The organism is Ornithinimicrobium carbonis, assembly GCF_050703245.1.
Classification (GTDB): Bacteria; Actinomycetota; Actinomycetes; order Actinomycetales; family Dermatophilaceae; genus Ornithinicoccus.
This window is the reverse complement of record NZ_CP192647.1, coordinates 1640270-1696486: the sequence shown is the minus strand read 5'-3', so window position 1 is coordinate 1696486 and position 56217 is coordinate 1640270. Positions and strand designations below refer to the sequence as shown.

The 56217-nt window shown below is 72.3% G+C and carries 52 protein-coding genes and 4 pseudogenes (2 of these 56 only partly in view); 19 read left to right on the top strand and 37 right to left on the bottom strand.

Annotated elements, in window-relative coordinates; genetic code table 11:
- Positions 1-228, top strand: partial view of a pyridoxal-phosphate dependent enzyme gene (locus tag ACQ95T_RS08465; RefSeq protein ID WP_425942839.1) — the 3' end only. 891 nt of this gene lie to the left of the window's left edge; the window shows 228 of its 1119 coding nt (coding positions 892-1119); the start codon falls outside the window, past its left edge; the stop codon is at positions 226-228.
- Complete coding sequence (locus tag ACQ95T_RS08460) at positions 225-1469, top strand: amidohydrolase (RefSeq protein ID WP_425942840.1); 1245 nt, start codon at positions 225-227, stop codon at positions 1467-1469. Before ACQ95T_RS08465 ends, ACQ95T_RS08460 begins: the two co-directional genes overlap by 4 nt.
- A 38-nt stretch (positions 1470-1507) precedes the next feature.
- Here the strand turns inward: ACQ95T_RS08460 and ACQ95T_RS08455 are convergent, their stop codons facing one another.
- Positions 1508-2656: a 6-phosphofructokinase gene (locus ACQ95T_RS08455; RefSeq protein ID WP_425942841.1), complete on the bottom strand. Its 1149-nt coding sequence runs from the start codon at positions 2654-2656 to the stop codon at positions 1508-1510.
- A 186-nt stretch (positions 2657-2842) separates the two neighbouring features.
- Between ACQ95T_RS08455 and ACQ95T_RS08450 the strand changes: the two genes are divergently transcribed.
- The gene (locus tag ACQ95T_RS08450; RefSeq protein ID WP_425942842.1) at positions 2843-4024 is read left to right on the top strand and encodes an FAD-dependent oxidoreductase; all 1182 of its coding nucleotides are present in this window, start codon (positions 2843-2845) and stop codon (positions 4022-4024) included.
- 135 nt (positions 4025-4159) lie between these two features.
- Here the strand turns inward: ACQ95T_RS08450 and ACQ95T_RS08445 are convergent, their stop codons facing one another.
- Positions 4160-5122, bottom strand: a complete 963-nt coding sequence (locus ACQ95T_RS08445) for an ATP-grasp domain-containing protein (RefSeq protein WP_425942843.1) — start codon at positions 5120-5122, stop codon at positions 4160-4162.
- A 309-nt stretch (positions 5123-5431) separates the two neighbouring features.
- On the opposite strand from ACQ95T_RS08445, the gene ACQ95T_RS08440 reads away from it, so the two are divergent.
- On the top strand, positions 5432-6151 hold the full coding sequence (locus ACQ95T_RS08440; protein WP_425942844.1) for a hypothetical protein: 720 nt from the start codon (positions 5432-5434) through the stop codon (positions 6149-6151).
- Between the two features lie 262 nt (positions 6152-6413).
- Positions 6414-7016: a hypothetical protein gene (locus ACQ95T_RS08435; RefSeq protein WP_425942845.1), complete on the top strand. Its 603-nt coding sequence runs from the start codon at positions 6414-6416 to the stop codon at positions 7014-7016.
- On the opposite strand, the gene ACQ95T_RS08430 is transcribed toward ACQ95T_RS08435, so the two are convergent.
- From ACQ95T_RS08430 to ACQ95T_RS08415, 4 genes are all read right to left on the bottom strand, one after another.
- A complete protein-coding gene (locus ACQ95T_RS08430; RefSeq protein ID WP_425942846.1) occupies positions 6962-8032 on the bottom strand; it encodes an alpha/beta fold hydrolase in 1071 nt (356 codons plus the stop codon). The two genes, ACQ95T_RS08435 and ACQ95T_RS08430, sit on opposite strands and share 55 nt — an antisense overlap.
- Positions 8033-8195: 163 nt before the next feature.
- Entirely contained in the window at positions 8196-10187 is a 1992-nt protein-coding gene (locus ACQ95T_RS08425; protein WP_425942847.1) for an LTA synthase family protein, read from the bottom strand.
- Positions 10188-10387: 200 nt separating this feature from the next.
- Positions 10388-11185 (bottom strand): LLM class flavin-dependent oxidoreductase, encoded by a 798-nt coding sequence (locus ACQ95T_RS08420; protein WP_425942848.1) that lies wholly within the window; start codon positions 11183-11185, stop codon positions 10388-10390.
- 232 nt (positions 11186-11417) lie between these two features.
- Positions 11418-12755, bottom strand: a complete 1338-nt coding sequence (locus tag ACQ95T_RS08415) for a DUF222 domain-containing protein (protein WP_431473750.1) — start codon at positions 12753-12755, stop codon at positions 11418-11420.
- 343 nt (positions 12756-13098) lie between these two features.
- Here ACQ95T_RS08415 and ACQ95T_RS08410 point away from each other — a divergent pair, with 343 nt between their 5' ends.
- Positions 13099-13956 (top strand): alpha/beta fold hydrolase, encoded by an 858-nt coding sequence (locus tag ACQ95T_RS08410; protein ID WP_425941001.1) that lies wholly within the window; start codon positions 13099-13101, stop codon positions 13954-13956.
- Positions 13957-14008: 52 nt separating this feature from the next.
- Here the strand turns inward: ACQ95T_RS08410 and ACQ95T_RS08405 are convergent, their stop codons facing one another.
- From ACQ95T_RS08405 to ACQ95T_RS08395, 3 genes are all read right to left on the bottom strand, one after another.
- Positions 14009-15463, bottom strand: coding sequence for a phage tail sheath subtilisin-like domain-containing protein (locus tag ACQ95T_RS08405; RefSeq protein ID WP_425940999.1), 1455 nt, complete (start codon positions 15461-15463; stop codon positions 14009-14011).
- Positions 15464-15746: 283 nt separating this feature from the next.
- Positions 15747-16418: a LuxR C-terminal-related transcriptional regulator gene (locus ACQ95T_RS08400; RefSeq protein ID WP_425940995.1), complete on the bottom strand. Its 672-nt coding sequence runs from the start codon at positions 16416-16418 to the stop codon at positions 15747-15749.
- Positions 16406-18367: a sensor histidine kinase gene (locus ACQ95T_RS08395; protein ID WP_425940993.1), complete on the bottom strand. Its 1962-nt coding sequence runs from the start codon at positions 18365-18367 to the stop codon at positions 16406-16408. The genes ACQ95T_RS08400 and ACQ95T_RS08395 overlap by 13 nt, the downstream gene beginning before the upstream one ends.
- 269 nt (positions 18368-18636) lie before the next feature.
- On the opposite strand from ACQ95T_RS08395, the gene ACQ95T_RS08390 reads away from it, so the two are divergent.
- Entirely contained in the window at positions 18637-19200 is a 564-nt protein-coding gene (locus tag ACQ95T_RS08390; protein WP_431473749.1) for a DUF4386 family protein, read from the top strand.
- A 621-nt stretch (positions 19201-19821) separates the two neighbouring features.
- Here the strand turns inward: ACQ95T_RS08390 and ACQ95T_RS08385 are convergent.
- From ACQ95T_RS08385 to ACQ95T_RS08330, 12 genes are all read right to left on the bottom strand, one after another.
- Positions 19822-20292 carry a hypothetical protein gene (locus tag ACQ95T_RS08385; protein ID WP_425940989.1) on the bottom strand — a complete coding sequence of 157 codons (471 nt, stop codon included), beginning with the start codon at positions 20290-20292 and terminating at the stop codon, positions 19822-19824.
- Between the two features lie 50 nt (positions 20293-20342).
- Positions 20343-21473, bottom strand: coding sequence for a hypothetical protein (locus ACQ95T_RS08380; protein ID WP_425940987.1), 1131 nt, complete (start codon positions 21471-21473; stop codon positions 20343-20345).
- Between the two features lie 12 nt (positions 21474-21485).
- The gene (locus ACQ95T_RS08375) at positions 21486-23366 is read right to left on the bottom strand and encodes a zinc dependent phospholipase C family protein (protein WP_425940985.1); all 1881 of its coding nucleotides are present in this window, start codon (positions 23364-23366) and stop codon (positions 21486-21488) included.
- A 289-nt stretch (positions 23367-23655) separates the two neighbouring features.
- Complete coding sequence (locus tag ACQ95T_RS08370) at positions 23656-24468, bottom strand: hypothetical protein (protein ID WP_425940983.1); 813 nt, start codon at positions 24466-24468, stop codon at positions 23656-23658.
- On the bottom strand, positions 24465-25541 hold the full coding sequence (locus ACQ95T_RS08365) for a hypothetical protein (RefSeq protein ID WP_431473748.1): 1077 nt from the start codon (positions 25539-25541) through the stop codon (positions 24465-24467). The genes ACQ95T_RS08370 and ACQ95T_RS08365 overlap by 4 nt, the downstream gene beginning before the upstream one ends.
- Complete coding sequence (locus ACQ95T_RS08360; RefSeq protein WP_431473747.1) at positions 25442-26059, bottom strand: FAD-binding oxidoreductase; 618 nt, start codon at positions 26057-26059, stop codon at positions 25442-25444. The genes ACQ95T_RS08365 and ACQ95T_RS08360 overlap by 100 nt, the downstream gene beginning before the upstream one ends.
- Before the next feature lie 138 nt (positions 26060-26197).
- Entirely contained in the window at positions 26198-26590 is a 393-nt protein-coding gene (locus ACQ95T_RS08355) for a type II toxin-antitoxin system VapC family toxin (RefSeq protein ID WP_425940981.1), read from the bottom strand.
- Positions 26587-26859: a type II toxin-antitoxin system VapB family antitoxin gene (locus tag ACQ95T_RS08350; RefSeq protein ID WP_425940979.1), complete on the bottom strand. Its 273-nt coding sequence runs from the start codon at positions 26857-26859 to the stop codon at positions 26587-26589. Before ACQ95T_RS08350 ends, ACQ95T_RS08355 begins: the two co-directional genes overlap by 4 nt.
- A gap of 47 nt (positions 26860-26906) precedes the next feature.
- Positions 26907-28040: a N(5)-(carboxyethyl)ornithine synthase gene (locus ACQ95T_RS08345; RefSeq protein ID WP_431473746.1), complete on the bottom strand. Its 1134-nt coding sequence runs from the start codon at positions 28038-28040 to the stop codon at positions 26907-26909.
- A 147-nt stretch (positions 28041-28187) separates the two neighbouring features.
- Positions 28188-30368: a glycoside hydrolase family 3 N-terminal domain-containing protein gene (locus tag ACQ95T_RS08340; protein ID WP_425940976.1), complete on the bottom strand. Its 2181-nt coding sequence runs from the start codon at positions 30366-30368 to the stop codon at positions 28188-28190.
- A 95-nt stretch (positions 30369-30463) separates the two neighbouring features.
- The gene (locus ACQ95T_RS08335; RefSeq protein ID WP_425940974.1) at positions 30464-30601 is read right to left on the bottom strand and encodes a hypothetical protein; all 138 of its coding nucleotides are present in this window, start codon (positions 30599-30601) and stop codon (positions 30464-30466) included.
- A 129-nt stretch (positions 30602-30730) separates the two neighbouring features.
- The gene (locus ACQ95T_RS08330; protein WP_425940972.1) at positions 30731-31150 is read right to left on the bottom strand and encodes a MarR family winged helix-turn-helix transcriptional regulator; all 420 of its coding nucleotides are present in this window, start codon (positions 31148-31150) and stop codon (positions 30731-30733) included.
- Positions 31151-31188: 38 nt separating this feature from the next.
- On the opposite strand from ACQ95T_RS08330, the pseudogene ACQ95T_RS08325 reads away from it, so the two are divergent.
- From ACQ95T_RS08325 to ACQ95T_RS08315, 3 genes and pseudogenes are all read left to right on the top strand, one after another.
- A pseudogene (locus ACQ95T_RS08325) lies at positions 31189-32010 on the top strand (methyltransferase family protein); the annotation flags it as partial.
- 76 nt (positions 32011-32086) lie between these two features.
- A complete protein-coding gene (locus tag ACQ95T_RS08320; protein ID WP_431473808.1) occupies positions 32087-32317 on the top strand; it encodes a methyltransferase in 231 nt (76 codons plus the stop codon).
- Positions 32314-32712: a DUF1304 family protein gene (locus tag ACQ95T_RS08315; protein ID WP_425940968.1), complete on the top strand. Its 399-nt coding sequence runs from the start codon at positions 32314-32316 to the stop codon at positions 32710-32712. The genes ACQ95T_RS08320 and ACQ95T_RS08315 overlap by 4 nt, the downstream gene beginning before the upstream one ends.
- A 52-nt stretch (positions 32713-32764) precedes the next feature.
- Here ACQ95T_RS08315 and ACQ95T_RS08310 read toward each other — a convergent pair whose 3' ends face one another.
- Together ACQ95T_RS08310 and ACQ95T_RS08305 are read right to left on the bottom strand one after the other, a co-directional pair.
- Complete coding sequence (locus tag ACQ95T_RS08310) at positions 32765-33112, bottom strand: hypothetical protein (protein ID WP_425940966.1); 348 nt, start codon at positions 33110-33112, stop codon at positions 32765-32767.
- Positions 33113-33171: 59 nt separating this feature from the next.
- A complete protein-coding gene (locus ACQ95T_RS08305; RefSeq protein WP_425940964.1) occupies positions 33172-33933 on the bottom strand; it encodes a hypothetical protein in 762 nt (253 codons plus the stop codon).
- On the opposite strand from ACQ95T_RS08305, the gene ACQ95T_RS08300 reads away from it, so the two are divergent.
- A complete protein-coding gene (locus ACQ95T_RS08300; protein WP_425940963.1) occupies positions 33932-34135 on the top strand; it encodes a hypothetical protein in 204 nt (67 codons plus the stop codon). The genes ACQ95T_RS08305 and ACQ95T_RS08300 overlap by 2 nt on opposite strands.
- Positions 34136-34459: 324 nt before the next feature.
- Here the strand turns inward: ACQ95T_RS08300 and ACQ95T_RS08295 are convergent, their stop codons facing one another.
- Positions 34460-34780 carry a putative quinol monooxygenase gene (locus ACQ95T_RS08295; protein ID WP_425941030.1) on the bottom strand — a complete coding sequence of 107 codons (321 nt, stop codon included), beginning with the start codon at positions 34778-34780 and terminating at the stop codon, positions 34460-34462.
- Positions 34781-35107: 327 nt separating this feature from the next.
- Between ACQ95T_RS08295 and ACQ95T_RS08290 the strand changes: the two genes are divergently transcribed.
- From ACQ95T_RS08290 to ACQ95T_RS08270, 5 genes and pseudogenes are all read left to right on the top strand, one after another.
- Positions 35108-35473, top strand: coding sequence for a hypothetical protein (locus ACQ95T_RS08290; protein ID WP_431473745.1), 366 nt, complete (start codon positions 35108-35110; stop codon positions 35471-35473).
- Positions 35470-37074, top strand: a complete 1605-nt coding sequence (locus ACQ95T_RS08285; RefSeq protein ID WP_425940960.1) for a GMC family oxidoreductase — start codon at positions 35470-35472, stop codon at positions 37072-37074. Before ACQ95T_RS08290 ends, ACQ95T_RS08285 begins: the two co-directional genes overlap by 4 nt.
- Before the next feature lie 65 nt (positions 37075-37139).
- Positions 37140-37643 (top strand): glutathione peroxidase, encoded by a 504-nt coding sequence (locus tag ACQ95T_RS08280; protein ID WP_425940958.1) that lies wholly within the window; start codon positions 37140-37142, stop codon positions 37641-37643.
- Between the two features lie 26 nt (positions 37644-37669).
- A pseudogene (locus ACQ95T_RS08275) lies at positions 37670-37831 on the top strand (phage baseplate assembly protein V); the annotation flags it as partial.
- Positions 37786-38445 (top strand): PAAR domain-containing protein, encoded by a 660-nt coding sequence (locus tag ACQ95T_RS08270; RefSeq protein ID WP_431473807.1) that lies wholly within the window; start codon positions 37786-37788, stop codon positions 38443-38445. The pseudogene ACQ95T_RS08275 and the gene ACQ95T_RS08270, both read left to right, overlap by 46 nt.
- A 7-nt stretch (positions 38446-38452) precedes the next feature.
- Here the strand turns inward: ACQ95T_RS08270 and ACQ95T_RS08265 are convergent, their stop codons facing one another.
- Positions 38453-38941, bottom strand: coding sequence for an alpha/beta hydrolase family protein (locus tag ACQ95T_RS08265; protein WP_431473806.1), 489 nt, complete (start codon positions 38939-38941; stop codon positions 38453-38455).
- 83 nt (positions 38942-39024) lie between these two features.
- Positions 39025-39234: a hypothetical protein gene (locus ACQ95T_RS08260; RefSeq protein WP_431473744.1), complete on the bottom strand. Its 210-nt coding sequence runs from the start codon at positions 39232-39234 to the stop codon at positions 39025-39027.
- 31 nt (positions 39235-39265) lie between these two features.
- Here ACQ95T_RS08260 and ACQ95T_RS08255 point away from each other — a divergent pair, with 31 nt between their 5' ends.
- Entirely contained in the window at positions 39266-40450 is a 1185-nt protein-coding gene (locus ACQ95T_RS08255) for a thiolase family protein (RefSeq protein ID WP_425940952.1), read from the top strand.
- A gap of 79 nt (positions 40451-40529) precedes the next feature.
- Here ACQ95T_RS08255 and ACQ95T_RS08250 read toward each other — a convergent pair.
- From ACQ95T_RS08250 to ACQ95T_RS08210, 9 genes and pseudogenes are all read right to left on the bottom strand, one after another.
- Positions 40530-41619: pseudogene (locus ACQ95T_RS08250) on the bottom strand (ISL3 family transposase); the annotation flags it as partial.
- A gap of 110 nt (positions 41620-41729) precedes the next feature.
- Positions 41730-44672, bottom strand: a complete 2943-nt coding sequence (locus tag ACQ95T_RS08245; RefSeq protein ID WP_431473743.1) for a S8 family peptidase — start codon at positions 44670-44672, stop codon at positions 41730-41732.
- A 167-nt stretch (positions 44673-44839) separates the two neighbouring features.
- On the bottom strand, positions 44840-45763 hold the full coding sequence (locus ACQ95T_RS08240; protein WP_425940948.1) for a sodium:calcium antiporter: 924 nt from the start codon (positions 45761-45763) through the stop codon (positions 44840-44842).
- A gap of 472 nt (positions 45764-46235) precedes the next feature.
- Positions 46236-47771, bottom strand: coding sequence for an acyl-CoA mutase large subunit family protein (locus ACQ95T_RS08235; protein ID WP_425940946.1), 1536 nt, complete (start codon positions 47769-47771; stop codon positions 46236-46238).
- A 16-nt stretch (positions 47772-47787) separates the two neighbouring features.
- Positions 47788-48027 carry an AMP-binding enzyme gene (locus ACQ95T_RS08230; protein ID WP_431473742.1) on the bottom strand — a complete coding sequence of 80 codons (240 nt, stop codon included), beginning with the start codon at positions 48025-48027 and terminating at the stop codon, positions 47788-47790.
- A 46-nt stretch (positions 48028-48073) separates the two neighbouring features.
- Entirely contained in the window at positions 48074-49324 is a 1251-nt protein-coding gene (locus ACQ95T_RS08225) for an AMP-binding protein (protein WP_431473741.1), read from the bottom strand.
- A 4-nt stretch (positions 49325-49328) separates the two neighbouring features.
- A complete protein-coding gene (locus ACQ95T_RS08220; RefSeq protein WP_431473740.1) occupies positions 49329-49958 on the bottom strand; it encodes an acetate--CoA ligase family protein in 630 nt (209 codons plus the stop codon).
- A gap of 328 nt (positions 49959-50286) precedes the next feature.
- A pseudogene (locus ACQ95T_RS08215) lies at positions 50287-51333 on the bottom strand (CoA-binding protein); the annotation flags it as partial.
- A gap of 65 nt (positions 51334-51398) precedes the next feature.
- Positions 51399-53765, bottom strand: coding sequence for a bifunctional salicylyl-CoA 5-hydroxylase/oxidoreductase (locus ACQ95T_RS08210; protein WP_425940940.1), 2367 nt, complete (start codon positions 53763-53765; stop codon positions 51399-51401).
- 89 nt (positions 53766-53854) lie between these two features.
- On the opposite strand from ACQ95T_RS08210, the gene ACQ95T_RS08205 reads away from it, so the two are divergent.
- Positions 53855-54625 carry an SDR family NAD(P)-dependent oxidoreductase gene (locus ACQ95T_RS08205; protein ID WP_425940939.1) on the top strand — a complete coding sequence of 257 codons (771 nt, stop codon included), beginning with the start codon at positions 53855-53857 and terminating at the stop codon, positions 54623-54625.
- A gap of 28 nt (positions 54626-54653) precedes the next feature.
- Entirely contained in the window at positions 54654-54842 is a 189-nt protein-coding gene (locus ACQ95T_RS08200; protein WP_425940938.1) for a type II toxin-antitoxin system VapB family antitoxin, read from the top strand.
- 18 nt (positions 54843-54860) lie between these two features.
- Here ACQ95T_RS08200 and ACQ95T_RS08195 read toward each other — a convergent pair whose 3' ends face one another.
- Positions 54861-55064, bottom strand: a complete 204-nt coding sequence (locus ACQ95T_RS08195) for a hypothetical protein (protein ID WP_431473739.1) — start codon at positions 55062-55064, stop codon at positions 54861-54863.
- Positions 55061-56217 carry the 3' portion of an AMP-binding protein gene (locus tag ACQ95T_RS08190; protein ID WP_431473738.1) on the bottom strand. Its footprint extends 724 nt past the window's final position, so 1157 of the gene's 1881 nt are visible here — the last part of the coding sequence; its start codon lies beyond the right edge, outside the window; the stop codon is at positions 55061-55063. The genes ACQ95T_RS08195 and ACQ95T_RS08190 overlap by 4 nt, the downstream gene beginning before the upstream one ends.

The window sequence follows — 56217 nt, the reverse complement described above, 5'->3', positions numbered from 1 at the left end:
CCGGTCCTGCACGACGGGTGCGACGCCGCGGTCGACGTCACCGACGAACAGGCCCTGACCGCCTCCCTCGACCTCCAGGAGCTCGGCGTCTCCTCGGGCCCCTGCGGCGCAGCCACGCTGGCCGGCGTCCGCGCCGCGCTCGGCAACCTCACACGACGGGCCGACCTGGACCTCCCGGCGGACGCCGTCGTCGTCCTGCTCAGCACGGAAGGGGTCGATGCGGCATGACCGACGTGATCACGCCCTTCGACGTCGAACGCGCACTCGGCGGGCAGCTGCGCGACTGGCGCCATCACCTGCACCGGCACCCGGAGACCGCGTTCGAAGAGCACGCCACGGCCGACGTCCTCGCCACGACCCTCGAGAACCTCGGGTATGCCGTCGCCCGCGGCGTCGGGGGCACCGGCCTGGTCGCCTCGCTCACCCGGGGCGACGCGGCGAACCGGAACAGCGCCCCCGCCTTCCCCGCCGGTGACGAACCGGAGCCCGAGCGGCCACGGGCGGTCGGCCTGCGCGCCGACATGGATGCGCTGCCCATCCAGGAGGTCGAGGGCCGTGAGCACGGGTCGACCAACCCCGGGGCCATGCACGCCTGCGGCCACGACGGGCACATGGCGATGGCCCTGGGCGCCGCCGCGGTGCTGGCCGAGGAGGGCGGCTTCGAGGGAACGGTCCGGCTCGTCCTCCAGCCGGCCGAGGAGCCCGGCCGCGGCGCGCAGGCGATGCTCGACGACGGTCTGCTGCAGCGGTTCCCGCTCGACGTGCTCTACGGTCTGCACAACCTGCCCGGCATCCCGGCGGGGCACCTGCACGTGCGCCCGGGCAGCATCATGGCCAGCGAGGACAACTTCACGATCACCGTCCACGGCCGCGGCGGGCACGCCGCCCGTCCGGAGGCGGTCGTCGACCCGCTCGTGGCCGGCGCCGAGATCGTGCTGGCGCTGCAGACGGTCGTCGCCCGCAACGTCGAGCCCCTGCGCCCGGCCGTCCTGTCCTGCACCGGGTTCGAGACCGACGGTGCGCGCAACGCCATACCCTCCACGGTCCGGATCACCGGGGACACCCGCAGCTTCGACCCGCGGGTCCAGGCGCTGCTGGAGGAACGGATCCGGGCGGTCGCGACCGGGGTCGCGTCCGCGCACGGCGCCAGGGCGGAGGTGACCTACACCCACGAGTTCGCCCCGACGGTCAACGACCCGCAGGTCACCGCCCGGGCGGTCGCGGCCGCGGTCGCCGCGCTCGGCGAGGGCCGGGTCGTCGCCGACTGCGACCCGGTCATGCCGAGCGAGGACTTCGGGGTGCTCGCCCGGCACGTCCCGGCGTGCTTCGCGCTGCTGGGCAACGGCACCGGGCCCGGCCGCGGCGGGACGCCCCTGCACAGCGCCGACTACGACCTGAACGACGAGATCCTTCCCGCCGGGGTGGCGTTCCTCGTCCAGGCGGTCCGGGCCGAGCTGCCGCCGACCTGATCCTCCTCCCCGCCCCACCGGTGAGGCGCGGCCGGGCGTCAGTACAGGAACATCGGCTTCCCGCGCACGTGCCGCACCATCGGCCGGTAGTTCGCCGTGTCGTAGAGCTCGCCCACGTCGACCCGCTTGACGCCCTCCCCGGTCACCGAGATCGGCACGCTGCTGTAGCTGCCGTTGCGCAGCGCCACCATCCGCCCGGTCGACCCGTCCAGCGCCAGGTCGGCGGCCATGACGGCGTAGTTCGTGGCGACCATGAGGTCCAGCGAGTCCGGGCTGCCCGACCGCATGAGGTAGCCGACCTGCTGGTAGATGATCCCCTCCCCCGTGCGCTCCTTGATCAGCTCGCCGGTCACCTGCCCGATGCCGCCCAGCTTGCGGTGGCCGTAGGCGTCGGCCTCCCCCGAGAGCATCATGTCGCCGCCGCGGACGGTGGCCCCCTCGGAGATCGTCACCATCGCGTAGTTCGACGGGTTCGCCGCCTTGTCCGCCATCAGCAGCTCGCAGACCCGGTCGATGTCGAAGGGCACCTCCGGGATCAGGGCACGGTCCACCCCGGCGAGGTATGCCGTGATCAGCGAGGTCTCCCCGGAGTAGCGCCCGAACAGCTCGACCACCGCGATCCGCTCGTGCGACCCGGTCGAGGTGCGCAGGTTGTGGATGAACTGCACGCCCCGCGTCACGGCCGTGGAGAAGCCGATGCAGTAGTCGGTGCCGTTGACGTCGTTGTCCATCGTCTTGGGGATGGCGATCGTCGGCACGCCCTCCTGGTGCATCCGCAGCCCGTAGGACAGGGTGTCGTCGCCCCCGATCGGGATGAGCACGTCGATGCCGGCGGCCTCGATCACCCGCAGCACGTGCGGTGTGAGGTCGTGCGGGCCGGCACCCTCGACCGAGTCGGCCAGGAAGTCCGGCACGTCGCCGGTCTTCACCTTCCCGGGGTTGGTCCGCGAGCTGTGCAGGAACGTCCCACCGGTGCGGTCGACGGTGCGCACGCCCACCGGGTCGAGGTCCAGGAGGTGCTCGGCCACCGACGACGGGTCGTCCAGGTCGGTGCTCAGCAGACCGCCCCACCCCCGCCGGATGCCGGTCACCTGGTGGCCCTGCTCGTGGACCCGGTTGACCACGGCCTTGATGCAGGGGTTGAGCCCCGGGACGTCTCCGCCGCCGGTGAGGATGCCGATGCGCACGTGCTTCTCCTGCCGCTCTGGCCGGAGCAGCTGCGCCCCGGCCGTCGTGTTGGTGCGCGTCAGGCTAACGGAGGCACGCCCCCCGGCGCTCGACCCGCCGCCGCGCCGCCTGCGCGACTAGGGTCGCTGCATACCCTGCACCACCCCGCAACCACCCACTGCACCACGCAACGACGGGAGCACCCCATGGTCTGGCACGACGTCGTCGTCGTCGGCGGAGGCAACGCCGGCATCTCCCTGGCCGCCCGGCTGCGGCGGATCGGCGCCCGTGACGTCGCGATCGTCACGCCCGACCGCCCGCACCGCTACCGGCCGATGCTCAACTACGTCGCCGGCGGGCAGGCGTCGATGAGCGAGCTGACCCGCGAGGCCGCCGACGTCGCGCCCGACGGGTGCACCTGGCTGCGCTCCCGCGCCGTCGCGGTCCACCCGGAGCAGCGCGAGCTGGAGCTGGAGGGCGGCGAACGGGTCGGCTACGGCGACCTCGTGCTGGCCCCCGGGCTCACCGAGGACCTGGAGGGCATGCCCGGTCTGGCGGCGGCGATGGAGGCGGGGTGGTCCACCACCGCGCACCTGGAGACGCAGGCCGAGCGCACCTGGACCGCGATCAGGGGTATGACGCGGGGCCGGGTGGTCTTCACCATCCCTCCGGAGCCCTCCCCCTGCGGGGGCACGGCGCTCAAGCCCCTGTTCCTGGCCGTGGACCACTGGCGCGAGCAGGGGGTCCTGGCGGGGATCGACGTGCACCTGGTCACGCCGTACTCCTCGGTGCTGGACCTACCGTTCGCCGACCGCCGGCTGGAGCCGCGCCTGGCCGAGGCGGGCGTGAGCGTGCACCACGGGTCCACGGTCGCGGCCGTCGACCACCAGGCCCGCACCGTCACCCTCGCCGGAGCCGCCAGCGGGGTGCTGCTCGACGAGGTCGACCACGCGTTCGTGGTGCCCCACTACCGCGGGCCGGAGTGGCTGGCGCCGCTGGCGGGCGGGACCGCCGGGCAGGTGGACGTCGACCCGGGGACGATGGCCCACCGCACGGCGCCGCGGGTGTGGAGCCTCGGCGACGTCGCGGCGCTGGGCACCCGGCCCTCGGGCGGGGCGCTGCGCCGCCAGGTCGAGATCCTCGCCGACAACATCCGCGCCGCCCGGCTGGACGAGCCGCTGAAGGACTACGACGGCTACACGATCGTCCCGATCACCGTCGACCGCCGGCACCTGTTCCTCGCGGAGTTCGACCGGACCGGCGCCCAGCAGCAGACGACGGGCCTGGTCGACCTGACGGTGCCGCGCCGCTGGTTGTGGGCGTTCGACCGGTATGTCGAGCCGATGATCTACTTCCGGTCGCTGCTCAAGGGGCGGCTGATCCCCTGAGTCCGGCCTCGCGTAGAGGCGGCTGCAGAGACCCGTGCTGCCCTCCCTCCTGGAGGTCATGAACCGGGCGGCCCTCCGGTTCTCCGGGCGCCACCTGCGGACCCGTCCGGGCCGCGGACGGACGGGAGCTGAGGCTCAGAGGCTCTCGGCGACCGACCGCAGGTACTGCACCAGCGCCCGGGGCGCGGACCGCGGTGCCGCCTGCTCGACCACGGCGTTGTAGTTGGTGTTGGTGTTGACGTCGTAGGTCAGGATGCGGCCGTCGACGGACTCGATGAACTCGATGCCGCAGACCTCGATGCCGTTGGTGCGGGCGAACGCCAGGTACTTCTCGATGATCGGGTGGTCGAAGCCCTCCCGCAGGGAGAAGAGCTGCTGGCCGATCTCCGGTGCCAGCGTCGCACCGGGCGGCATGATCGGCTGACCGGTCGCCGGGTCGACCGCGCAGGCGTCGGCCGGGCACAGCTGGAAGCCGCCGCGCGCGGTGTCGGCCTCGATGGCGTAGATGAACTCCCCGCCGACGATCTCGACCCGGGTGATGCTCGGGCGGGCGGGCACGACATACTCCTGGATCAGGGTGATGCCGTCCTGCGGCTCCTCGAACTCCTCGGAGTGCACGTAGTCCGCCAGCTCGGCGTGGTCCTCGAACTTGCGCACGCCGAGCCCCTTGCCGCCCTGGTTGTGCTTGGTGACGAAGGGCGCGGGCACCGCCGCGGCCGCCTGGACCACGTGCTGGCGGCCGATCGCGGCCACGGTGCGCGGGGTCTCGATGCCGGCGGCCCGGAGGCGGGCGAGCTGGTCGACCTTGCTCATCTCCAGCTCGAGCACCTGGCGCCCGTTCACGGTGCGCCGACCGTGGGACTCCAGCCAGGACAGCACGGCCCGGGTGTAGTCCTTGGACAGGTGGTGCTCCCGGGTGTGCGCCGAGGCGCTGATCCGCGACCAGAAGACACCCTCGGGCGGCGTGGAGTCCAGGTCCAGGACCCCGTCGGTGAGAAGCCACTCCTCGACGTGGACGCCCTCGGCGGCGAACGCCTCGGCGAAGGGCGGGAACCACTCGGGGTTCTCGTGCAGGGCGTAGATCGTGGGGGTCGTCATGGTGATCAGCTGTCCTTTCAAAGGAAGATGCCGTGGCCCGGGCCCATGGGCAGGTCCAGGAAGAAGGAGACGGTCAGCACGGAGGCCCGGGCCAGCCGGAGACGATGGAGAAGGGCAGCCCCGGGCGAGGCAGCCGTCTCCTCGGTCAGGTGGACCGGTAGGCACGGCTCGGCAGTCCTCGATCCATGACACGTCACCTTAGGTAAAGAGTAGGTGATGTTATGCATCGATGAGGTCGGTGTTACCTCACCCCCGCATTCCCGACCCGGCGAAGTACTACGATGGGGCGTAGTGAGGAAGTGACGCCACGTGCGCGTGTCCACCCGGCCCCAGAGCCCGCCCTCCCCCGTGCCGGTCGATCGAGCAGCCCGGTCCGGCGCACGGGTCGCGCTCGCCACGGGGGCCCTGACCCTGATCACCTTCGCCCTTGCCCTGACGGCGCTGCCGGACCGGGTGCCCTACCCGTTCACCGACGAGGTGATCGCCGCACAGTGGCCCGGGGACTACCTCTGGATGTACCCCGCCATGGTGCTGATGGTGCTCTTCGTCGCCCTGGTCGCCACCGTCCACGAGCGCACGGCCCCGGAACGGAGGGTCCACAGCCTCCTCGCGGTCGCGCTGGCGGCGATCGCCGCCGGCGTCCTGCTGGTCGACTACTGGGTGCAGGTGACCGTGCTGCCCGTGAGCCTGGCCAAGGGTCAGCTGGACGGATGGTCGATGCTCACGCAGTACAACCCCAACGGGGTCTTTCTCGCCCTGGAGGAGCTGGGCTACGTGCTGATGAGCCTGGCACTGCTCAGCCTCGTGCCCGCCCTGCCGACCGGGACCCGTCCCGCTCGCGTCCTGCGCCGGCTGTTCGTCGGGAGCGCGGTGGCCGTGGCCGTCTCCTTCGCCGTGGTCACCGCCCTCGAGGGGCCGGACCGGGGCGACACCTTCGAGATCCTCGTCATCTCGCTCGTGTGGCTGACCCTGCTCGTCGCCTCCCCCCTCCTCGCCCTCGTCCTGCGATCCCCGAAGGAGCACGCATGACCACCTCCGCCCCCCGCTCGGTCCCTCTCTGGTCCCTCCTCGTCGCCGTCCTCGTGCTCGTCTCCAGCGTCACGGGCCTGACCGACCCCGACGTGTACGCGCAGGAGACCCTCAACTGGGCCACCCAGGCCAAGGGGCAGGACGTGGGCAACCTCCTGGCCGTCGCCGTCCTGCTCGTCTCGGCCGACCGCTGGCGCCGCGGGTCGTCCCGTGCGGGCCTGGTCTGGCTCGGCACCTGCTCTACCTCGTCTACGCCTTCGTCGTGTATGCCGTGGCCGTGCACCTCAACGACCTCTTCCTGGTCTACGTCGCCGTCCTCGGCCTCAGCGCCTGGGCGCTCGTCTTCCACCACGGCCCGCTGCGCCGGGCCGACCTCACCTTCCCGGCAGGCCGGGTGCGCCGCACGGCTGCAGCAGTGAGCATCGGCGTCGGTGTGCTCTTCGGCGGCCTGTGGCTGGGCGAGCTGGTCCCGGCGCTCCTCGCGGGCGAGGTGCCGGCGAGCATCGTCGAGGCGGGCCTGTGGGTCAACCCGATCCACGTCGTCGACCTGTCGATGGTGCTGCCGGCCTTCGTCCTCACCGGCGTGGCGGCCTGGCGCGGCCGGGCGTGGGGCCTGCTCTGGCTGGGCCCCTGGCTGGTCTTCTCGGCCCTGATGGGAACGAGCATCGTGGCCGCCATGCTGCTGATGGCCGCAGGCGGGCAGACCGGCACGCTGCCAGCCACCGTTCTGGTCTCGGTGGTGACGCTCTTCAGCCTCGCGACCTCCGTCGCCTACCTGGCGGGGTCGGACGAACCCCTGCCAGGGTCGCCTCACACCTCCGAGTCGAGCAGCTCCTTGAGGTTCGCGTCGACCTCGCCCAGGTAGGACTCCTCGAACCCGAACAGCCCGAAGTGCCCGGCGATCGAGTGCAGCGTGCGCAGCTCGCTGCCCGCCACCATCGCCTGCTCCCGCTCGCAGTCGCGGGGCGGGAAGAACATGTCCTCGTCGATCGGCATGACGAAGGTCTTCGCGCTGATCCGGCCGAGGGCCGCGGCCAGGTCGCCGTCGCTGTTGCGCGCGACGTCGCCTCGCTGCCACTTCCACGCCATGGACAGCAGCGCGTTCGGGTCCATCGCCGCGAACGTTGGCCGTAGGAAGCGGTCCCGGAACTCCTCGAAGGTGTCCCAGGTGACGTCCGGCAGCTCCACGGTGCGCCAGAACTCCGACCGCCAGAACTCGGTGGACAGGCCCATCACGGCCCAGATGTCGGCGTGCCGGCGCAGCCCCTCGCCGACGTCGGCGACGGCGGCATACTCCCCGCCGTTCCATCCCGGGTCCGAGGTGATGGCGTCCATGAGCGTCTGGGTGAACAGGAAGTCGTGCGGGGTGTTCTGCGCGGTCCCGGCGATCATCGCGGCCCGCTGCACCTTCTCCGGGAAGCGCACCGCCCACTCCCAGGTCTGCTGCGCGCCCATCGACCCGCCGACCACGAGCGCCAGCTGCTCGATGCCGAAGACCTCACGCAGCAGCTGCTCCTGGGCCCGCACGTCGTCGCCGATCCGCACGTGCGGGAAGGAGGACATGGCGATCTCGCCGTCGGTGTTGTGCGGGGAGGTCGACAGGCCGTTGCCGATCTGGTTGACGACGACGATGAAGTACCTCGAGGGGTCCAGCGCCCGCCCCTCGCCGATGTAGGCCAGCTCCCACGTCTGGTGGGTGCCGGAGAACCAGGTGGGGATGAGGATCGCGTTGTCCTTGGCCTCGTCGAGCTCGCCGTAGGTCGCGACCGCCAGCTGCAGGTCGGGGATGACCCCGCCCTCCTCCAGCTCGAACCGGCCGATCGAGCGGAGCTCGTAGGCTCCCTGCACCTCGGGGCTGTAGAACGGGTTCTCCAACGTCATCTCTGTCTCCTCGTCGAGCAGGGTCGGGGTGCGGCGAGCCTACCCAGGGGTCGGTGTCGACGGGCGCTCCCCCACCCGTGGACGGGTCTGCTGGATGGGGATCGTTGAGAGACCTCGTGGCCGAGGGCTGCCGGTCGTCGTGGTCACGCTCGACATCAGCCGTTCACCGGTCGACGATCACCCCGTAGTAGTCGCGGTCCAGCACCATCGCCGAGTAGTAGAACCGCCGGTCGACCTCGTCGGAGACCGCCTGCCGGTAGCCCTCCGGCACCTCCACCCCCTCGGCGGGCGTGAACTCCTGGGCCACCGCGTCATACCTCCCCTTGTCGGTGAGGAAGCTCCGGTCGCTGAAGATCACCAGCGGCTCGGCGTCGGAGAAGACGTCCCGGCCCATGAGCAGTCGCGAGTCGAACTCCAGGCCCATGAGGTTAGACACCGTCGGGATGATGTCCATGCTGGAGACCGGCTCGTCGACCGTCTCGGGCTCCATCCCCTCGGCGTGGACGACGAGGCCGTTGCGGTAGAGCTCGACGTCGTCCACCTCCTGCCCCGCCAGCTCCTCGATCTGCCCCCGCGTCAGCCCGTAGGGGTAGTGGTCCGAGCTCAGCACGATGAGCGTCCGGTCGGCGACGCCGGCCTCCTCCAGCTCCTCCAGCAGCAGCTCCAGCGCCCGGTCCAGCTCGATCTGCGTCGCCAGGTAGGCCCTGCCCGCCTCGGAGTAGGGCAGGTCCTCGACGAGCTCACGGTTCTTCGCGGCGATGAAGTTGCCGCCGAAGTTGTACTGCAGGTGTCCGCTGACGGTCATGTAGTAGGCGTGGAAGGGCTCCTGCTCGAGCACCTCGGCCGCGGTCAGCTCGATCATCTCCACGTCCGACTCCGGCCAGGTGGGGGTCACGTCCAGCCCGCTGCCCAGTCCCTTGTAGTCGTAACCGAGGTTCGGGTGCGACACGTCCCGCCGGTAGTAGTCGTAGGTGTGGTTGTGGTAGGCGAAGGTCGCGTAGCCCAGGCGGCCCAGCTGGTTGCCCATCGCGAACGGCATCGCGTTGTCGCCGGACTGGTACATGCTCCAGACCCCGCTCTTCGGGATGAGCCCGGTGGTGGCCACGTACTCCCCGTCCGAGGTGCTCACGCCCCACAGGGGGGTGTAGAAGTCGGTGAACCGGAACCCCTCCTGCGTCAGCTTGTGCAGCGTGGGCGTGACCTCGGGGTCGACGGCGAGGTGGGAGAAGCCCTCGGCGGTGACGAACACGAGGTTGTAGCCCTCGAACCGGCCGGTGTGCTCGTTCTGGGCGGTCGGTTCCCGCGCGGCGAAGTACTCGTGCAGGGCGCGCAGCTCCTCGTCGTCCTCCTCGGCGGCGAGCCGCTCGAGGTCGATGTCCAGCACGTTGTGCTCGACCACCGCCTCCCGGGTGGGCTCCGCCCGGCCACCCGCGGTCTGCCTGGCCCCTTCCGCGGAAGGCTGCTCGGTGCCGGCCCCGTCGGGGGTATGCCGTGGGGGCGCCACCGCGGCAGGAGGCGGCTCCTCCCCACCGAGGCCGAGCAGGTTGCGCTGCAGGTCGACCCGCATGGTGGTCACCAGGCCGAGCCGGTTGACCGCCGTGACCGGGTGCTGGTCGCGGTAGTACATGTCGTAAGCGCTGTTCTGCCCCCGGTCGCCGAGGTTGATCCCGGCCAGGGCCACGCCGACGGCCAGGGCCAGCAGTCCCACTGTCACGGCCTGCTGCCGCCAGGAGGCACGCGGGCGGGCGCCCGCCCGCCACCGCGACGCGAGGAAGATCACGAGCGGGACGGACAGTGCCAGCAGCCACCAGACGTTCTCACCGACCTTGCCCGCGATGTCGGCCGCGAACTCGGCCACCTGTCCGGCGTTGGTGGCGGAGAAGACGGTGTAGAAGGTGCCGAAGATGTCGTAGTAGATCAGCTGCGACATGAACAGCAGCGTGAGGAACGCCAGGGCGAGCCCCACCACCGCGTCGCGGGCCCGCCCGGGCAGCAGGCCGGCCACCAGCGAGATCACCAGGGCTGCGACCCCGGCGAAGACCGCGGCCCAGACGAGCCCGACGGTCAGGAAGGGCGCCTCGGTCCGAGCTCGCAGGACCAGCTCGAGGAAGAGGACCGCGACCAGGAGGAACCGCACGAGGGCGAGCGGCCTCACGCCGGCACCCCGACCGGGGCGCCGACGAGCTGTCACGGGCGGCGTCGATCCACCACCCGGCGTCGTCGCCGGTCCCATCCGTCCACGGTATGCGTCATGCGCCGCCTCCTCGTCGCCATCGCGGTGGTGTGTCGTGCCAAGGCACACCTGGGGCGTCGCGAAGGAGCTGGTGCACGCTCAGCCGGAGCGGGTGCACGCGCTCAGCCGGAACTGGTGACCGGGCCCTCCCGGACCAACGCGTCGACCTGGTGCTCCCACCGCTCCTCCGTGGGAGAGACCGAACGGACGAGCCAGGTCGCTCCGGCGTCGGCGTACTCCTGCACGGGCACGCCCGACGCGGGGTCCACCACGACGTCCCAGCCCGGGCTGGCCCCGGTGCCGTCCAGGGCCAGGTAGTCGGCCAGCTGCGCCGGGGTGAGGTGGTCGTCGCGACCGATCGGCACGATCCCGTCCCAGCGACGGGCCCGGGCCAGGGGCCGGCGGTGGGGCGCCACCCCGGCGACCCAGATCGGCGGCCGGGGCTGCTGCACCGGGCGTGGGTGCAGGTCGGCCCTGACGCGGTAGTGGTCGCCGTCGACGTCCGTGGGGCCGCGCAGCAGCTGGTCGACGACGTCGAGCGCCTCGTCCAGCATCGCGGCGCGTAGGCGCGGGTCGGACTCCTCCCCCAGGTCGGCGAAGTCCCGGTCCGGCGGCTCCCCGAGGCCGACCCCGAGCACCGCCCGGCCGTCGCTGAGCCGGTCCACCGTCGTGAGCTGCTTCGCGACGGCATAGGGGCGTCGGCGCGACAGCGGGGTGACCAGGGTGCCCAGGCGGACCGTCGCCGTCACGGACGCCAGCGCCCCGAGCATGACCCACGGGTCCAGCGGGGCCGCCCCGGGCCGCCACTGCACGTGGTCCCACAGGAACACGCCGTCCCAGCCGCTGACCTCGGCCTCCCGGGCCCAGCCAACGACCCGGGCAGGATCGGTGAACGGGGGGATGTTGATGCCGAACCTCATGACCCCAGGCTAGACACGCGAGAGTCCGGGGCGCCGCATACGGACCTGTCGTCCACCCAGACTCACCGGGCATGCCCGGGGCATGCCCGAGGGCCGGCGGTTCGGGAGGCACCCGGGCACGGCTGCGCCCGGCGGTGGGGGATGAGACCGGGCACGGCCGCGACCCGCTGTTCGGGGATGAGATGGGGCATGGGTGTGGCCCGGCCGGTGGTGGGCCGGGTGCGGGGCGGGGTCATCTCAGGTGCCAGGTGGTGCCGTGGGCGGTGATGGTGGCGGTGAGCCCCTTGTCGTGGACCCAGGTGTGGTGGCGTGGGCAGAGGAGGGCGTAGTTGGACAGGTCCGAGCGGCCACCTCGGGCCCAGGGCACGATGTGGTGGGCCTCGCACCAGGTCGCCGGGACGGTGCACCCGGGGATGGTGCAGCCGCGGTCGCGCACGGCCAGGCGCAGGCGCTGCCCGGGGGTGACCAGGCGCTTGCGGCGGCCCTGGTCCAGCACCTCACCCTCGCTGCCCAGGACCATCGGGACCAGGTCGGCCTCGCACGCCAGCCGGCGCACCGACTCCGCGGCGACCAGGTCGCCCTCCAGGGTGGCGCCGCACCCGGGCACGAGCCCACCGGTGTCGGCCAGGTCGGCGCGCAGGGTGTCCAGGTCCATGGTCACCACCACGGTGGCCTTGGGCGTGGTGGGCTCACCTCTGGTGCCGGCCACACCGCGGCGCAGCACCGTCATCAGCGCGTCGTACCGCCGTTGCCCGGGGGTGCGGGTGTCCTGCTGGCCGGTGGCCTCGACCTCCTCGGCGGTGGCCGGCGCGGCCAGGGGTGACCTCAGGATCGCGCGGACGGCCTGGTAGTCGCCGTCCTGCCCGAAGGTCATGATGATCCGCTGCACGGATCCGTCGGCCAGGGACGACTCGTGCACGTCGCGCAGCTGGTGCTGGGCCCGGCGCCGCTCCTCGTGCTCCTTCTCCGGCAGGCACGCGGCCAGCAACCGGCCGCTCACCCGGGCGACGTCCCCCTCCTCGAACACCGGGTTGCACCCGGCGTCGGCCAGCAGCCCCACCGCCTGCTCGTAGTCCTGCGGGGACAGCGCCCCCCGGATCCGGGCCAGCGCCCGGTGCAGGCTGGCCGCCCGGGCCAGCGGCATGCCGCCGGACAGCACCCCCTCCAGCAGGGGTGCGTGCACCCCCTCCTGCCCGGCCCGGGCCAGGCGCACCAGGTCGTGCAGCACACCCCGGGGCACCTCCGGGCAGCGGGCGCGCAACCAGTCGGTCAGGGTCATCCCGGCCGCGGTGGGCAGCCCCCGGCCGGCGGCCTCCACCGCCAGCCGCACCCGAGCCCGCTCCACCGCCCCCGCCACCACCGACACCGCACCCAGGGCCGCGTCCAGCTCGACGTCCTGCACCAGCGCCACGTCCTGAGCCGCCAGGTCGGCCAGGGTGGCCTCCCGGCCCGCCTCCCGCAGACACCCCACCACCCGCTCCCCCGGCAACCGCGCAGCGGGCAGCCGACCCTCCCCGACCAGCGCCCCCGCCGAGGTCCGCAGCACCTCCCCACCCCAGGACTCCCTCATAGGACAAACGTACGAGACGGGTCCGACACACCTGCCGTCTCCTTTGTCATCTCGCAGGGCCAGACACCTGCCGTCTCCTCCCCGGGCGACAGCACCTGCTGGCACGCCTTGGCAGGGACAGGGTGCGGGTGCGCGACGCCGATCACCCGGGTGCATCATGGAAGCACCAGGAGGCGTTCCATGACGACAAGGGCTGGCAAGGATGAGCAGAGGAGCGTTGCCGGTGGCTGTCGGTGCCGCCGCCATCGGAGCTGCTGCGATCGGCGCCGTCGCGGTCCTGGGGAGGGGGTTGCTCCGCAGCCGACCGGCCGTGCCACGTCGCTCAGGTGCCTCCTCGACAGGGATGGACTACCTCGCGCTGGGTGACGGACCCCGCACCCTGCTGTTCATCCCCGGCGGGCCGGGCAGCGAGATCCCGACCGGTCCCATGGCCGGCGTGATGACCCGTCAGCACACCCCCTTCGTCCGCGCCGGCTACACCGTCTGGATCGTCACCCGCCGTCGTTCCATGCCCACCACCCACACCGTGGCCGACATGGCCGACGACCACGCGCAGTTCATCGAGGAGCTGCTCGGCGGGCACGTGGACCTCGTCGTCGGCGAGTCCTACGGCGGCATGATCGCGCAGTACCTCGCGGCCCGGCACCCCTCGCGCGTCGGCAGGGTCGTCCTGGCCCTGGCCGCGGCGACCATCAGCGACGAGGGGAAGGACCTCGACGTGCGCTGGGCGACCGCCCGCGGGGAGGGCCGGCACGCGCAGGCGGGCGAGGTCTTCCTCGAGTATGTCGTGCCCGGACCCGGGCGGGCCTGGCTCCGCCGGGCCCTCGGCCCGGTGGCGGGCCAGCTGTTCGCCCGCTCGGCCGTCCCCGCCCAGGACCTGCTGGTGGAGGCCCGGGCCGAGGCCGCCTTCGACGCCCGCGACGTCCTCGCGCACATCCAGGCACCTGTCCTGATCCTGTGCGGCGACGAGGACGAGTTCTTCTCCCCCGCCGCCGTGCAGGAGACTGCGGACCTCATCCCCGACGCCACGGTCCGGCTCTACGAGGGCAAGAACCACGTGGGCGCGGCGATGAGCGGCCGCATCCCGACGGACGTGCTCGCGTGGATCGAAGCGGACGGGGCATACGCGGCGGACGGGGCATACGCGGCGGACGGGGCATACGAGGCGGACGAGACCAACACCGCGACTCCCCCCTCCTGACCGGACCGGACGAACCAGCGCCGGCGCACGTCGTCGACACCCCCCGCCCCGCTCACCACCTCCGGCGCGGCCACCGCCTCCGCCGCTTCCCCCGCTCCCAGCGCACCTCCACCCCGCGCTCCCGCGCCATCCGCTCGATCAGGTGGCTCACCTCCTGGTTCGCGTACTTGTCGTGCGCGTCCCGCACCTCCGTCCGCTTCCCGAACAGCGCGTCCGCCTCGTCGAAGAGAAGCACCTCGCCCGTCTCCTGCGCCCGGTCGAGGAGCCGGGCGAGGTTCTTCTCGGTCTCCCCGACGTAGCGCGACACGACCCGCCGCAGGTCGACGCGCCGCACGGCGGCCGGCTCCTCGACGACGGCCGGGACCACCAGGCTCGAGGCGACCGGAGGGGCGGACTCCGCCGGCGGCATACCCTCCCCCGACGCCACCGGGGTCTGCAGGGTCACCGTGTGCACCGCGAACTCGGCGGGCCGCACAGGGGCGAACCACAGCCGCACCACGACCCGCCCGGTCAGCTCGTCGGCCTCGGTCATCGTCTCCCCGGGTCCGCAGCGGACCCCGTACGCCTGCTCCGCCTTGGCCCCCTGCAGCCCGCCCCGCCGCCACAGCTGATCCAGGAAGTCCTCCGTCAGCTGCCGGACCCGCCCCCACAGCGCCGGCTCGCTCCGCTCCTCCTGCACGAATTCCAGCCCGGTGGTCACCGAGCCCAGCACGTGGTCGGTGAGCCGCCGCACGCTCAGGTAGCGCACGAACGGGTCCGCCGCCAGGGCTCCTGCGAGCGTCCGGCCGCCCCAGACGACCAAGTCCCGGCCGGGCAGATCGCGCAGCGGGTTGACCCCGGCCTGGACCAGAAGGTCCACCTGCGGGCCCGCCAGCGTCTCGGCGAGCCCGTCCACCCCGCGGAGCTCGACCCCGGCGGGCGCCTTCCACACCCCACGCTCCGCGTCCGTGCGCGCGACCACCCCGGCCACCGCGCCCGACGGCGGCACGCCCACCCCGCCGACGACGACCCAGGGGTGGTATGCCGTCGCCCGCTCCCGCTCCTGCCCCACCTGCTGCAGCGCGGACTCGGGCACGGGTCCCCACGGGCCGGGCGGCAGGTCGAGCAGCAGCACCGCGCGGCGTGCCGCGCACCACCCGAGCGCGACACCCACCTGGTCGGGGTGGGCCGCGGTGAGGCCGGGCAGCGCCAGCACGGTGATCCCGGTGCCGTCCAGCGCGTGCAAGCCCCCCGGACCCTGCACCGGCACCAGCTGCTCGGGCGCCGGTCCGGCCGCTCGCACGACCACGGCGCTGCTCCCGCCGTTGGCGAAGAACAGGTCGACCGCGTGGCCCAGCGGGCGGTCCGCGTCCAGGCTGGGCCCGAAGATCGCGTGGTAGTGCCCCGCGCTGGCGACGGTCACTGGCATGTCGACCGGCCCGGCGTCGGCGGCCCCGACGAACCCGGTCACCGACGTCGGCAGCGGCTGGATCGGGGCGCCCGCGGTGCTGGGCTCGGTGTGCGGCATACGCCATTCAAGCGCCGAGCGCGCCAGGGCGCCACCACTCCGCCGGAGGGGGTGGTGGCGGTGCAGGGCTCCTCGCTCAGTCGCTCTCGTCCAGGCTGTGAATGCTCGTGCCGTCTGGGTCGACGAGCAAGAGCACCGGCTCGGTGGCCGACCCGCCCCGCACGACGACCACGGTCTCGCCCCGGTGGCGGGTCAGGGTCGGGGTCGGAGCAACCGCGCTCGGCACGGCATGACTCGAACCCGGCCCGTCATCCACGGCCCCGAGCAGGACACGACGTGCGGCTCAGCGGCGCACCGCCCCTCCCTCACCCGTCTCCGGGCGAAGCCCCAGCCAGGTCAGCACCGCCAGCACCCGTCGGTGCTCGGACGACTCCCGCAGCCCGAGCTTGACCATGATGCTGGCGACGTGGGTCTCGACCGTCCGGTCGCTGAGGCACAGCCGCGCGGCGATGCCGGCGTTGGTGCGCCCCTCGGCCATGAGGGCGAGCACCTCGCGCTCCCGCGGCGTCAGCAGCGTCAACGGGTCGGCCCGGCCACGACCGCGCAGCAGGGTGGTCACGACCTCAGGGTCCAGCGCCGACCCGCCGGCGGCCACCCGCCGCAGCGCCTCGAGGAACTCGTCCACGTCGAGGACCCGGTCCTTGAGCAGATATCCGAAGCGCCCGCGGGCGACGAGCTCCACGGAGTGCCGGGACTCGACGTGCTGGGAGAGCAGCACGATGCCGAGCTCGGGCCACCGCTCCCGCAGCACCCTGGCGGCCCGGGCACCGTCGTCGGTCAGGTCCGGCGGCATCCGCACGTCGACCACGGCCAGGTCGGGATCGGTTCGCTCCACCGCCTCCACGACCGTGGGCGCGTCACCGGCCCTGGCGACGACCTCGTGGCCGGCGTCCTCCAGCAGACGGCTCAGCCCCTCGCGGAAGAGCACGGAGTCCTCACCGATCACGACGCGCACGGCAGCTCCGCCTCGACGACGGTCCCGTGCCCCGGCGGGCTGGCCACGCTCAGCGAGCCGCCGAGCGCGGCCACCCGGTCCGCCAGACCGGACTGCGCCGCCAGGGTCGCCCCGCCCCGGCCGTCGTCGCTGACCCGCACCACCACGTGGCCGTCCAACCGCTGCACCTCCAGCCCGATGTGGCTCGCCCCGGCGTGCTTGACCGCGTTGGCCAGCGCCTCGCTGATGACGAAGTAGGCTGTGGTCGCGATGTCGTCGGGCAGCACCGCGTCCTGGACCCGCAGGTCGACCTCGACGGGGACCGCGCGCACGAGGCGGGCGAGGGCGGCGGGCAGCCCGTCGTCGAGGCTGCTGGGGCGTATGCCGTGCGCCAGCCGGCGCAGCTCGGCCACCGCGGTCCCCAGCTCGGCGACGCACTCGTCGAGCAGCTCGTCGACGTCCACCGTCCCGTCGCCCAGGTGACGCTGGGCCAGCCGGATGCTCATGCCCAGGGAGACGAGGCGCTGCTGGGCCCCGTCGTGCAGGTCGCGCTCGAGGCGTCGGCGCTCCTCGTAGCCCAGCTGCACCAGCCGTGCCCGGCTGGACTCCACCTGGCGCAGCGCCTCCGCGAGCTCCAGGCGCAACCGCACCATCTCGACGAGACCCGCGGCCCGTCGTCCGACCTGCTCGAGCAGCTCCTCGCTCAGCTGGACCGTGCCGGGCACCAGGGCGGCCACCTGCTCGCCGCCCACGCTCACCGCCACGCCGCCCGCGACCACCTCCCGCCCGTCGACGGTCCGGAAGCCAGCACCTCCCGGCGCCCGGTAGCCCACACGCAGTCCCGGGTCTCGGAGCGCGGTGCGGAGCACGTCGTCGAGCTGCTCCGGCGCAGCGTGCCCGGTGCTGATGTCGCTCTGCAGCCGCTCCAGCGCCGCGTAGGCCGCCCGACGCAGCGGGTAGATCCGCCGGTCCACCTGAGCCTGCAACCGGGCCCGCAGCGGTGAGAGCAGCACCGCGCCCAGGGCGGTGGCCGTCGCGGCGGCCAGCGGGGACTCCCGCCCGAGGGTCACGCCGGTGAGCACGGTCGCCACGGCATACAGGGTGAGCAGGGTCGCCGAGACCAGACCCCAGGTGACCGTCCCGGCCAGGGTGCGGTCCACGTCGTACAGATCGTGGCGGAGCATGGCGATGCCGGTGGTCGCCGGGATGGCGACGAGGCCCGCGAGACCGACGGCCGTGCTGAGCCACAGAGGTCGCCCCCACACCGCGATCTCGACGAGGCAAAGCAGCGGAAAGGCGGCCACGAGCAGCCCGCCGACGGCCAGCCAGCGGATCTGCCGCCGCTGCCGCAGGTCGCTGCGCCGATGGCGCCGCACCAGCGAGAGCGCGCTGGCCAGCGCCAGGAACAGCACGACCACCAGTGCCAGCAGGGACAGGGCGTCCAGCCAGGCCGGCACGGGCCCGAACGGCCGCGCCAGGCCCTCCAGCGGCTCCCGGAACGGCTCGTCCGCCAGTGCCCCACGGGCCTGCAGCACCAGCACGCCCGCGACGAGCACCCACGGCACCCAGCGCCACCGCCGCGACGGCAACCGTCCGTCCGGGAAGTGCAGAAGGAGGAGGGCGACCGTGGCGAGGACCCACCAGGCGCTCTCGGCGAGCACCGCGACGAGCCAGGCCAGCGTCTCTGCCAGCTCGGGACGGCCGCCCAGGACCCGCCGGCCGACGTCGGCGGTGACCGTCACCATGACCGTGAGGCCGACGAGGATCAACCAGGTGCCCACCGGGTTGCCTCCGGTGCCCCGCGCGACGAGCAGACCCAGCACGGTCGAGAGCGGCACCACGGACACCCCCACCGCGAGGGCGAGCAGCGTAGGGGGCGTGGGGGCCATCAGGCCGAGCACGAGGGCGGCGATCAGCATCCCGCCGGTGAGCAACGCACCGGCCGTCGCGAGTCGACGCGGCCACGTCATGGGTCAACTCTAGGGGTGGCCCGGGCGCCGGGCCTCCGTGCTGGCACGGGCGTGAACACCAGCGCTGGCCACGATGTGCCCGGTCGCTCCGATCCCTAGCGTCGGCAGGAAGGGACCACGCACCAGGAGGACGTCATGACCACCGCGCACGGCAAGGAAACCCGCACCGCCACCTCGCCCGCCACGCCGACCCCAGGGCCGCCCCGCCGAACCGGCACACGCTGCCCGCTGCCGCGCTCATCACCGGGGCGCTCACCATCGTCGTGCTCATGGTCTTCGTGCCCTGGGGGCAGCGCAACGACCTCAGCTACGCGTCACTGGCGCCGATCCGCGACGCGGCCTGGGCCGGTCTGCTCGCGGACGCGCTGGCCATGGTCGCGGTCGGTACCGGTCTGGCCGTGGTCGTCGGGGGTCTGGTCCGCGGCCGGGGCCGTGCCTGGGCCACCGCGGGCGGCGCGCTGACCTCCGTCGGCGCGGTCGTGTTCGCCCTCGGCGCCTCGGCCTTCGCCTCGCTCGTCTGGCATGCCACCGACCCGGCCGTCCTCTCCCCCGACCAGGGGACGGCGCTGCTGGCCCACGCCGAGGCCAACCCCGGGCACGGGCTGCTCCTGCACATGGTCGGGTTCCTGACCTTCACCGTCGGCACCCTGCTGCTGGCGGTGGCGCTGCTGCGCGCCGGGACCGCGCCCCGGTGGCTGCCCGCAGCCGTGGTCGTGCTGACCGTCCTGCTGTTCGCGTTCCCCGGACGTCCGCAGGACTTAGCCCAGGCCGCCCAGATGCTCGTCTTCGCGGCGATCGGGGTGGTCTACCTGCGGTCCGAGGATCGTGCCTGAGACAGCAGGCGCGCCCCGCGGCGCATGCCGCCCCTGGTAGAGGAACCTCGGCCTGCCGCGGACGTGCCGCACCACGGGGCGGACGTTCGGCGCGTCGTGCAGCTCGCCGACGTCCACCCCCTTGACGCGCGGTCGGGTATGCAGAGCAGCTCACCCGGGTGGGGACCGGCACCGACGTGCACCACCTCGAGGGACCGACCCTTCGCGCGCGTGCCCGAGGACGCGGCCGCCTTTCCGAACCGGACCGGCTCACCCGGTGCGTCGCAGCGTGACGCGGGGTGCCTGCAGCCGGGGGTTCATCCTCGACGTCTCCCCCGGCCCGCACCGCACCGCGTAGGCCTCGGGCACCACACGCCGCCGGAGGGGGTGGTGGCGGTGGGGGCTGGCGGGTTCCCGTTCGACGGAGTGACATCGCGCACAGGCGCCCGTTGTTCTCCCGTGTCCACCCGCCCTGGGCCGCGCGTCACTGCACGTCCCCGTCGCACGAAGGCCCCGGGTCGTACCGCTGCTTCGGCAGCCGGCTCGTTCATCGCCATGGACGGCGGCTGCACCGTCACCACCTACGTCTGCACGTTTCGGTCGGCCGGTCGACGTGGGTGACGACGGCCTGGAACGGCGCGCCTAGCCCGGCATCGCCGCCTCGGCCAGCTTCTCGGCTCCTTCGAGCAGCGACGTGCGCAGGTCGCCCTCCTCCAGCCTCGCTCCGACGGAGGCGAAGACGATCGCCCCGACCATGCGGCCGGAGCCGACGGTCCACGGGTCGGGCATCGGTCCGTCTGCGGTCCGTGGGTCCGGCCAGGGCCATGGCCACCTCCGTGGCCACGGCGTTCCGCACCAGTCCTCGATCAGCTGGTCGACGAACGCGGCGGACTCCCCTCGGACCTCTGCCTCGACCGCCATCCTGGTGACCGCGTGAGCCATCTCGGCGGCACCGACCAGAAAGGCGTCAGGAGGGGGCAGAGGTGGCAGGGGCTGCGGATTCAGCGCGACGGCATCGGCTCGTGTCTTCACGACGGAGTAGCGCGGGACGATGACGTCCCACACCTCCGGCCGTACCCGCGAGATGATCGTGAGCAGATCGATCGAACGCATGCGTCCTCCTGTGGATTTGTTGGTGACCTGTCGTCGACGGTGAGGGGCGCCTACCCGGTCAGCACGATGGTCACTCCCCCGGCGACCTCGGGCTCGGGCATGTTGTCGTCGGTCGCGGTGAGGGTGAGGGCGACCGCCTCGCCACGTCCGAGTCCGAGGTCTGGCGTGGTCATCGTCAGACGGCTCTGGCCCGTGTGGGTGTTCATCTCCCGGTAGCGCTGCACGAGGTCCCGGTTCGCCGCCATGGTCGTCCTGCCGGCCGCGACCGCGTGCAGGACCTCGCGCAGGGCGCCCTCCAGCTCTCGGACGTCCGCCGGGTCGGGGCCCTCCGGGTCGTGGGTCGACAGCATCAGGCTGTCCTCCTCGGGCTCCAGGCCGACGTCCCCCGGCGACTCCACCACGTCGATCCCCGCCTGACGCAGCAGTCCCTCGCGGCGGAACTCCCGGGCCGGCGTCACGTCGGCCAGCACCGGGTGCTGCAGGGCCAGGAGTTGCTCGGGCTCGAGCGCCTGGAGCAGAAGCCGCAGCCGCGCGGTGGGCCGGTGCACCACGGTGAAGCCGAACGGCTGCGCCTGACCGACGATGTGCAGGTTGTGCTGGGCGATGTGGCGGTCGAGCCGCGGGTCGAGCGCATGGTCGTCGAGGGGCAGCTCCAGCGGCGAGAACGAGAAGGCTCGTGCGAAGAGGCACTTGTGCCCCGACTCCGAGGCCGGGACCGTCCAGCGGAAGTCCACGGAGGCCGAGCCTCCCGAGGGCACCCACGCCGCCGGCACCGTCTCCAGCCGGGTGAGCCGGGTGGCGTACCGGACGTCGAAACCCAGGGTCGGGTCGGTGAGGAAGAACTCCACCTTGGCGCTGGGCACCGCGAGGTCACCCCGGTTGCGCAGCAGGGCCGTCAGGACGTAGGTCTGGCCGGCCACCAGCGTGGTCGTGTAGGCGCCGGTGCTCGTCACGGGTCGGACGAGGAGGTCCGGCGAGAGCCAGAAGGTCACGCCAGGAAGGGGTCGGACGCCCTCGTCGGCGCTGTAGGAACGCAGGTAGAGGAAGGAGCTGTCGTGGAACATCGTGGGCGGCCTGCGGTCCCGCTCCCGGAACAGACCGGCCAGGTCGGAGACCGACTCCTCGTCGTACGCGGCCCGGCGGCGTTGCACCTCGTGCAGGTACTCGCGCAGGTCAGACATGGCCGACTCCTCTCAGGGCAGCACGTGGAGCTCGACCTCGGTGGGGTCGCCCGCGGAGTCGTGCGTCCGCAGGGGGGACGGTTCGTGGGGCGTGTCACCCGGTTGTGCCCAGCACAGGTAGCCGTAGCCCCGGTCGGAGTCCAGGTTGAAGTCCGGGATCCTCGCCCCGCGGAACCACCGGTCGTACAGCTCGGCGCTGAGAGCGAGCGCGTTGCCCAGCGTCCGACCCTCGAGCAGGGCCAGCAGCTCGTCCTCGTCGGCGGTGCCGGTCGCTGCCAGGTCGACCAGCTGCTCGACGAGGTCCCGGTCGAGCGGGATGCGCCCGAAGGCGGGATGGGTGGCGGGCTGGGTGAAGTAGCTGGCCGGCGCCGGCCGCACCGCCCGTTTCTCCCCGTCCGTGAGCGGGTAGATGAGGTGCCGCTCCTGGTGGAAGATGACGGCGAGGGGATCGGGCAGGAGGTCGGCGGTGAAGCGCAGGAGCGGCTCGAAGGGGGCGACGTCCCTGGCGTCCACGCCGGTCGGGTCGTCCTGGTCCGGCGACGCGAACTGCCGCAGCCGCGGCTCGGTCAGGTGCTCCACCATCGGGAACCCGAGGCCGTTGAGGCTCAGCGCGAGGCGGAAGGTCTGGAAGGCGTTGTACAGCTGCTCGTAGATCAGGCACGCGGCATACCGGATGGTCGCGGTTCCGAGCGTCGCCAGGCCGCCCGCCACCGCGTCCGCGATGGCTGCCGCGGCGAGCACCGCCGCCGCGACGGCCGCCGCCAGGGCGAGGAAGATCGAGAGGATGCCGAAGCCGGACGTCTTGTCGATCGCGTCCTTGAGGAAGTCGCCGACGTCGCCGAGGTTGTCGACCGCCTTGTCCCACACCTCGCGCAGCTCGGCCGTCAGCGAGTAGGGAACCGGCGGCGGCAGGGTGCCGGTCTCGGTGAACCCCTTCATGAAGCGGTACCAGAGCCGGTAGGTGTCGTCCACGTCGCCTGCGGTGATGCGGGTCGCGTAGTCGGGGTCGGGGTCGCCGTCCTCCTGGAACACGGCGTTCAGGGTGTCGGCGATGAGGGCGCAGAGGTCGGGCGGCATGACCGTGTGCGCGTCCGGGTCGGGACCCCCGTCGAAGTTGAAGTTGTAGAGATGGTGCAGCTTGGAGTGGTTGAAGTCGACGCCGAACTCCTGCAGCAGGTTGGAGACGTCCTGGTAGTTCTCACCGGTCTTGTGCCGCTGCGCCTGGCTCCGGTAGGGACCGCCGCAGTAGAGGTTGACGTAGGCGTGGCCCACCGTGTCGGCGGCGACGTGCGTGAGGTAGCCGAGGGCGTAGAGGTGCTCGGGTCCCGAGGCCCCCCGCGTCGCCTCGAGCAGCGCTGACGCGAACTTGCCGGTGCGGCGGTAGTGCATGGCGTCGAACCACCACCACTCCCCCTCCCTCTCCCCGTCGCGGTACGGGTGGGAGACGAGGTCGAAGAGGTTGAACTCGCTGACGAACCGCTTGAGCGCCTCGCTGAGCAGGGCCGCGAAGCCCTGCAGCACCTGGTTGAGGTCGTCGAAGGTCTGCTGGATCTCCGACAGCAATGACGAGTCCTGGATCACGTCGTCGGCGAACTCGTCGAAGGCGGCCAGCGCGTCGAGCACGGGCTGGGGGACGGCGTCCAGCAGCATCTTCTCGAAGTCCGCGATGAAGTCGGCGACGTCGTTGTAGGCCGCGACGAACGTGGCCAGGGTCCCGCTGACGTCCTTGGTGTTGAAGAAGAACGGGTCGGGACCGTGGCAGCCGACGAAGTAGTAGGGCAGGTTCTTCGGGTCCGCGAGCAGGGACTGCAGGTCGGCATACTCCGCGGGCGTCAGGCTCTCGCCGAGCCCTGCGTCGGTATGGATCGCGCCCTTGAGTCGCTCGGCGATCATGTGGTGCAGCGCAGGCCCTGGCATGAGGTCCCCCGACGGTGGGGCGGTCGCAGACGACTGCGAGATGACACTTCAGGATGGCCCCGTCCGCCCCGGCGTGATCCAGGCGGACTCGGCGCGACTCAGTGCACTCCTCAGTATGCGAGCACGTCCGGAGCACGCGCAAGAGGCATCTGGCCACGGAGACAGGGCGTTGCCGCCGCACGGCCGGAGGCGCCACCCGGTCGGCGCTGGGGCGGAGGATCGGTGCTCGCGCGGAAATCCCGGTCGCCGCTCGGGGCCGGACAACTCAGTCAGCGCTCGCGCGGAAGCGGGTGCGCAGACCCTGGGAGTCGTAGGTGTGCCGCGCCGCAGTGACCCGGTGGACCCGCTCGTCGACCCACGGGGCGACCCCCGTCACGGAGACCGTGCACCCCACGACGGGAGCAGGGGTGGCCACGGTCTCACCCGTGACGTGCGTCCGGGGTGCGTCGTCGTCCCCGTCGGCGTGGCTGGTGCGGACGCTGGCCGTGACCAGCTCCTGCCCGAACCGGAGGCCCAGGTGGGCGGACGACCGTCGACCCGGAGGGCCCTGGTGCAGGGTCTGGCCGTGCACCCACAGGTCGTGACCGACGGCCTCGGCCCGGGTCTGCAGGAAGGCGAGGTCGCTGACGGCCTCCTGGCGCACGAACCGGTGCACCCCGGGGAGGTCGTCCACCTGGGCGCCCAGGCCGTGCTCGGCCGCGATCCGGCTGACCAGGTCGGTCTCACCGACGTCGTGCCAGGTCCGGGTGCGGGGGCCGGTGCGCAGCCGGCCCAGGCCGTCCTCGACGTCCACGAGCACCACCGGTCCACCGTCCTGCGGCCGGCGCACGTTGATCGCGCGCACGGTGCCCTCGAACCCCCACGCGGCGTCGTCGGGCTCGAAGGTGGCACCGACGAGGGCCCCCAACCGCAGCCCCGGGCCCTGCCGGGGGTCGCGCAGCAGGTCGGACGAGAGGGCGACGCGGAGCCTCAGACGCCCAGGATGCCGCCGCCGCTCATGGAGGACGAGCCCTACCAGCTCGCGTGCGAGGAGGGCGGGCGCGACGCCGTCGACCGTGACCATCGGCCTGCTGCTCATGGGCGCTCCTCGGGCTGGGGCCCGTACCGCACCCAGAAGCTGTTCTGGAACCGCAGCCCCGGGTCGTACCTCCGCTTCGTCGCGACGAACTCCTCCAGCCGCGGATACGCCTGCGCCACCTGCTCCCGCGTGTAGTGCTGCTGGTACGGCAGGTAGAACGTCCCGCCCAGCTCCAGCGACGACGCCACCAGCGCCCGCGTCAGCGACGCCATGTCCTCGTTGCCCGCCTCGCTGACCTCCTGGCTCAGGTACAGCACCACGGAGAACCGCTCCCCCTGCGCGTAGTCCAGCACGACGTCCTCCCGGTGCACCGACCGGATCGAGGCGCTCAGCAGCTGCGCGTCGTGCTCCCCCAGCTGCGCGCGCAGCTCGTCCAGGAACGGCACGATCTGCTCGTGCGGCAGGAAGTACTCGTGCAGCACGTCGGTGTACTGCGGCAGCCGGTTGCGCAGGAACCCCAGGCTCTCGTACATCGCCTGGTTGCGCGCCACCATGCACGCCTCCATCTCGCGCAGCGCCTCGTTGCGCGACTCCAGGCACCCGCGCACCCGCGGCAGCACGTGCTTCTGGGCGCCCCACTTGACCCGCTGCCCCAGGTCGCCGGTCCGGGCCAGGTTGAACACCAGCCGGCTCGTGCGGTCCGACGCCCGCTCCCTCAGCGGCGGGACCTCCTCGTCGGTGCCGGTCCTCTCGTAGGTGTAGACGATCGCCTCCTGCAGCAGGCTGCCCGGCGCCGTCGACAGGTGCGTGTAGGTCAGCCGCACCGCGTCGTCGCCGGCCACCTGCGCGGCGAAGACCTCCGGGAGGTCGCGGTGCTCGATCGTCCTGCTGCGCAGGCGGTACATCTCGCTGTCCACCAGCTCCAGCTCCACGTCCAGCACGACGCCGAACAGCCCGTACCCGCCCACGACCGCCTCGAACAGCTCCGGCTCCACGTCCGGACTCACCCGGTGCACCACGCCGTCGGCGGTCATCACCCGCAGCGAGCGGATCGTCGACGACAGGCTCCCCGCGCGGAAGTCCAGCCCGTGCGCGTTGACCGAGACCGTGCCCCCGACGCTGAGCACGTCCACGCTCGGCATGGTGGCCACCGACAGGCCGAGCGGGTGTGCACCGCCTCCAGCACCTGGTGCCAGGTCGCACCGGCCTGCACGACCGCCGTCCGCTCCCCCTCGTCGACGGTGACCGCGTCCAGGCCGCGCATGTCCACCACCAGCCCGCCGGGGTAGGACGCCTGCCCGCCGAGGGCGTGCTGCGTGCCCCCGACGGAGACCACCAGGTCGTGCTCCTGCGCGAAGGCGAGCGCGGTCCGGACCTCCCCCTCGTCGCGGGGGCGAGCGACGCCATACACAGGGGTGCGGGTGAGACAGCTCGCGTCCGTCACCGTCCCACCCTGCTGGGCCAGACCCCCCGCGTATGCGGCCGCGCCCGCCCGCGCGGACGTGCGGCTCAGCCCCTCGGCCGGCAGGGGGTCGACCGGGCTGACCACGCAGTCCTTGGCCGCCACGGGCTCCCCCGACCACACCGCGTACTGCGGTCCGCCCACGACGAGGACCACGAGGAGGGCGAGGACGACGACCGACCACCGCACCAACCTCCGGCGCCGCGGTCGGTGCGCCCCGGCAGCACGCCACGTCGGCGGGCGGGGCGATGACATGGCCGGCCGCTCAGCTCGCCGTCACGGTGCTCATGACCCATTGAACACCTGCGCGGACCGTGACGGTGCTCGCTATCCCGCCCGCTCGACCCCCGCGGCGGCGAAGTCCTGCCCCTTGAAGAGCATCGGCTCGCCCGTGACCCGGTGCAGGGCATAGGCGAACGTGTCACCGAGGTTCAGCCGTGCAGGGTGCCCGCTCCCCCGCCCGAAGTCCGCGTAGGCCTGACGCGCAACCTCCGCCTGCCGAGCGTCGAAGGGAACCACCTCCACGCCTGCTGCACCCAGCAGGTCGTCGAGGCGTCGTCGCTGCTGCGGACTCGTGCGGATGTCGAGCACGATCCCGGCCTCGACGAGCGTGGCGGCCGAGATCTTGGGGGCCGTCGCCGACACCAGTGCCTCGAGAAGCTCGTCGCCGTCCTCCTCGCCCACGAGGATGGCGACCAGGGCCGAGGTGTCGAGGATCACCGCGGCAGGCCCTTCTCGTCGTACAGGTCGTGGTCAGCGCTCGTGATGAGGGACACGTCCTCGTCGGTGAGGTCAGCACGAAAGGCGGCGACCACGGCCCGTGCCGCGTCCAGACGCTGCTCACGAGCCGGGTCGGCCACGTCCTCGCCCAGCGTGGCGAGCCGGGCGGCGACGGCCTCCTCGACGGCGCTGGTCTGGGACCGTCCGGTGCGTCGGGCCAGCTCCTTCACGAGGGCATGGGTGCGTTCGTTCTTGATGTTCAGTCCCATGTCGACCATTCTACCCGGGTTCATGGAAGATCGGTAGACGACGGGGTCTAGCGGGTGACGGCCTCGGCAGCGCGCTGGTGCGGATAGGTCGCCTCACGGCCCTGGAACGCCAGGATCGCCGGGTTGCGGATCACGCCGTCCTGGATCTCGACCGCCCGGTCGACCGTCGGCTCCGCCGCCCACGCCTCCGGACCCGACAGGACCGTGCGCAGGTGCGGGAGCAGCGCGGCGCTGATCTCCCAGGTCGCCGAGTTCCACAGGTAGGACGGGGTGTGGTCGACGGCGTAGTAGGTGATGTTGTCGCCCACGACGAAGGTGGGCTCGTCGAAGGTCGTCGGCCGGGCCCAGCTGAACCCCATGCCCTCGTCGCAGGAGACGTCGACGACCAGGCTCCCCGGCCGGAACAGCGCCAGGTCCTCCTCGGTGAGGAAGGTCCACGGGGCCGCGGTGTCCTGCAGGACGCAGTTGACGACGATGTCGTTCTCGGCGAGGTAGGGCGCCAGCGGGACGGGGCCCTCCCTGGTGACGACGGTCGTCAGGGCCGGGTCCTCGTCCTGGTCGAGGTGGACGATCTCCACGGAGTGGATGGGCGAGGCGACGGCGGCCACCTTGCGCTGGGTGAGGACCCGGACGTCGGTGATGCCGAGGGCGGTCAACGCCGTCACCGCACCGCGGGCCGTGGCGCCGAAGCCGATGACGACGGCCCGCCGCTTCGGGCCGTAGCTGCCGGTCGAGCCGATGAGCTCCAGCGAGTGCAGCACCGAGCAGTAACCGGCCAGCTCGTTGTTGAGGTGGAAGACGTGCAGCAGGAAGCTGCCGCTGCGCGACCAGTGGTTCATCGCCTCGAACGCGACCAGGGTCTGGCGCCGGTCGACCGCCTGCTGGGTGAGCCCGGCGTCCTGGACGCAGTGCGGCCACCCCCACACGACCTGCCCGTCCCGCATCTCCGCGAGGTCCTCGGCCTGCACCTTGGGCAGCAGGATGACGTCGCACTCCGCGATCAGCTCGGCGCGGGTCCGGACGCCCCCGACGAGGCCGGTGAGCGTCTCGTCGCTCACCCCGAAACGGGCGCCGTAGCCCTCCTCGAGGAAGATCCGGGACCGCAGGTCCTCCTCGACCGAGTGCAGGTGCTCGGGGTGGATCGCCAGCCGGTGCTCGTTCTCCTTGCGGGAGCGGGCCATCACTCCCACCGTGAGCAGGGGTTCCACTGTCGCGGTGCGCGGAGACGTGTCTGACATGGCGCGGCCTCTGAGAGGGAGACCTGGACGGTCTCGCTGCTCAGAAGCCTAGCCGTCGTTCCCGCAGACGCGTCGCAGGTATGCCGCGCGTCAGCGCTGCGCGTACGTCAGGCCGTGGCCGTACTCGTAGAGCGCACCGTCCGCCGTCCCGGCGTAGCCGGGCACGTCGCTCAGCTGTTCCGCCACGGCCGCCGCGGTGGCCGGCAGGGCGAAGGGCAGACGCCCCCGGGGTGGGACACGTCCCGACAGGACGTCCAGCCTCGCGGTGTCGCTGATGCCGAAGGTGGCGACGATCGCGCCGGCGTCGCGCAGCCCGCTCTCCTCGTCGAGCACGAACGGCTGGCGGAAGTAGACGTCGAGGACGACCCTGGTCGGGTCGCCGACCTCGGCCAACACCTCCTGCACCGTCCGCAGGGAGGGACGGACCGTCCACGACTCCGCCTCCTCCATCCCGGTGAAGTCGAGCACTCCGCTCTCCCACGGCAGCGGTCCGCCGAACGGCAGGCCGTCGTCGGTCGCCTTCTCCGCGCCGTAGGCCACCCCTGCGTCGGCGGCACCGTAGGGGCTGCGCCCGTCGAGCCCGCGCACGCCCGGGAGGACGACGGGGTTGATCCGCCCCGGGTGCATCCCGGAGTCCGGGTCCGCGCTCCGGTAGTCCGCGGTGCCCTGGGTCAGCGCGCTCAGCGTGATGAGCACGTGGTCGACGCCCGCGGCGCTCGGACGCTCCTGCGCGTTGCCGTCGACGACCCGGTAGCCGTAGGACGCGAGCACCTCGGTGTCGACGGCCCCGAGGACGTACACCGTCGAGCCCTCGCGCAGGGGCAGCGCGGCACCGCTGCCGTCCGCCCGGTCCCGGTTCTGCAGCAGCACCACGGACCGCCGCTGCACGTCCTGGGCCACCGCCTCGTGCTCGGCGTCGGAGAGCACCGCGTCGGCCGCGTCCTCGTCGACGTACGGGTTCTCGAACAGCCCGAGCCGGAACAGCGGCTCGAGCAGCCGCCGGCAGGCCTCGTCGATGCGCTCCTGCGTCACCAGGCCGGACCCCACGAGCGACGTCACGGTCCGCGGGTCGTGGAACCCGGACAGCACGTCGGACCCGGAGTTGATCGCCGCCGCCAGGCGCTCCGGCACGCTCTTCTCCTCCAGGCCCCAGGCACGCTCGGTGACGATGCCGGTGTCCGAGTTGACGTAACCGGTGAAACCGAGGTCCCCGCGGAGCAGCCCCGTGACCAGCTGCCCGCTGAACGCCATACCGATCTGGTCGAGCTCGACCCCCTCGTGGGTGACGTCCATCGGCACGCCGTAGTAGGGCATGATCGCCGCCGCCCCCGCCGCGATCGCGGCCCGGAACGGCTCCAGGTGGTCCCCGAACCGCCCACCCGGGTAGACCTGGGTCTTGCCGAAGGAGTAGTGCGGGTCGAGCCCGCGCTCCTGCGGCCCGCCCCCGGGGAAGTGCTTGACCGTCAGGGCGACGTCGCTGCCCGGGCCGAGCGAGGACCCGTCCACCACCTCCGGGCCCTGCAGGGTCTGCAGCAGCGCCGTCACGATCTCGCTCGTGAGGGTCGCGTCCTCGCTGAAGCACTCGTGGGTGCGGTACCACCGCGGCTCGGTGATGAGGTCGACCATGTAGCCGTACATGCCCCGCAGACCGATGGCGTGCCACTCCGCACCCATGACCTCCGCGAAGGCGACGACCGGCTCCATGCTCCCCGCGCCGAGCGCTGCCGCCGCCAGGCCCGCCTCCTTGGGGAATCCGGTGAAGGCCCCGTGGCTCTCGTTGATCCCGGCCCGGGCGTCGGGGTCGATGTGGTTGCGCGCGTTGGACTTCGCCAGGACGGGGATGCCCAGGCGGCTGTCCTCGGCCAGCTCCTGCAGGGCGTTGAGGTAGACGGCGGCCTGCCGGGGCGTGACCGAGGAGCCGGCGATGAACGGGTGGCTGTCGTCCCCCTGCGTCTCCTCCCCCGGTGGCGCGACCACGTTGCGGAAGATGACCCTGCGCAGGTGCTGCTCGCCGACGTGGTCGCGCCCGATGTCGGTGACGGTGCCGCCCCACCCCGCGTTGACCGTGTCGATGAGCATGAGCCCGGCCTTCTCCTCCAGCGTCATCCGGCCCACGAGGTCCGCCGCCCGCTCCGGCGGGGGCAGCCGCCAGTCCTCGTAGGGCGACAGCTGCCCGTCGCCGTCCAGGTCCCGGAAGGACATGCCGTCGACCTCGATCGGCGAGCGCGACCGGGTGCCCAGGACGGGCTGGTCAGGTGTGGTGCTCGGCATCTGGTTCCTCCTGGGTGGGGACGTCGTCCGGGTGCCCGTCGGCGCCCCCGACGACCACCCACGTCAGAGACTAGACGGCACGTCCGTCACCCGTCTCAGGTCCGCGGGGAGTCCCGCCCCGCCCGCCGTCGACGCACCGCGGCCGCGGCCTGCCTCGTCGCCAGCCAACGCACGAGGAGGAACACCCCGACGGCCACGGCGACGATCAGCACGATCCTCCAGATGTCGTCCACGCAGCGCTCCTCGGGTCGGGTCGAGACCAACATCCTAGGACCCGCTCGCCGGTCGGCCGGCGCCTCTCGCCGGTCGGCCGGCCCCGCTCGCCGGTCGGCCGGCGCCGAGCTGCCGGGTGCTGCCAGGGGTCAGCGCTCCATGTCGGTGATCTCCCGCAGCCTGGTCAGGGCGGTGCGCAGGTGCGCCGTCAGCTCGGCCCCCAGGTGCTCCTCCCACTCGCGCTCGACGCCCGCCACCACCTCCTGCGCGCGGCGGGTGGCCGCACTCCCCCTGCGCGTGAACCGGATGAGCCGCGAGCGACCGTCGGTGGGGTCGGGCACCCGCTCCACGAGCCCCTCCCGCTCCAGCGCGGCGACCAGCATGCTCGCCGTCTGCTTCGTCACCTGCGCCTGCCGCGCCAGGTCGGTGAGCCGGGAGCCGTCGTCGGCGATGCGCTGCGCGAGGCGGGCCTGCGCCACCGTGACGTGGTAGCCGGCGTCCTGCATCGTCGTGACGACGCGCTCGTCCATGGCGCGGTAGGAGATGAACATGAGCGTGGCGAGGTCCATCGGGTGCCCCTTGACAGTGGTCAGCAGTGCTGACGATAATGGTCAGTGACGCTGACCATCATAGAGGAGTCGCCATGACCAGGCTCCCACCCACCACCCTCCTGAGGGCTGCCGCCTCCGTGCGCGCAGCGCTGCAGCGGGTCACCGGCCGGATGGTGCCGCCCGAGGTCGCCCTCCTGGAGCTCGCGTCGGGTTTCATGGCGTCGCGCACGCTCTTCGCCGTGGCCGAGCTCGGGGTCGCCGGCGTGCTGGCCGACGGTCCACGGTCGCCGGCCGAGGTGGCCGCCGTGCTCGGCACGGACCCGGACGCGACGTACCGGCTGCTCCGGGCCTGTGCGGCGTGGGGTGTCTTCCGCGAGGGTCCTGACGGGCGGTTCGCCCTGACCCCGACCGCCGACCGGCTCCGGTCGGGGACGGCGGACTCCATGCGCGACGTGGTCCTCATGCTGGGCCACCCCGACTACCAGCAGGTATGGGGTGGGCTGGCCGGGAGCGTGCGCACCGGCACCCCGGTGGCCGAGCACACGCTGGGACGGTCGCTGTGGGAGCACCTGGACCACGACCCGGCGTTCGGCGCGACCTTCGACGACGCGATGAGCCGGCTCACGGCCCTCGACTGGCCGACCGTGGCCGCCGTCTACGACTTCTCGCGGTTCTCCACGATCGCCGACGTCGGCGGCGGGCACGGTCAGCTGCTCGCCCTGATGTTGTCCGCGGCGCCGACGGCGCGCGGCATACTCCTCGAGCGGGAGGCGGTGGCCCGCCGCGCCGAGGAGCTCCTGCGCACGGCCGGTGTCCTCGACCGCGTGCGGATCCAGCCGGGGTCGTTCTTCGACGCAGCCCCCGACGACGCCGACCTCTACGTCCTGCGGCGGGTGCTGCACGACTTCGACGACGAGCAGGCCGCCGCGGTCCTCACCCACCCTACGCAGCCAGATGCCCGACGACGCGACTCTGCTGGTCGTGGAGAGCGTCGTCCCGGCCGGCAACGCACGACACCTCGCCAAGGCCCTCGACCTGGACATGATGGTCTTCGTCGGGGGCCGGGAGCGCACCGACGCCGAGTGGCGCACGCTGCTGACGTCCACCGGGTTCGAGCCGCCGCGCATCGTGCCCACCCTCTCCTCCGTCTCGCTCCTCGAGTCCTCCCCCAGGAGGTCGTCATGAACATCGTCGCCCAGCTGTGCGCCGGTCTGGCCGCACTCACGCTCATCGTGGTCTTCCCCCTCGAGGCCTTCCTCATCGACCGGCCCTGGGTGCAGCGCTTCCTCCAGATCGAGCCCGAGGGCATCCGCAACGTGCACCTGTGGTCGTTCTGCCTGGGCGCGCGCAACGCCCTCGCCGGGGTCGGCACGCTGATCGGCCTGTTGATGGTCAACGTCGGTGATGCACGGACAGGGACGGTCGTCGTCGTGGTGGGCTGCATCTACATGCTCGTCGCGTCGCTGTTCATGGCCGCCGCCGACGGACTCGGCTACTGGCTCCCCAGGGGCGGCAGCATCAAGGGCACGATCGGCTCGTCGATCCTCCCGGCAGCCGCGCTGGTCGCCCTCGCCGTCTAGGTGTCCCAGGCACCCCCGCGCCAGGGGACAGAGTCGTCCACGGCTACCTGCGTCAGACGCTCTCGTCCAGGTTGTGGACGCTCGTGCCGTCCGCGTCCACGCGCATGAGCATGGGCCTGGTCGAGGAGCCGCCGCGCACGACGACCACGGTCTCGCCCCGGTGACGGTCGACGATCTCCTCCAGCCCCGCCGAGCCGTCCCCGAGGTCTCCGTGACCGCTGTGGCAGGGCACGCCGAGGTCCTCCGCCAGCGTCTCGACCGGGCCGGTGTCGGGCACGTCGTCGGCGGCGTACACCGCCTGCACGCGCTCCCGGTAGAGCTCGGAGGCCAGCCACGTGACGTCGTTCAGCCCGGGCGGGGTGAGCAGGATGATGCGCGCCGCGCACTGGAGGTCGCTCATGCTGCGACTGTATCCACCCCCATGCCACTGAGACCGGCGGCTGCCAAACACGTGGGCGGTCAGTCGATCGGCTCCACGGTGAGCGCCACACAGAACCGGTTGTCCGGGACGTCCTCGAAGCCCATCGCCTCGACGCTGACAGTCTGTCCCGGCTTGACCCGCTCGGCGTAGTAGTACAGCTCGCTGACCCGCTCGTCGGTGTCCAGGTCGATCACCTCGACGGTCCCGATGACGTCCGCGTCGTCGGAGCCGTCGTTCAAGACCTTCACCACCGCCGTGGGAAAACCGTCCTTGATCGGACAAGCGGTCACGGTGGCGTAGTAGTCCCCGTTGACGACGTCCCAGCCATCCGTCTCGGACTGAGGTGCCGGCGGCTCCTCCACCTGAGCGGGGCGCTGACCGGAAGCCCCTGCCCACCCGGCCGCACCGAGCCGGACGAGCACCCTCTCGAGCTGTCGCTGGCTGGACGCGGCCACCGCCCACGTGGGTGCCACGTGCGCGGTCTCGGTGTACTCGCGCACCATGCCGGCATACTGCGACCGTTCGTACTCGTACAGGCTGACCGACTGGCCGTCAGAGGTGGTGCACACCGTGACGGTGAAGTCGTTGCCCACGTGGTCGGTCGTCGTCCACGGTTCGTTGCAGGTCTCCAGACCCGCCGCAGCGGCCATGCCGCTGGAGACGGTGGCTTCGCCCTCGGCAAGAATGTCCTGGCACTGCTTGTCCAGCTGTTCGCTGATCGCCGCTTCAGACACTTCGACGATCTGGTCCGGATCCCCGGGCTGGAGTGGTTCGAGGTTCTCGACGATCGTCTCGGTCATGAGATCCAGGATCGATTCGCGGCGGTCCTGCCAGTCCTCGCACATCGCGGGGGTGACATCGCTGATGGCGGAGGTCACCGCGTCGTCCACCATCTCGCGGAGGTCCGCCTCCGTGGTCTCCGACGTGGGTTCGACCGTGGTCTCCGCGGTCGCGGCCGCGGACGCGGTCTCGGTGGCAGCAGGAGAGGGCGCGGGCGGCTGAGGCGCCGTGTCTTCGTCCGTCCCCGGCGAACACGCGACCAGCACGAGAACCGCGGCACCTGCCGTCCACGCACGTGCTCGCTTCGTCACCCTCGGTCCCTCCTGCCGGTGGGCCCCTCCCACCGTCGATCGATGGGATGGAATCTACCCCGGACTACCGACGAGCCCCTACCAGCCGCACGATCCTCGTGCAGGGGCGCACCCTGGACCCTTGGCACGACCCTGACTCATGAACCACACCTACCGCCCAGATGACCCGCGACCCAGCCATGAGCGCCGACAACCTGAGCAAGACGCACACGGCGACGGAAACACCGCCGGACCGTCAGTCGATCTTCAGCTCGCCCATCTCGTCCCAGCCGTCACCCTCCACCTGGCGGGAGACGATCTTGGGGGTCCCGGTGATGTGGGGACGCATGGCGTCGATGCCCTGCTGGAAGTGGGGGCTCTGGACGTGGGCGGCAGCGCCCTCGTCCGTGAACGCCTCCACGAGGACGTACTCGTGGGGGTCCTCCACGCTGCGGGACCACTCGAAGAAGAGGTTGCCCTCCTCGGAACGGCAGGCGGAGGTGTAGTCGGCCACGATGTCCATCCATCGGTCGGCCGACTCGGGCTTGACGGGGAACTTGACGACGATGAGGTACATGCCAGGCATGCTCCCCAGGCTCGCCCTCGCCGTCAAGACCACACACGTGCGCCGGAGGGGTTGGCGGGCAGGGCCGGAGTCGCTAGCGTGGCGCAGATCACACAGCGTTCGCTGACCTGCAAGGAGGCAGTCCGTGAGCCAGACCCACGACGCAGACCGACGAAGTGCCAAGGACCCCGAGGACATCAAGCGCGACACCAGCGCGACCGTGGCCGGCTCACCCGCACAGCTGAGCGAACGGCAGCGTGCCATCCTCGTCCGGCTGCTGCGGGTGGCCTATCCCCACGACTCCTTCCGGACGGGCCCTACGAGCGCACCGCCGACGCGGTGGTCGCGGCGACGGCCGACGACCAGCGCCTGGCACGGACCCTGGGACAGGACCTGGACCAGCTGGACGTCATCGCCGGCGGTGACTTCCTCTCCGTCGACGAGCAGACAGCGACCCGGTGGCTGCGCGAGTACTCCGACGAGCCTTACTTCCGCGCCGTCCGTGGGGTCGCCGTGGTCGCCCTCTACGACGACTCAGAGGTCTGGCAGCTGCTCGGCTACGAAGGTCCCAGCGTGGACCAGGGTGGGTACGTCGACCGCGGTTTCGACGACCTGGACTGGCTGCCGGACCCCAGGATCGAGGAGTACGACGGCGAGCCCCGACCCGAGATCATCACCTCCGACACCCAGGGAGCGGACGCATGAGCCAGACCACCGAGCCACGTCCCACCCAGCACGGGAAGCAGATCGAGCACGACGACCCGGTGGTCGTCATCATCGGCTCCGGGGCCGGCGGCGGGACCATGGCCCACGAGCTGGCCACCAACGGGGTCCGGTGCGTGGTCCTGGAGGCCGGGCCCTACCTGCAGCGCGAGGACTACGTCAACGACGAGTGGGAGGCCTTCACCCAGATGGCCTGGCTCGACATGCGCACGACGTCCGGGTCCTGGCGCATCGTGCGCGACTTCCCCAACCTCCCGGCCTGGATCGTCAAGGCCGTCGGCGGCAGCACCACGCACTGGTCCGGGGCAACGCCCCGGTTCATGGCCCACGAGTTCAAGGCCCTGTCCACCTACGGTCCCGTCGAGGGGGCCAACCTGCTGGACTGGCCCATCACCCTGCAGGACCTCGAGCCGTACTACGACCGGGCCGAGAAGGCGATCGGGTCCACCCACCGGCACGGCCGCCCACCGCTGCCGGCGAACAACAACTACAAGGTCTTCGCCAACGGTGCCGAACGCGTGGGCTACAAGTACTACGCCACCGGCCCCTACGGGACCAACGCCGAGCCCTACGACGGACGACCGGCCTCCATCCAGGACGGTTTCAACTTCCAGGGGGACAAGTCAGGGGCGAAGTGGTCCACCGCCGCCCGGGAGGTCCCCCGGGCCCTGGAGACCGGCAACGTCGACCTGCGCACCCAGTGCCAGGCCGTGCGCATCACCCACGACGACACCGGCAGGGTCGACGCGGTGGAGTACCTCGACGCCGACGGTGCCCTGCACCGGCAGGCAGCCCGGGCCGTGTGCGTCGCCGGCAACTCGATCGAGACCCCGCGGCTGCTGCTCATGAGCGCCTCCTCGATGCACCCCGACGGGCTGGCCAACTCCTCCTCCGGCCAGGTCGGCCGCAACTACATGCGGCACCTGACGGGCTCGGCATACGCACGCTTCGACCAGCCGGTGCGCATGTACCGCGGCGAGACCATGGCCGGGATCATCGCCGACGAGGCCTCCTACAACCCCTCCCGGGGGTTCGTCGGCGGGTTCTACATGGAGACCCTCTCCCTGGGCCCGGCCTTCCTGGCCAGCTTCGTCGAGCCCGGCTCGTGGGGGCGGGAGTTCACCCACCTGCTCGACGCCTACGAGAACACCGCCGGGATGTGGATCGTCGGCGAGGACATGCCGCAGGCCTCCAACCGGGTCACCCTCAACGCCGACGTCAAGGACCAGCACGGGCTGCCCGCGCCCAACGTCCACTTCGACGACCACCCCAACGACGCGGCCATGCGCCGCTACGCCTACCGCGCGGCCGACGAGCTCTACCGCGCCGTCGGAGCCCAGGGCGTCCACCACACGCCCCCCTACCCCTCGACCCACAACCTGGGGACCTGCCGCATGGCCGGACGCGCCGAGGACGGGCCGCTGGACGCCTGGGGCGCGGCGCACGACGTCCCGGGACTCTTCGTCAGCGACGGCTCCGTCATGACCACCGGGGCCTCGGCCAACCCCACCCTGACCATCGTGGCCCTGGCCATGAGGCAGGCCGAGCACATCATGGACCAGCTGCGCACGGGTGACCTCTGACGGCGAGGCCCCGACCGACAGCTCCGGCGACCGGCACGCCGCCGGCATGTGCCTAGAGTGGCCGGGTGACTCTCCACGACATCCCCCTGACCACCATGGACGGCCGGCCGACAACCCTCGGCGAGCACGCCGGTCGCGTCCTGCTCGTCGTCAACGTGGCCTCCCGCTGCGGGCTGACCCCGCAGTACGCCGGCCTCGAGCGGCTGCAGGAGGAGTACGGCGAGCGCGGCCTGACCGTGGTCGGCGTCCCCTGCAACCAGTTCGGCGGTCAGGAGCCGGGCACCAACGAGGAGATCGCCCAGTTCTGCTCGGCGACCTACGGCGTGAGCTTCCCGATGATGGACAAGGTGGACGTCAACGGGGAGGACCGGCACCCGCTCTTCGACGAACTGACGCAGGTGCGCGACGGCGACGGTAAGGCCGGCGACGTCGGGTGGAACTTCGAGAAGTGGGTCGTGGACGGCGACGGTGCGCCGGTCGCCCGGTTCCGCTCCCGCACCGAGCCGACCGACCCGCAGGTCGTCGGGGCGATCGAAGCAGCGCTGGCCGGGATCGGCGTCACCCGCTGAGCCGCCGGGGACGGCAGGATGTCCCCATGACACAGCTCGAACGTGCCGAGGTCGTCGACGTCGAGGACCCGGAGGGTCGTGGGCGTCTCCAGGTCTCCTTCGCGGGGCGGGCCCGGTCCCGTCGTCAGGCCTGGGCGGAGGTGTGCCTGCCGCTCGGCGCGGACGCCGGGCGGCCGCCGGCCGTCGGCGAGACCGTGCTCGTCGGTCACGAGGGCCGTGGGACAGGCAGTCCGGTCGTCCTGGGGCGTCTCGGTCCCCCGGTCGAGACCCCGCGCGCCGAGCAGCCGACCGAGCTGCGGCTGACGCACGCCGGGCACAGCGTCGTCATCGACGAGGACGGCATCACCCTCCGCCTCGCCGACGGCTCGGCCGAGCTGGTCCTCACGACCGCGGGGGTGACGCTCCGGGCCGGTGCCACCCTGAGGCTCGAGGGGGGGAGGTGCCGCGACGACGCTGCGCTCGTCCGGCACGTGCGAGGTCACCGGATCCCTCGTCCGGATCAACTGAGGTCGGGTATGCCGCCCGCCGCCCGCATCGCGGACCCCACCACCCCCACGGTGGCGGGGTCGCGCCGCCCGGTGTCCCGACCGTGCTGGTCGGCGGAGTGCCGGCCGCCGTGCTGGGGGACCTCACGACCTGCCCCATGCAGTGGTCCCCGGGGGTCTTTCACGGCTCGTCGGTCATCACCAGCGCGAGCAGCACGGTGCTGGTCGGCGGACGACCGGCTGCTCGCGTGGGCGACAGGACCGGCTGCGGCGCGGTCCTGGTGCAGGGGTGCCCGACCGTGCTGATCGGCGGGTGAGCGGCGGTCAGGGGCGGACGAGGTCGTCGCCCGGGGCAGGAGCGCCTGAGCACCGGCTCACCCAGTCGACGACCCCTGGCCAGTGGGGCGCGTCCGGGCGGATCAGACCCAGGTGGTCCAGGCCCGGCACCACCGTCAGCCCGACATCGTCACCGAGCTCCCTGGCCCGACGCAGGTAGGCCTCGCTGTGCGAGAGCGGCACCCTGGTGTCCGCGTCCCCGTGCACCAGGAGGGTCGGTCGTCCCACCGGCAGCTGGTGCAGCGGCGACCCCTCGGCATACGCCTCGGGCCGTTCCTGCGGAGGCTCCGGTATGACGCCGCGCACCGCGTCCTCCCCCAGCCTCTCCTCGCGGGTGCGGGCAAGGTCGGTCACCGGGGCGAGCGCCACCACCGCGTCGACCTGCCCTGCGGTGAGGAGCGCCAGCTGGCCGCCGACGGAGTGCCCTACGCTCACGACCGGCAGGTGAAACCGAGACCCTCGGAGGTGGTCGCGCACGGCCCCCAGCGCGGCCGTGGCGTCGACGAGCGACGTCGGCCATGCGCCGGACCTCTCCTCGCCGGCGGGCGGCTGAGGGTCCTTCACGCCGAGCCGGCGGTACTCGACGTTGGCGACCCACCAGCCGCGGTCCAGGAGAGGTCCTGCGCCAGCGGGTCCATGAGCGCCTTGGTGAACCGCGCCCTCCAGTAGCCGCCGTGCAGCAGGACCGCCGCACCCGCAGGGACCCCGAGCGGCTCCAGCACCTCGACCACCTGGTCCGGTGACCCGCCGTACCTGAGCGTCGTCGTCATGCCCCCATCCTGCACCGGGCATCATGGGCACATGGCCGGTCACGAAGTGTTTCTGCTCGACGCTGTGCGCACGCCGTTCGGCAAGCTGCGGGGCGGGCTGTCGCACGTGCGCACCGACGACCTCGCGGCCGCACCGCTGCGGAGCCTGATGGCCCGCCACCCGGGCCTCGACCCTGCCCGCGTCGAGGACGTGTACTACGGCAACACCAACGGGGCGGGCGAGGAGAACCGCAACGTCGCCCGCATGGCCGCGCTCCTCGCCGGGCTGCCCGTCACGGTTCCGGGCGTCACCGTCAACCGGCTCTGCGGTTCCGGCTCGGAGGCCCTGGTCCAGGCCGGCCGTGCCGTCGCGGTCGGTGACGCCGACCTGGTGGTCGCCGGCGGTGTCGAGGGGATGAGCCGGGCGCCTTACGTGCTGCCCAAGCCCGACGAGGCGCTGCCACGACGCATGGAGCTGCACCAGACGACCGTCGGGTGGCGGATGGTCAACCCCGCCTTCCCTGCGGACTGGACGACGTCCTTGGGCGCTTCCGCCGAGCTGGTGGCGGGGGACCGCGACATCGGGCGCGAACAGATGGACGACTATGCGGTGCGCTCGCACCGTCTCGTGCACGCCGCCTACGAGGCCGGGCTGCACGAGGGGTTCGTGGTGCCGTTCGAGGGTGTCGAGCGGGACGAGTCGCTCCGACCTGAGGCCTCGATGGAGTCCCTCGGGGCGCTGCGCCCGGCGTTCACCGAGAACGGAAGCGTCACGGCCGGCAACTCCTCACCCGTGAACGACGGAGCGCTGGCCGCGCTGGTCGGCACCGCGCGGGCGGCGGACGAGCTGGGGGTGCACCCACTGGCGCGGATCGTGGGCTCGCGCACGGTCGGTGTGTCACCAGAGCTCTTCGCCGTGGCTCCGGTGCCGGCGATCCAGCAGCTGCTGGAGCGGACCGGGCACCGCGCGGACGACGTCGACCTGTGGGAGATCAACGAAGCGTTCGCCGCCGTGGTGCTGTCGGTGCTGCACGAGCTGCCGGAGATCGACCCGGACAGGGTCAACGTCAACGGAGGTGCGATCGCCATCGGGCACCCGCTCGGCGCGAGCGCCCCCCGCGTGGTGGTGGACCTGGCCCGCGAGCTGCGGCGCCGCGGCGGCGGGCTCGGCGTGGCCGCGGCCTGCATCGGCGTGGGTCAGGGCACCGCGGTTCTGGTCGAGGTGCCACGCACCTGACCCGGGTCACCCCCCCGAGCCAAGGACGCCGCCCCCCCCGTCGCTCGGGATTCGCGGCACTTCGTCTTTGAGGGTGGGGTCATAGGTTCAGCCCTCCGCCGATGAGGAGCATGCGCAGGCGGTAGTTCTCGAAGTTGGTCAGGCCTCGTGCGATGCGGCGGTGGAGCTCGATGAGGCCGTTGGTGGCCTCGGTGCCGCCGTTGGTGGCGCCGGTGTCGAAGTAGGCCAGGAACGCCTCTTTCCACTTGCGCAGGGTCCGGCCCAGGCGGGCTACCTCGGGGATCGGGCAGGAGGGGAACGAGGCGACGATGCGCTCGGCGATCTTGCGACCCTCGGCCTTGTCCCATGCTTGTAGGCGGCGCGCAGCTGCTGGGCGCACTGCCAGGTCAGGTCGACCTTCTCGTGTTCGGCGTGCGCGGCGAAGGCCCGTTCGATGCGCCCGCGCTGCTTGTCGGTGAGGTTCTCGGAGCCGGCGCGCAGGACGTTCTGGATCCCGTACAGCGGGTCGCCCTTGCGACCACGGTGCCCGGTGGTGTCCTGCTGCACCCGCCGCCTCATCTCGTCCACACACTTGGTGCCCAGCGCGACGACATGGAAGGCGTCCAGGACCGCCGTGGCGTCGGCCAGCTCATCGCCGATGGCGCTCTTGTACCCCTGGAACGGGTCGAGGGTGGCCACGTCCACACCCGCGGTGAACTCCTCCCCGCGTGCCTCCAGCCAGTCGGCGTACGCGGCCCGGGTACGACCCTGGACCGGTCCAGCAGACGGGCACTGACCTCCCCGTTCTCATCGACGGTCAGGTCGACCATGCCGGTCAGCTCCTTGGGTCCTCGGCCGCCGTCCTCGGGCGCCCAGGTGGAGACGTGGTGCCACACGTGCTCGTCCACCCCGGGGGCGGTGACGCCGGCGAAGCGGGACTCCTCAGCGGCGGCTGCGGTCAAGATCGGCTTGATCGCGGCCCACACCGTGCGCCACCGCACCCCGAGCTGGCGGGCCACGCCCTGCACCGAGGCGTGCTCGCGCCGGATCTGCGCGATCGTCCACCGCGCGGCACGGGTGGTGAGCAGCCCACGAGGGCGGGCCAGGTCCAGTTCCTGTTCGGTGAACGTGACCTTCTCGCAGGCGTCCTCGCGGCACCGGTAGCGGCGCTTGTGCCACAGCAGCACGACCGGGGTGGGGGTTCGTCCGGCGAGTCGCCGAAACTCGGTAAGCAGGGACTGAGCACGAGGAGGGGCCCCGGTCGCTCGACCGGAGCCCCTCCCGCTGCTGTGACGACCGGCTACCGGTTGTCGATGTCGACCACCGTCAGCTCCATGACGCCGTCGCCGTCGTTGTGCGAGACGGCGCCGAGGTGCCACTGATCCGCGGTCGCCCCGGTCCACGACGCGGTGACGGTCTCCGTGGCGCCGACGCTGGCCGCCGCCGGCCCGTCGACGGTGAGGCTGCCGTCGTCTGCCGACGGGTCGGCCTGCAGGACCCACAGGTAGCTCGTGACCGACGTCGTCGGGTCCACGGTCTGCCACCCGTGGATGTAGACGCTGTAGGTGTCGTCGGCGGGCAGGACCAGGTCGATCTGCTCGTCGGTGCCACCGTTGGTGCTGGAGGCGACCAGGTTGCCGGCCGAGTCGTGCACGAACAGGTCGATGTCGACATCAGGGTCCGTGACGCCGTCCGGCGGGATCACCACCCGCAGCAGGGCGGCGTCCGTCGTCGTCACCTCGTGGGCCACGGCGCCGTTGCCCACGTCGCCCGGGTCGAACGTCTGGTCCGGGTCCTGGGCGACGTCGTCCACCCACACGGTGGCGGGAGTCAGGCCGTGGTCGCCGGCGGTGTACTCGCCGTCATAGCCGAACGTGACGTCGAAGCTGACGGACCCGGCCTCACCGGAACCGGTCACCTCGTCCGGGACGCTCAGCAACGAGGCGCGTGCGGCGATGGGGCTGGTCGCGTCGTAGCTGCCGCTGCTCCAGGTCAGCGATCCGAAGCGCCAGTCCCCGATCTCGGCGTCCAGGGTGTTCAGCGTGACCGTGTAGGAGGCGGACTCGCCCGGGCCGAGCTCCAGCGTCGTCGGCGAGACGACGGCCTCGAACCCTTCCGGGGCGTCCACCGACACGGTGTAGGTCTGTGCCGTGTCGGACACGCTCGTGACCGTGCGGGTCACCGTCTTCGTGCCGGGCACGTCCGAGACGCCGATGGAGGGGACGTTGAGGTCCTCCGACTCCATCGGAACACCCCGGCCCTCGACGAACGCGCAGCTGCCCGCCGTGAAGGTCCCGGGGGCGGCGTCGCACAGGAACCCGACGTACTCGAACAGCCCCGCGTCGTAGACCAGGCCGGGGTCGAAGGACGAGCCGGTCTCCGTGGGCGAGCCCGGGGCGACGTGACCGGCGCCCATCTCGAAGGGTGTGGCCGGGGTCAGGCGGTCGTTGCTGCGCACGTCCTGGCTGGCCGTGGTCATCAGCGCCGACTTGGCCGCGGCGGCCGACCAGTCCGGGTGCTCCTGCTTGAGCAGCGCGAACAGCCCCGCGACGTGCGGGCTCGACATCGAGGTGCCGGCGATCGACTGGAAGTCGTTGCCGCCCGGGTCCGCGTAGGGGCTCGCACCGGCGAGGATCTGCAGCCCCGGTGCGGTGACGTCCGGCTTGATCAGGTCGAGGGCGACCGTGTCCGGCCCGCGTGAGGAGAACGACGTCATGGACGGGGCGCCCTCGAAGACGCCGGCTGTCGCGGTGTCGACCAGGGCGGCCGTGGCCTTGCGCAGCGGCTTGCCGGCGATGTAGGCCTTGATCGCCAGACCCGGGGTGTTGTCCACGTGCACCGTGGGGACGTGGTGGTTGTCCGTCATGCGGTCGCCGGCGTCGTCGTTCTCGTACATGATCATCCCCGCGCCACCGGCCTGCTGCACCGCCAGGCTCTTGTCGGTCCGGGCGATCACACCCCGGCGGCACAGCACGATGGCGTCCCGCACGACCCCGGGCTTGAGGGTCCCCGGCAGGCACAGGTCGGCGTCGGGCGCGGTCGGCCTTCCCTTGTAGGCGAAGGCGGCGTCCACGAGCGGGGTCTGGTCGGGCACGTCGTCCGTCAGCGATGCGCCGACATAGCTCTCGCCGTTGCCGAGCTCGATCGTGCCCTGCCAGAACCGCGACTGGGTGCTGGCGCCGACCGTCGTGATCCACGGCACGCTCCCGGGCCCACCGATGGTCCCGGCCCCCGGACCCGAGTTGCCGCCTGAGGTGGCGGCGAAGACGCCCGCGTCCGCCGCGAAGAGGAACGCGAGGTCGTCCGCGCCGTTGAGAGAGGCTCCGCCGCCGATCGAGTAGTTGATCACGTCGACGCCGTCGGTCACGGCCTGGTCGATCGAGGCGGCCAGGTCCGAGGAGAACCCGCCGAGCGTCCCGAGCCCCTTGTAGGCAATGACGTGGGCGCCCGGCGCGATGCCGGAGACCTCGCCGAGGTCCTGGCCCTCGATGGTGGCGGGCACCCCGGCATTGCCCGCCGCCGTGGAGGCGGTGTGGGTGCCGTGCCCGTTGTCGTCGCGCGCCGAGTCGAACTCGAAGGGCTCGGCGCCGACGACGGACCGGTAGGTCTCGAGCATCTGCCGTGCGCCGAGCAGCTTGTTGTTGCAGTCGAAGGGGGCGTCGGCCGCGTTGTGCTCGGAGTTGCCGAACTCGCACGGGAGGTCCTCGGGCACGTCCTCCGGGGCGGCCGGGTAGCTGCCGTCGTCGGCGAAGCTCAGGTGCTCGGGCCAGATGCCGGTGTCGATCACACCGACCACGACGCCCTCGCCGGTCAGGCCGTTGGCCCACGCGCCACCGGCGCCCGTCAGACCGAGAAACTCGGGGCTGGAGTCGGTGGTGGCCTCCCGCCACACGTCTGGCAGGACCAGCCTCACGTCCTCACGCGCGGCCAGCGCCGTCGCCTGCTTGTGGGACATCTGCGCCGAGAACCCGTTGAGGGCAACGGTGTAGTCGTTGAGGATGCGCACGTCCGCCGCATCGGCCGCGCGCGCATGCTCTGCCCGCATCTCGCGGCCCTTCGCCCGTCCGGACGGCGTGTCGATCCGGTCGCGGCCGACGGTGACCACCAACGGATCCTCCTCCATCAGGACCACGTAGCTGCCGGTCTCGCTCTTCTCCACGACCCGGCCGTCGAAGGTGAGCTCCGCGTCGTCAGGTGCGGCGGAGGCGATGGAGGCCAGCCCCATCGACATCCCGATGCTCATCGCCCCGACCACTGCCCAGGTCCTGCGCCCTCTGTGCCCCATGCTCGTTCTCCTTGTCCCCGGTAGCGCCGTCGCAGCCGAGACGTGCGCGCGGCACCGGCGACATCGGCGTCACCCTGCCTTGCGTGAGCGCACCCGCAGGACGCTAGCGCTCGCTTTCCCCCGGGTCAATGGTCCTGCAGCGCCTCCCGCCGGCCGCGCCGGACCCCGGCCTCGAAGACCACCGTGCTGACGAGAGTGACGAGCACGAGCGGCAGGACGAAGACCACCATCAACAGGGTGAACCCCTCGAGGGCGTCGTGGTTGATCGCCTGGAGCACGACATACCCGACGTAGGCGCCGTAGAGCAGGACGAACAGCCCGCCCTCCCACCGGGCGACGCAGAAGCCGGTCAGGACCACCGGCAACAGGGCCACGCTCGCCGCCAGCATGAGCGGGATGTCGAGGGCGACCGCGGCCGGGGCGACGGGCAGGCCGCCGGAGGAGATCACCGCCGGAAGGCCGAGCACCAGCCCGAGGTTGGCGATGCAGCTGCCCAACGACGAGCAGGGCGACGTCCGCGACGACGAGGAGCAGCGAGACGACGAGCCGGGCGGGTGGCTTGCCGGCCTCGGTCTCGTCCGGGGCCTGCGCGGCGGCCTTCCGACGCCGCGGACCACCACGGTCAGCACCGTGTGCACGACCATCGCCACGAGCAGCAGCACGCCCTCCCCGGTGGAGAGCCGGCCGTCCAGGGCGAGGACGAGCAGCAGCACCGGCAGCCCCACGAGGAACGGCACGTCGAAGCGCACCAGCTGTTCGCGCACACTCAGCGGCAGCACGAGCGCCGAGATGCCCAGGATCAGCAGCACATTGGCGGCGTTGGAGCCCACGACGTTGCCGACGGCGAGGTCGGACTGCCCGTCGAGCTCGGCGCCGACGCTCACCGCCAGCTCCGGCGAGGACGTCGCGACCGACACCACCGTGAGGCCCACCACCAGCGGGCTGAGTCCCACCCGCACGGCGAGCGACGACGCGCCCCGGACGAGCAGCTCACCACCGGCGACCAGGAGGACGAGCCCGAGGAGGATGCGGCCGGCGTCGCGGTCCACGCGCACGCACACTAGGGGCGAAGGGCCCCACGTCCTGCGGAGCGGCCCACCAGCCACCGGCCCGCCTACGGCCGCACGAGCCCCGACCGGTAGGCGAGCGCCACGTGAAGCACGGCGCGTCGACCAACCGAACCGTCCGCCGGCCCAGCGACTCGGCCACCACTCCGCAGGCCGGGCACCCGACCGGCCCTGGTGTCGACTCCACCGTGACGGTGAGCAGGTCCGGGCCGCGGTCGACCGCCAGCACATGCAGGCCCTCCAGCCCCAGGAGCAGGTCGCAATTGTGGCAGTACGCGCCGCCGGCGCCCAGGGCACGGCAGCACGACGTAGGGTGATTCACGTCGAGGTCCTTGGAGATCAGGAGAGGTCAGAGTCCTCTGATCATCGGGGACCTCGACCCCGTCCCCGCCTCACCCAGCCCGTCGGCGCGCCGCGCTCACCCCACCCTCGAAGACGAAGAGCCGGATTCGCCTCAGAAGTCGGCGCTGGGTCGCCAGCTGCCGAACTCCTCCCTCAGGACCGCGACCACCTCGCCGATCGTCGCGTAGGCCCTCACCGCCTCGATCGTGGCCGGCATCACCGACCGGCCGGCCCGCACGTCCTCCCCCAGGCGGGTGAGGGCCGCGTCGACGGCGGCCTGGTCGCGGCTCTGGCGCAGCCGGCGCACCGACTCCGCCTGCGCCTGCTCGGTGCCGGGGTCGATCGTGAACACCTCGAGCGGCTCGGTCCTGGCGGGGAACGTGTTGACCCCGACCACGGTCCGTTCCCCGGACTCGACCGACCGGGCCAGCCGGTAGGCCGCCTCCGACAGGTCCCGCGCGAACCGGCCCGACCCGATGGCCTCCAGCGCGCCGCCACGCTCCTCGACGTCCTCCATCAGCGCCCAGATCGAGGTCTCGAGCTCGTCCGTCAGCGTCTCGACGGCGTACGAGCCGGCGAAGGGGTCGAGGGTGGTGGTGAGGCCGGTCTCGTGGGCGACCACCTGCTGGGTGCGCAGCGCGAGGGTCGCGGCCGCCTCGGTCGGGACGCCCAGCGCCTCGTCGTAGGCGGACACGTGCAGCGTCTGCACCCCGGCCAGCGCCGCGATCGTCGCCTCCACCGAGGTCCGGACCACGTTGTTCATCGGCTGCTGGGCGGTCAGCGTCGAACCGGCGGTGAACGCGAAGATGCGCAGCTGCTCCGAGCGCGGGTCCGTGGTCCCGTAGCGCTCGCGCATGAGGCGCGCCCAGACCCGTCGGGCCGCCCGGAACTTCGCGACCTCGGGCAGGACGTCGGTCGTGATCGCCAGGAAGGTGAACAGCGTCGGTGCCACCTGGTCCACGTCGATCCCTCGGCGCACGCACTCGTCCAGGTAGGCACGGGCGTTGGCGAACGTGAACGCGATCTCCTGCGTCGCCGACGACCCGGACTCGCGGATGTGGTAGCCGCTCATCGCCAGCGGCACCCAGCTCGGCGCCTCGCGCGCGACGTACTCGATGCAGTCGACCGACAGCCGCAGCGAGGCCTCCGGCGGGAAGATCTGGGTGCCGCGGGCGATGAACTCCTTGAGCACGTCGTTCTGGATGAACATGCCGAACCGGTCCGGGTGCACCCCGCGCTTCTCAGCGAGCGCGACGAACAGCGCGGCCCACAGGTAGCCGATGGAGTTGGCGGTGGTGCGGACCTGGGACAGCTCCTCCAGCGGTATGCGGTCCATCAGCACCTCGATGTCGGCGAGGCTGTCGATGGCCACGCCGACCCGACCCACCTCGCCGGCCGCGCGCGGGTCGTCGGAGTCGATGCCCATCTGGCTCGGCAGGTCCATCGCCACGGAGAAGCCGGTGACGCCCGCGTCCAGCAGCGCGCGGAAGCGGGCGTTGGACTCCTTGGCGGTCCCGAAGCCGGCGTACTGGCCCATGATCCAGACCTTGGGCTCGGCGCTGACCCCCCGCGTGTAGGGGTACTCGCCCGGGTGCTCCGCGCCCTCCGGCGCGTAGTCGACCCGGAGCTGCGGATCCTCCCAGCTCACGGCATACCTCCTGGGCTCACGAGCCCTCCTCCAGCTGCGCGCGCAGCTGCTTCTTGGCGATCTTGCCGGTGGAGTTGAGGGGGAACTCCTCCACGACGCGGACCTCCTTGGGCTTCTTGTACGACGCCAGGCGGCTCGCGCAGTGCTCGCGCACCTGGTCCTCGGTCACGCGGGTCCCGGCGCGCGGGGTCACGAAGGCGACGACCCGCTGTCCCCAGTCGGGGTCGGTGACCCCGAGCACCGCGACCTGGGCCACGTCCGGCAGCTCGGCGACGACCTCCTCGACCTCGCGCGGGTAGAGTTTAGTAGCCGCCGCTGATGATCATGTCGCCCTTGCGGTCGATCAGCCAGAGGTGGCCCTCCTCGTCGAGACGACCCAGGTCGCCTGTGTGCAGCCAGCCGTCGACGACGGCCTTGGACAGGTCGCTGCGCTGCGCGGCGTTGTAGTAGCCGGCCATGACGTGGTCGCCGCGGGTGATGACCTCACCGACCTCACCGGGCGCGAGGCGACGGCCGTCCTCGTCGACGACGGCGAGCTCGACGCCGAGCGCCGGGCGGCCGGCGCTGGTGAGCAGCTCCGGCTCCCCGCCCAGGCCGCGCGCGTGGTCCGCGGCGTCCAGGACGGTGACCGGCGGGATCGCCTCGACCAGGCCGTAGTACTGCACCAGGTGGGGCGTGAGCTGGTCGTGCGCCCGGCGCATCTGCTCGGGCGGCATGGGGGCGCCCGCGTAGCCCAGCATCTTCAGCCCGGCGAGCTCCTCCCGGGTGGCGCCGTGCGACATCAGGCGCGCGACCATCGTCGGCACGAGCGCGGAGTGGGTGGCGCCCCGCTCGACGACCGCCTCGACGAAGGTCTGCGGGTCCCACGTCGGCAGCACGATCTGCCGCGCGCCGGCGACGAGGAAGGGCAGCACGAACAGGCCGCTGGTGTGCGTGACCGGGCCGGCGTGGACGTAGCAGTCGTCGGGGCCGGGCGGGCCGTCGAGGACGTCCTGGGTCATGTTCACGATCGAGGCGAACCAGTTGCGGTGCGTGCGCTGCGCGCCCTTGGGGTGACCGGTCGTGCCCGAGGAGTAGTGCAGGCCGCACAGGTCGTCGGGTGCGCGGACCGGCAGCGTCCCGGCGGTGGCGTCGCTCGCCAGAGCTTCGAGGGAGGTCTCGGGGCCGTCGCCGACCACGACCACGTGCGGCACCTGCTCCCGCACCGGCGCGATGTCGTCGGCGAACCGCTCCGCGTACACCAGTCCCCGCGCGCCGGAGTCGGCGGCGATCCGCTGCCAGTCGCTCGGGTGCAGCCGGTAGTTGAGGGCGACCCGCACCAGCCCGGCGGCGCGGATCGCCAGGTCGGTCTCGACGTAGGTGGTGCTGTTGCTCTGCAGGTCCAGGACGCGGTCGCCGGGCTCGAGCCCGAGCGCGAGAAGGCCGCCGGCGACACGGCTGACGCGGTCGGCGAGCTCGGCGAACGTCCGCCTCTGGGAGGCGTCGGTGCCCTCGATCGCGACCCGGTCGCCGAAGCGGTGGCCGGCCCGGGTGACCAGCGTGCCGATGTCCATGGCGTCAGTCTCCTGCTTCCTGGGGTATGGCGAGGGCCGCGTCGAGGATGCGTGCTCCCCGGCCCTGGGCCAGCACCGTCACCGGGTTGAGGTCGAGCTCGGCGCCGGGCGGGAGGGCTGCAGCGACGTCGGCAACGGCCAGGACGGTGTCGACGAGCGCGGCCCGGTCGGCGGGGCCCTGACCGCGGACGCCGTCGAGCAGGCGGGCCAGCCGGGTCTCGTCGAGCATCTCCTCCACGTCCTGGCGGTCGACGGGCAGCAGCCGCAGGGCGACGTCAGCTACCAGCTCGGTGAGGATCCCGCCGACGCCGACCGTGAGCACCCGTCCGAGCGGGCTGTCGGTGGTGCCGACGAGCGCCTCGACGCCGCCGGGCACCATCTCCTCGACGAGGACGGAGCCACCCATCGCGGCGAGGCGGTCGAAGACGTCCGGGGCAGCCTCCGCGGTGACGGCCAGGACCACGCCGCCGGCGTCGGACTTGTGGAGCAGGCCGGGGACGACGGCCTTGAGGACCGCGAGCCCGCCTGCCTCCTCGACCGCGGCGACGGCGTCGGCGCGGTCGAGGGCGATCCGCCCGACCGGCACCGGCAGGCCGTGCCGGGCGAGGGCCTGCTTGAGCGCGTCCTCGCCCATGTCCCAGGACAGCTCCAGGTCGACCGGGGACGAGGTCGGCCGGTCCCGGTGCTCCGACGCAGCCATCCGGCCGAGGGCGGCGAGCGCCCGGACACCGCGCTCGGGGGTGGGGTATGCCGGGAGGGCCGGCGGCGCGCATGGCGGCGCCGGCGTCGGGGGCCAGGTGGTCGGCACCGGTGCGCACGACGACGACGGGGACGTCGCGGGTTTCCCGGACCCGCGCGAGGGCCGCGACGACGTCGTCGACGTCCTTGCCGGTGAGGACGCAGAAGCAGGCGACGATCGCGTCCACGTTCCCGTCCTCGGCGATCACGCTCAGCGCCCTGTCAAAGAGGGCCGGGTCGCTCATCACCGAGGCCGTGACGTCGACCGGGTTGGCCGTCGAGCCGAAGGCCGGCACGATCTCCTCCAGCGCGGCCAGCGTCGGCTCCGACAGGGCCGCCAGCTCCAGGCCCCTCCCCGCGGCCTCGATCGCGTCGGCCGCCAGGATCCCGGACCCGCCGGAGGTCGTCACGACCGCGACGCGGCGCACCTGCCGTCCCCGCACCGACGGGACCAGGCCCATGACGTCACCGACGTCCAGCAGCTCCTCGATGTCGTCGACCCGCACGACCCCCGCCTGCCGCAGCGCCGCGTCGACGACCCTGTCCCCGGTCGCGAGCGCTCCCGTGTGCGAGGCGGCCGCCCGGGCTCCGGACTCCGACCGGCCGGCCTTCAGCACCGCGACGGGCACGCCGGAGGCGACCACCTGCGCCAGCGCACCGACGTCGGTGAGCGACTCGGCATACCCCAGGATCCCGGTGCACCCGGGCTCCCGGGCGATCTCGGCCATGACCTCGGCCGCACCGATGTCGGCCTCGTTGCCGGTGTTGACCACCCAGCCGAGACCGAGCCCGCGCTGGAACGCGAGCGAGACCGCGCCATACCCCAGGGCACCGCTCTGGCTGACGAAGCCGAGGCCGCCCGGAACCAGCTCGGTCGACTCCCCCGAGAACAGCGGGCTGAAGGAACTGACCTGCCCGCTGCCCGTGCCGACGGTGCCGATGCAGTTGGGCCCCAGGACCCGGACGCCCAGCTCCCGGGCCACCCCGACGAGCTCGTCCTGCAGCGCGGCGCCCGTCTCCCCGGTCTCGGCGAAGCCGCTGGAGCAGACGATGACGACGGGCACACCGGCCGCGGCGCAGTCGCGCACCCCCCCGACCACCTTGTCCGCCGCGACCATCAGCATGGCCAGGTCGACCGGCCCGTGCCGGCCCGCGTCGACGACGGAGGCGTACGACGGCAGGCCGCAGACGGGTGCGCCGTCGGGCCGGACCGGGTAGACACCGCCGGCATAGCCGTAGCGCCGGAGGAACTCGACCGGCAGGCGGCCCACCGCGCCGGGGCGGTCGCTCGCCCCGACGACCGCGACGCCGCGGGCCTCCCAGAGGGGGCGCAGGGTCACCGGCCGGGCCTCCACCGTGCGTGCCGGGCCTGCGGCTCACCCTCACGGACCAGCTGCAGCCGCGGCTTGGGGCCGTCCGAGCGCCCACCCTGCGGCTTGCGCCGCCCGGCGCGCCACGGTTGCGGCCACACCGCACCGGGTCCGTCGTAGTCCTGCTCGACGGCCGCGTGCAGGGTCCAGCTCGGGTCGTAGAGGTGGGCCCGGCCGACGGCGCACAGGTCGGCGCGGCCGGCCAGGACGATCGAGTTGACGTCGTCCCAGGAGGAGATGATCCCGACCGCGATCGTGGGGATGCCGACCCGGTTGCGGATCGCGTCGGCGAAGGGGGTCTGGTAGGAGCGGCCGAACGCCGGCTGCTCGTCCGGCGTGACCTGCCCGGAGGAGACGTCGATCGCCGCGGCACCGGCGTCCTTGAAGGCCTGGGCGATCTGGACGGCGCCCTCGACGTCGATCCCGCCCTCGGTCCAGTCGGTCGCCGAGATGCGCACGGTCATCGGCCGCTCCGCCGGCCACACCTCCCGCATCGCGGCGAACACCTCCAGCGGGTAGCGCAGCCGACCCGCCAGATCGCCGCCGTAGTCGTCCGTCCGCTGGTTGGTCAGGGGCGAGATGAAGGAGGAGAGCAGGTAGCCGTGCGCGCAGTGCAGCTCGAGCAGGTCGAAGCCGGCCTCGGCGCCGCGGCGGGCCGCCTCGACGAACTCGTCCGTGATCTGCTCCATGTCGGCCGGGCTCAGCTCGCGCGGGACCTGGTTGACGCCCTCCCGGTAGGGCAGGGGCGAGGGGCCGACCACCTCCCAGTTGCCCTCCTCCAACGGCTCGTCGATGCCCTCCCACATGAGCTTGGTGGAGCCCTTGCGGCCGGAGTGGCCGATCTGCAGCCCGATCTTCGCCGACGACAGGTCGTGCACGCTCTGCACGATCCGTCCCCAGGCCGCGGTCTGCTCCTCGCTCCAGATCCCGGTGCAGCCCGGCGTGATCCGGCCCTCCGGGGACACGCAGACCATCTCGGTCATGACCAGCCCGGCCCCGCCCATGGCCTTTCCACCGAGGTGGACCAGGTGGAAGTCGGTCGGCATGCCGTCGCCGGGAGAGACGTACATGTCCATCGGGGAGACCACGACGCGGTTGGTCAGCTCGAGCTCGCCCAGACGGAAGGGCTGGAACATCGGCGGGGTGTCCGGCCGGCCGCCGGGCGTGGACCTGGCGAACCACTCGTCGATCCTCGTCACGAACTCGGGGTCGCGGACCTTGAGGTTGTCGTGGGTGACCCGTCGGCTGCGGGTCATGATGTTGAAGGCGAACTGCTCGGGGTCCTGCGAGACGTACTGTCCGAGGTTCTCGAACCACTCCAGGCTCGCCTGCGCCGCCCGCTGGGTGGACTCGACGACCGGTTTGCGCTCGGCCTCGTAGGCCGTGAGCGCCTCGTCGACCGAGCCCTGCTCGTGCAGGCAGGCCGCGAGCGCGAGGGCGTCCTCCATCGCCAGCTTGGTGCCCGAGCCGATCGAGAAGTGGGCGGTATGCGCGGCGTCGCCGAGGATGACGACGTTGCCCCGCTCACCGGCGCGCCACGTCTCGTTGCGCACCGTGGTGAAGGTGATCCAGCGCGAGTTGTTGGCGAAGATGTCGTGACCCTCGAAGATGTCGGCGCACAGCTCGCGGACGCGCGCGATCGACTCCTCGTCGCTCTCCCCCGGCGCCCACTGCCTGCCCTCGGACGCGTCGAAGCCTGCGGCACGCCACACGTCCTCGTGCATCTCCAGGATGAAGGTCGAGCCGGTGGCGTCGTAGGGGTAGCCGTGCACCTGCATGACACCCCACGGGGTGCGCAGGATGAAGAACTTGAAGGCGTCGAAGACCTTGGAGGTCCCGAGCCACATGTACTTGGCGCTGCGCGCGTCGAGGGTGGGCCGGTAGGTCTGCCCGAAGCGACGGCGCACGGCCGAGTTGAGCCCGTCGGCGGCGAGCACGAGGTCGTGGTCGCGGGCCAGCTCCTCGACGTCCGGGGCCTCGGTCCGGAAGTGCATGGTGACACCGAGTTCGCGGCAGCGGGCCTGCAGGATCTCCAGGAGCCGCTTGCGCGTCATCGCCGCGAAGCCGTGGCCGCCCGAGGTGAAGACCTGCCCGTCGAGGTGGACGTCGATGTCGTCCCAGCGCGCGAAGTCGCGCTGCATCGCCTCGAAGACCGCGCGGTCGGCGTGCTCGATGCCGCCGAGGGTCTCGTCGGAGAAGACCACCCCGAAGCCGAAGGTGTCGTCGGGGGCGTTGCGCTCCCACACCGTGATCTCGTGGGACGGGTCGAGCGCCTTGGTGAGCGCTGCGAAGTAGAGCCCACCGGGGCCTCCCCCGATGATCGCGATGCGCATCCACCGACTCCTTCGCCGTTGTCGTTGCCAGCACCGGCAGACTATGTTGACTTCACGACGGTCGTCAATGACACGGAAGAAGGTTTGCGATGGCGGGCGAGGGCGCGTTCGGCGGGAAGGTCGCCGTGGTGACCGGCGGGGCGGGCGGCATCGGACGGGCGGTCGGCGAGGGCTTCGCCGCCGAGGGTGCCGCCGTGGCGGTCCTCGACGTGCAGGGCACCGAGGAGGCCGCGGCCGCGCTCCGCGAGGGGTATGGGGTGCCCGCCCGGGGTTACGAGCTGGACGTCAGCGACCGGGACGCCGTGGTGGCGGTGATGGACTCGGTGCTCGCCGACCTGGGCGGCCTGGACGTGCTGGTCACGCTGGCCGGCGGGTCGCTGGGCACGCCTAAGGGCCTGGACGAGATCGAGCCCGAGCACGTCGACCTCGTCGTGGACGTTAACGTCAAGGGCACCTTCTACTGCGCCCAGGCCGCGCTGGCCCGGATGCCCGACGACGGCGCGGTCGTGACGGTGTCCTCGATCGGCGGGCGGCAGCCCTCCCCCGTGACCGGCGTGCCGTACGCCGCGTCCAAGGCCGCGGTGCTGGGCCTGACCCGCCGGCTCGCCCGCGAGGTCGGCGGCCGCGGACAGCGCGTGAACGCGGTCGCGCCCGGCCTCTTCCTCACCGGGCGCCTGCAGCAGATGTACGACGAGATGCCGGCGGGCGAGCGCGACGAGGTGCTCGGCGCCATCCCCCTCGCGCGCTTCCCCGAGCTGCGCGAGATCGTCGACCCGGTGCTCTTCCTCGCCGGTCCGGGGGCGTCCTACATCACCGGCGTCGTGCTCGACGTCAACGGCGGCCGCTTCATGCCGCTCTGAGCCGACACCCAAGGTGTATAGATGGGACATGGCGCGCACGAACGTCGGCATGGACGACGAACTGGTCACCACGGTGATGCGGCGCTTCGGGCTGCGCACCAAGGAGGAGGCCGTCGACCTCGCGCTGCGTCGGCTCGCCGGCCCCGTACCCACGCGTGAGGAGCTCCTCGAGCTCGAGGGCACCGGCTGGGACGGCGACGTCGACGAGCTGCGCTAGATGCCGTGTCCCCCGGCCTCAGGAGGTCAGCGCCGCCCGCACCTCGTCTGGCCACGGGGTCGCCGGAGGCCCCTCGCCGTCGTGCGGGCCCTGCCCGGAGCGGCTGCCCACGTTGACGCAGACCATCCGTCCCCGCGCGGCAGGCCCGCGCGGACCCTCGACCTCGAAGCCGTAGACGAGCGAGGAGCCGCCCACCTGCTCCACCCACAGGGAGGTGGTCACCTCGTCGCGGAACCACAGCCCAGCGGTCGAGGTAGTCCACCTCGTAGCGCACGCGGGGCACGGCGCCGTAGAGCTGCGGCAGGCCCAGCGTGGTGTGCAGCTCGTTCTCGGCCGCCTCGACCCAGCGGATGACCGCGGAGTGGTGGTAGTGCCCGGCGGCGTCGGTGTCGCACCAGTCGACGACGCGGGTGACGCTGGCCCGGGTCACGAGGAGGCGCCCTCCTTGGCCTCCCGGCGCAGCACGAAGCGCTGCACCTTGCCGGTCGAGGTGCGCGGGAGGGCGTCGATGAAGTCGATCTGCCGCGGGTACTTGTAGGGCGCGATGATCCCCTTGACGTGGTCCTGGAGCGCCTTGCGCAGCGTCGCCTCGCCCTCCGCCCCGCCGAGCGCGGCGACCCCGCCGCGCGGCACGACGTAGGCCTTGACCACGTGCCCCCGGTCCTCGTCCGGGGCGCCCACGACCGCGCACTCCATGACCTCGGGGTGGGAGATGAGCGCCTCCTCGACCTCGGTCCCGGAGAGATGTTGTAGCCCGAGCTGATGATCATGTCGTCCGAGCGCGCCTGGTACCAGAAGTAGCCGTCCTCGTCCCGGATGAAGGTGTCACCGGTCAGGTTCCAGCCGTCCTGGACGTAGAGCACCTGGCGCTCGTCGGCGAGGTAGCGGCACCCGGTCGGACCCTTGACCGCGAGCCGCCCGGGGGTCCCGTCGGGGGCGTCGCGGCCGGCCTTGTCCACGATCTTGGCCTGGTATCCCGGGACCGGCCTGCCCGTCGAGCCGGGCCGGATGTCGTCGTCGGCCGCGGAGATGAAGATGTGCAGCATCTCGGTGGAGCCGATGCCGTCGATGAGCCGGAGCCCGGTCTCCTCGTTGACGCGCTCCCAGGTGTCCCGCGGCAGGTGCTCGCCCGCGGAGACCGCGCGGCGCAGGGTGCGCAGCTGCGGCGCCTTCCCCTTCGCGAGCATGGCCCGGTATGCCGTGGGAGCGGTGAAGCAGACCGTGGCGCCGTGCTCGGCGACCAGGTCGGCCAGCTGCTCGGGCGTGGCCTTCTCGACCATGAGCGTGCTCGCGCCCACCCGGAGGGGGAAGACGACCAGCCCGCCGAGGCCGAAGGTGAAGGCGATCGGCGGCGTCCCGATGAAGACGTCGTCGG

Excerpts from the sequence above, each read along its gene's own strand:
- ACQ95T_RS08460 (WP_425942840.1), top strand. The coding sequence starts at position 225 with ATGACCGACGTGATCACGCCCTTCGACGTCGAACGCGCACTCGGCGGG.
- ACQ95T_RS08450 (WP_425942842.1), top strand. The coding sequence starts at position 2,843 with ATGGTCTGGCACGACGTCGTCGTCGTCGGCGGAGGCAACGCCGGCATC.
- ACQ95T_RS08445 (WP_425942843.1), bottom strand. The coding sequence starts at position 5,122 with ATGACGACCCCCACGATCTACGCCCTGCACGAGAACCCCGAGTGGTTC.
- ACQ95T_RS08430 (WP_425942846.1), bottom strand. The coding sequence starts at position 8,032 with ATGACGTTGGAGAACCCGTTCTACAGCCCCGAGGTGCAGGGAGCCTAC.
- ACQ95T_RS08420 (WP_425942848.1), bottom strand. The coding sequence starts at position 11,185 with ATGAGGTTCGGCATCAACATCCCCCCGTTCACCGATCCTGCCCGGGTC.
- ACQ95T_RS08415 (WP_431473750.1), bottom strand. The coding sequence starts at position 12,755 with ATGAGGGAGTCCTGGGGTGGGGAGGTGCTGCGGACCTCGGCGGGGGCG.
- ACQ95T_RS08410 (WP_425941001.1), top strand. The coding sequence starts at position 13,099 with ATGGACTACCTCGCGCTGGGTGACGGACCCCGCACCCTGCTGTTCATC.
- ACQ95T_RS08405 (WP_425940999.1), bottom strand. The coding sequence starts at position 15,463 with ATGCCGCACACCGAGCCCAGCACCGCGGGCGCCCCGATCCAGCCGCTG.
- ACQ95T_RS08395 (WP_425940993.1), bottom strand. The coding sequence starts at position 18,367 with ATGACGTGGCCGCGTCGACTCGCGACGGCCGGTGCGTTGCTCACCGGC.
- ACQ95T_RS08390 (WP_431473749.1), top strand. The coding sequence starts at position 18,637 with ATGGTCTTCGTGCCCTGGGGGCAGCGCAACGACCTCAGCTACGCGTCA.
- ACQ95T_RS08385 (WP_425940989.1), bottom strand. The coding sequence starts at position 20,292 with ATGCGTTCGATCGATCTGCTCACGATCATCTCGCGGGTACGGCCGGAG.
- ACQ95T_RS08380 (WP_425940987.1), bottom strand. The coding sequence starts at position 21,473 with ATGTCTGACCTGCGCGAGTACCTGCACGAGGTGCAACGCCGCCGGGCC.
- ACQ95T_RS08375 (WP_425940985.1), bottom strand. The coding sequence starts at position 23,366 with ATGATCGCCGAGCGACTCAAGGGCGCGATCCATACCGACGCAGGGCTC.
- ACQ95T_RS08370 (WP_425940983.1), bottom strand. The coding sequence starts at position 24,468 with ATGAGCAGCAGGCCGATGGTCACGGTCGACGGCGTCGCGCCCGCCCTC.
- ACQ95T_RS08350 (WP_425940979.1), bottom strand. The coding sequence starts at position 26,859 with ATGGGACTGAACATCAAGAACGAACGCACCCATGCCCTCGTGAAGGAG.
- ACQ95T_RS08345 (WP_431473746.1), bottom strand. The coding sequence starts at position 28,040 with ATGGCCCGCTCCCGCAAGGAGAACGAGCACCGGCTGGCGATCCACCCC.
- ACQ95T_RS08340 (WP_425940976.1), bottom strand. The coding sequence starts at position 30,368 with ATGCCGAGCACCACACCTGACCAGCCCGTCCTGGGCACCCGGTCGCGC.
- ACQ95T_RS08330 (WP_425940972.1), bottom strand. The coding sequence starts at position 31,150 with ATGGACCTCGCCACGCTCATGTTCATCTCCTACCGCGCCATGGACGAG.
- ACQ95T_RS08320 (WP_431473808.1), top strand. The coding sequence starts at position 32,087 with ATGCCCGACGACGCGACTCTGCTGGTCGTGGAGAGCGTCGTCCCGGCC.
- ACQ95T_RS08315 (WP_425940968.1), top strand. The coding sequence starts at position 32,314 with ATGAACATCGTCGCCCAGCTGTGCGCCGGTCTGGCCGCACTCACGCTC.
- ACQ95T_RS08310 (WP_425940966.1), bottom strand. The coding sequence starts at position 33,112 with ATGAGCGACCTCCAGTGCGCGGCGCGCATCATCCTGCTCACCCCGCCC.
- ACQ95T_RS08300 (WP_425940963.1), top strand. The coding sequence starts at position 33,932 with ATGAGATCCAGGATCGATTCGCGGCGGTCCTGCCAGTCCTCGCACATC.
- ACQ95T_RS08305 (WP_425940964.1), bottom strand. The coding sequence starts at position 33,933 with ATGACCGAGACGATCGTCGAGAACCTCGAACCACTCCAGCCCGGGGAT.
- ACQ95T_RS08295 (WP_425941030.1), bottom strand. The coding sequence starts at position 34,780 with ATGTACCTCATCGTCGTCAAGTTCCCCGTCAAGCCCGAGTCGGCCGAC.
- ACQ95T_RS08285 (WP_425940960.1), top strand. The coding sequence starts at position 35,470 with ATGAGCCAGACCACCGAGCCACGTCCCACCCAGCACGGGAAGCAGATC.
- ACQ95T_RS08260 (WP_431473744.1), bottom strand. The coding sequence starts at position 39,234 with ATGACGACGACGCTCAGGTACGGCGGGTCACCGGACCAGGTGGTCGAG.
- ACQ95T_RS08255 (WP_425940952.1), top strand. The coding sequence starts at position 39,266 with ATGGCCGGTCACGAAGTGTTTCTGCTCGACGCTGTGCGCACGCCGTTC.
- ACQ95T_RS08245 (WP_431473743.1), bottom strand. The coding sequence starts at position 44,672 with ATGAGCATCGGGATGTCGATGGGGCTGGCCTCCATCGCCTCCGCCGCA.
- ACQ95T_RS08225 (WP_431473741.1), bottom strand. The coding sequence starts at position 49,324 with ATGGACATCGGCACGCTGGTCACCCGGGCCGGCCACCGCTTCGGCGAC.
- ACQ95T_RS08220 (WP_431473740.1), bottom strand. The coding sequence starts at position 49,958 with ATGGGCGAGGACGCGCTCAAGCAGGCCCTCGCCCGGCACGGCCTGCCG.
- ACQ95T_RS08210 (WP_425940940.1), bottom strand. The coding sequence starts at position 53,765 with ATGCGCATCGCGATCATCGGGGGAGGCCCCGGTGGGCTCTACTTCGCA.
- ACQ95T_RS08205 (WP_425940939.1), top strand. The coding sequence starts at position 53,855 with ATGGCGGGCGAGGGCGCGTTCGGCGGGAAGGTCGCCGTGGTGACCGGC.
- ACQ95T_RS08200 (WP_425940938.1), top strand. The coding sequence starts at position 54,654 with ATGGCGCGCACGAACGTCGGCATGGACGACGAACTGGTCACCACGGTG.